The organism is Tistlia sp. (genome assembly GCF_040905785.1).
In the GTDB taxonomy this organism is placed as follows: domain Bacteria; phylum Pseudomonadota; class Alphaproteobacteria; order Kiloniellales; family DSM-21159; genus Tistlia.
On record NZ_JBBDQW010000061.1, the window covers coordinates 62,452 to 104,041 of the forward strand.

Here is a 41,590-nt window from a genome sequence, read left to right on the forward strand (position 1 = left end):
CCCTCGCCGCGACCGTGCTGCTGGCGCAGCCGGTCTGGACTCCGAAGGCCGTCGAGGCCGTGGCGGCGCCCCCGGCCTGGGCGCGGCACCTGGTCCTGGCCTGCGGCCTCGACGAGCGTCTCGTCGCCGAGCTGGCCGAGTGCCTGCCCGCGGCCGACTGCCGCCGACTGGATCCGGGCGCGGGCGATCCGGCCGCGCGCTACCGGGCGCTCTGCCGGCAGCTCTTCGAGGTCCTGCAGGCGCAGGCCGGCGCGCAGGAGCCGACGCTGGTCCAGGTCGTGCTGGCGGGACAGGGCGGGCAACGCCTCTTCGCCGGGCTCGCCGGCCTGCTGAAGTCCGCCCGCCTGGAGAACCCCAAGCTTCTCGGCCAGCTCCTCGACGTCGGTTCCCCGGAGGCCGCACCGGCGCTGGCCGCGCGGCTGCGAGCAGATGCCTGCCGCCCCGAGGCTGCGGAGATCCGCTATGAGGGGCGGCAGCGCCAGGTGCCGGAGTGGGCGCTGCTGCCCGACGAGGGCGCGCCGCCGGCGCTGCCCTGGAAGGAGCGCGGCGTCTACCTGCTGGCTGGCGGCGCCGGCGGGCTCGGGCTGCTCCTGGCCGAGGAGATTGCGCGCCAGGTGCAGGGTGCGCGGCTGGTGCTGGCCGGGCGCTCGGCGCCGGGAGCCGAACAGCAGCGCCGCCTCGAGGCCCTGCGCGCCGCCGGCGCCACCGTCGAGTGGCGGCAGGCCGACCTCGCCCGCCGCGCCGAGGTCGAGGCCCTGGTCGCCGGAATCCTCGAGGCGCACGGCGGGCTCGACGGCGTCCTGCAGTGCGCCGGCCTGCTCCGCGACGGCTTCCTCCTGAACCAGACGGCCGCCGAGCTGGAGGCGGTGCTGGCGCCCAAGGTCGCCGGCACGGTCAATCTCGACGAGGCGACGGCGGGCCTGGCGCTCGACTTCTTCCTGCTGTTCTCCTCGGCGGCGGTCGCCCACGGCAGCGCCGGGCAGGCCGGCTACTGCGCCGCCAACGCCTTCCTCAACGCCTTCGCCGGGCAGCGCAACGAGCAGGTCGCGGCCGGGCGGCGCCGGGGCCGGACCCTGGCGCTCGACTGGCCGCTCTGGCGCGCGGGCGGCATGCGCCCCGGCGCGGCCGCCGAGCAGGCGATGACCCGAAGCACCGGGCTGGTGCCGCTGGAGACCGCCGCCGGCATGGCGGCGCTCTACCGCGGCCTGGCCTCCGGCCTTGGACGGGTCCTGGTGCTGGCGGGCGACCCGGCGGCGACGACGGCCTGGCTGGCGGGCGGAGAGAGGCCCGGCGCCGTGCCCGCCGTCCCAGGTCCCGAAGCCCCCGATCCCGCAGCCTGCGATTCGGCTGACCTGCGCCGCGAGGCCGCCCGCTGTCTCAAGGGGCTGCTCTCGGAGACCCTGGGGACGCCCGCCGCCCGCATCGACGCCGGTGCGCCGCTCGAGACCTACGGCCTCGATTCCATCGCCGTCACCCAGCTCAACCAGAAGCTGGAGGCGCACTTCGCTGGGCTGCCGAAGACGCTCTTCTACCAGCACCAGACGGTCGAGGCCCTGGCGGGCCACCTGGCCGACCGGTACCGCGACGCCTGCCTCGCCTGGACCGGCCTCGCCCTCTCGCAGCCGGCCGCAGCGCCCCCGGCGGAGTCGCTGCGCGGCGACGCCTCGGCACCTGCCGCCGCTCCGCTACGGCGCGCCCCGCTTCCGGAGGTCGTGGACTTCCCCGGCGGCCTCGCTCGCCCCCGGCCGGACGACACGCTGCAGGAGCCCATCGCCATCATCGGCATCAGCGGCCGCTACCCGGAGGCCGAGACGCTCGAGGCCTTCTGGGAGAACCTCCGGGCCGGCCGGGACAGCGTCGGCGAGATCCCGGCGGAGCGCTGGCCGCTGGACGGCTTCTACGAGCCCGACCCGGACCGGGCCGTCGCCGAGGGGCGCAGCTACAGCAAGTGGGGCGGCTTCCTCGAGGGCTTCGCCGACTTCGACCCGCTGTTCTTCAATATCGCGCCGCGCGACGCCCTGAGCCTCGATCCGCAGGAGCGGCTGTTCCTGCAGGCCTCTTGGCAGGTCCTGGAGGACGCCGGCTACACGCGCGAGACGCTGCGGCGCGACCACGGGCGCAACGTCGGCGTCTTCGTTGGCATCACCAAGACCGGCTTCGAGCTCCACGGGCCGGCGCTCTGGGCCCGCGGGCAGGCGATCCACCCGCACACCTCCTTCGGCTCGGTCGCCAACCGCGTCTCCTACTGCCTGGACCTGCGCGGGCCGAGCATGCCGATCGACACCCTCTGCTCCTCCTCGCTGACGGCGATCCACGAGGCCTGCCAGCACATCCGCAACGGCGACTGCGAGCTGGCGATCGCCGGCGGCGTCAACCTCTACCTGCACCCTTCGACCTATGTCGGGCTCTGCTCGGCCTACATGCTGTCGCGCGACGGGCGCTGCCGCAGCTTCGGCGCCGGCGGCAAGGGCTTCGTGCCGGGCGAGGGCGTCGGCGCGGTGCTGCTGAAGCGGCTGTCCCAGGCCGAGGCCGACGGCGACCGCATCCTCGCCGTGATTCGCGGCAGCAGCGTCAACCACGGCGGCAAGACCAACGGCTATACCGTGCCCAGCCCCGGCGCCCAGGCGGCGCTGATCGGCGACTGCCTGCGCAAGGCCGGGGTCGAGGCCTGCAGCCTCGGCTACGTCGAGGCCCACGGCACCGGCACCGAGCTGGGCGACCCGATCGAGGTCGCCGGCTTGACCGAGGCCTTCAGCCAGGAGGCGGGCGGGAGCGGCCTCTGCGCGCTCGGGTCGGTCAAGGCCAACGTCGGCCACCTCGAGGCCGCCGCCGGCATCGCCGGCCTGACCAAGATCGTCCTGCAGCTGCGCCACCGCCAGCTCGCGCCGAGCCTGCACGCCGGCGAGCCGAACCCCAACATCAACTTCGCCGCCACCCCCTTCGTCGTCCAGCAGGAGCTCGCCGAGTGGCGGCGCCCGGTGGTCGAGGTCGAGGGCGAGGCGCGCGAGTTGCCGCGCCGTGCCGGTCTCTCCTCCTTCGGGGCCGGCGGCGCCAACGCCCACCTGGTGATCGAGGAGTACCTGGCGCCGGAGCGGCCCGCGGCCGCGGCGCCGGCCGGGCCGGCGGTCGTCCTGCTGTCGGCGCGCAGCGAGGAGCGCCTGCGGCAGGTCGCGACCGACCTGCTGGCCTTCCTCGAGCGGGCGGACCCGGCCCCGGCGCTCCACGACCTCGCCTACACGCTGCAGGTCGGCCGCGAGCCGCTCGAGGAGCGCCTGGGCCTGGTCGTCGCCTCGCTCGCCGAGCTGAGGCAGGCGCTGGCCGACTTCCTGGACGGCCGCGACGACCCGCGGCTCCGCCGCGGCCGGATCGAGCGCAACCGCGAACGCCTCGCCGCTCTCGCCGCCGACGAGGCCTTCCAGGAGACGCTCGACAAGTGGCTGGCCGGCCGGCGCTACGACAGCCTGCTCGACTTCTGGGTCCGGGGCCTGCCGGTCGAGTGGGCGCGGCTCTACCCGGGCGACAGGCCGCGACGCATCGGCCTGCCGACCTATCCCTTCGCCCGGCAGCGCTACTGGTTCGACGACCTCGCGCCGGTCGAGGCGCCGGCGCCGCCCATCGAGCCCGCGGCCGAGCCAGCCGAGCTGATCGCGCTGCGGCCGGCCTGGGAGGCGGTCGGCATCCCCGAGGGCGACGTTCTGCCGGCGGCCGATGCGCGGATCGCGGTCGTCGGCACACCCGGGCAGCGGCAGGCGGTAGGCGCCGACTACCCGGCCGCCGCCGAGCTGGCGCTCGACGCCGGTGCCGATATCGCAACCCTCGCCGAGGCGCTGCGCCGCCTCGGGCGGCTCGACCATCTTGTCTGGTTCGCGCCGCCGGGCGATCCCGAGGCGGCGCTGGGCGCGGAGATCGTCGAGGCGCAGCAGGCGGGCGTGCTGCAGCTGTTCCGGCTGGTCAAGGCGCTGCTGCAGGAAGGCTATGGCGACGGCGGCTTCGGCCTCACCGTGGTCACCCGCCAGGCGTTGGCGGTGCAGGAGCGCGAGCGCGCCGACCCGACCCATGCCGCCGTTCACGGCCTCGCCGGCAGCCTGGCCCGCGAGCAGCCGGCCTGGCAGGTGCGCCTGCTCGACATCGGGGCCGAGGCTTCCTGGCCGCTGCCGGGCCTGTGGCGCCTGCCGCCGCACCCGCAGGCCGCCAGCTACGCCTGGCGCGGGCGGGAGTGGCTGGAGCAGCGCCTGCTGCGCCTGTCCGAGCTGCCGGCGCCCGGTCCCGGGCAGGAGGCCGCCGAGCCCTACCGCCGGCAGGGCGTCTACCTCGTGGTCGGCGGCGCCGGCGCCCTCGGCGAGGCCTGGAGCCGCATGTTGATCGAGCGCCATCAGGCGCGCCTCGTCTGGCTCGGCCGCTCGCCCCTGACGCCGGCGATCCAGGCAAAGCTGGACGGCCTGGCCGCCGGCGGCACCGCGCCCGAGTACCTGCAGGCCGACGCCCGCGATGCCGAGGCGCTGCGGCGCGCTCTCGAGGAGATCCGGCGCCGCCACGGCCAGGTCCACGGCGTCGTCGTCGCCACGCTCGGCGACTACGACAGGGGCCTCGCCGAGATGTCGGAGGCGCTGTTCGGCGAGATCCTCTCGACCAAGCTCGAGGTCGCCGTGCAGGTCGCGGACTGCTTCGCCGCCGGCCCCGAGGCGGTCCAGCCGGAGCCGCTCGACTTCCTCGCCTTCTTCTCCTCCCTGGTCGGCTTCGGCCGGACCGGCGGCATGGCCGGCTACGCCGCGGCCTGCAGCTTCACCGACGCCTTCGCCCGCCGCCTGGCCCTGGAACGGGACTTCCCGGTCAAGGTCGTCGACTGGGGCTACTGGGCGCTCGGCGGCGGCGCCCGCGTCTCCGAGGCGGTCAAGAGGCTGGTCGAGCGGCGCGGCGTGACGCCGCTCGAGCCGGAGCAGGGCCTGGCGGCGCTGGGCTGCCTCATCGCCTCGCCGCTGACGCAGCTCGCCGTGACCCGCACCAGCCGGCCGGAGCTGATCGAGAGCTTCGCCGCGGAGGAGTGGACGCGGCTGGCGCCGGCGCGCGGCCGCTCCTGCGCCGCCGCGCTCGCCGCCTTCCGGCCGGACGGCCCGGCGCCCGAGCCGGGCGAGGCGACCGAGGCGCTCAACGGCTGGATCGCCCGCCTGCTGTTCGTGCAGCTCTGCGCAATGGGCGCGCTCGGGCAGGGGGGGGCGCAGGGAGCAGAGGCGCTGCGCCGTCAGGCCGGCATCCTCGACAAGTACCAGCGCTGGTGGCGCGAGAGCCTCGAGGTCCTCCGCCAGTACGGCTACCTGCGCGCCGGCGCGGCGGGGCCGGTCGAGCTCGCGGGCGACCCGCCGGACGCCGGGCAGGCCTGGCGGGACTGGCAGGCCGAGAAGCCGCGCTTCCTGGCGGGCTCGGAGACGCGCACCCTGGCGGTGCTGGTCGAGGACTCCCTGGCGCAGCTGCCCGAGGTGCTGCGCGGCACGACCCTCGTCACGGACATCCTCTTCCCCGACGGCTCGCTGGCCAAGATCGAGGGGCTCTACAAGCACAACCGGATCTGCGACCACTTCAACGCCGTCGTCGCCGGGGCGGTCGAGGCCTTCGTCGCCGGCCGCGTCGCCGAGGATCCCGCCGCGCGCATCCGCATCCTCGAGATTGGCGCCGGCACCGGCGGCACCACCGACACGCTCCTGCCGCGCCTCGAGCCCTGGCGCGCCCACCTCGAGGAGTACTGCTACACGGACCTCTCGCGCTCCTTCTTCGACCATGCCCGCCAGCGCTACGGGGAGGCCTACCCCTACCTTCGCTACCGCCTGTTCGACGTCGAGCGGCCGCTGGACGGGCAGGGCATCGAGGCCGGCGGATACGATCTCGTGGTCGCGACCAACGTGCTGCACGCGACCCGCAGCCTGCGCAACACCCTGCGCAACGCCAAGGCGGCGCTCGGCGCCAACGGCCTGCTCGTCCTCAACGAGATCAGCGACAAGACGGTCTTCGCCTCGGTGCTCTTCGGCCTGATCGACGGCTGGTCGCTGGCCGAGGACGGCCACTGGCGGATTCCCGGCAGCCCCGGCCTCTATCCCGCGCAGTGGCGCAGCCTGCTGGAGCAGGAAGGCTTCGCGCCGGTGCTCTTCCCGGCCGAGGCGGACCACGCCCTGGGCCAGCAGATCGTCGTCGCCGAGAGCGACGGCCTGATCCGCCAGCGCGACGCCGGCGAGCGCCCGGCGGCGGCCCGCGCCGCCCGTGCGGCTTCGCCAGTCGTCAGCGAGAGCCCGCCGGCCGCCGGGGCAGGGGTGGAGCTTGGGGCGGATCTCGCCGGCACGGTCGAGGCGCTGATCCTCGAGGCGCTGGCCGGGGCCCTGGGCATCGAGCGCGAGGCGATCGACCTCGAGGTGCCCTTCTCGGACTACGGCATCGACTCGATCCTCGGCGTCGGCTTCGTCCAGCAGCTCAACCGCAGGCTCGGCCTGTCGCTGAAGACGACCGTCCTGTTCGACCACACCACGGCCGAGCGCCTGGCCCGCCACCTGCTCGCCGAGCACCGCGAGGCCGTCGGCCTCAAGGCTGCCCCGGCGGTCGCGCGCGAGGGAGGCGCCGGGCTCGCCGAGGCGCCGCCGCCCGCCGCATCGTCGGCGCCGCGGCCGGCCGGGCGCGGGGCGCCCGAGCCGACGGCCACGGACCCGGACGAGGCCGGCATCGCCGTGATCGGCCTCTCCGGCCAGTTCCCCGGCGCCGCCGACGCCGAGCGGTTCTGGCGCAACATGGTCGAGGGCGTGGACGCGGTCAGCGAGCTGCCGGCGCACTACCTCGACCCCGGCCGCTACAGCCCCGACCGGCAGCCCGGCAAGAGCTACTGCCGCTGGGGCGGCGTGCTGGAGGGGCGCGACTGCTTCGACCCGCTGTTCTTCAGCCTCTCGCCGCGCGAGGCGGAGTCGATGAACCCGCACCAGCGGCTGATTCTCGAGGAGAGCTGGAAAGCCCTGGAGGACGCCGGCTACGCGCCCCGGTCGCTCTCGCAGAGCCGCACCGGGGTCTTCGTCGGCTGCGAGCCGAGCGGCTACGTTCACGAGACCTTCACCGGCGCCTCCGACGCCATCGTCGCCTCGCGGCTGTCCTACTTCCTCGACCTCAAGGGCCCGGCCTTCGTCGTCAACACCGGCTGCTCCTCCTCCGGCGTCGCGCTGCACCTCGCCTGCGAGAGCCTGCGCACCGGCGAGTGCGACCTGGCGCTGGCCGGCGGCGCCTTCGCCGTGATGGGCGAGACCATCCTGGTCGGCCTGTCGCAGACCGAGATGCTGAGCCGCAGCGGCCGCTGCCGCTCCTTCGACGCCGAGGCCGACGGCATGGCCATGTCCGAGGGCGTCGGCATGGTCGCGCTGAAGCGCCTCGACCGGGCGCTGGCCGACGGCGACGCGGTCTACGGCGTGATCCGCGCCTCGGGCATCAACCAGGACGGCGCCAGCAACGGCATCACCGCGCCGAGCGGCCTCGCCCAGCAGCAGCTGATCGCCGAGGTCTACCGGCGCTTCGGCGTCGACCCCGAGCGCATCGGCTACGTCGAGACCCACGGCACCGGCACCCGCCTGGGCGACCCCGTGGAGGCCAACGCCCTGGTCGCGGCCTTCCGGCAGTTCACCGACAAGGCCGGCTACTGCGCGATCGGCAGCGCCAAGTCCCACATCGGCCACACCTCGGCCAACGCCGGCGTGACCGGGCTGATCAGCGTGCTGCTGTCGCTCAAGCACCGGCGCCTGCCGGCCCTGCTGCACTTCGAGCGGCTCAATCCGCTGATCGACTTCGAGGGCTCGCCCTTCTACCCGAACACCCGCCTCGCCGACTGGCGCTCGCCGGACGGACGGCCGCTGATGGCGGCCCTGAACTCCTTCGGGCACAGCGGCACCAACGTCCACCTGGTGATCGAGGAGTTCGTCGATCCGCGGCCCCTGGCCGCCGCGCCGGAGGCGCTGCCCGAGCTGATCCTGGTCTCGGCCCGCGACGAGGAGCGGCTGGAGGAGGCGCTGCGCCGGCTGCGGGACTTCCTCGAAGGCGAGGCCGGCGCCGAAGCCTCGCTCGCCGACGTCGCCTACACGCTGCAGACCGGCCGCGAGGCCCTGGAGCAACGCGTCGCCCTGGTCGCGCGCGACCGCGAGGACTTGCTCTGCGCCCTGGCCGCGCTGCTCGAGGGGCAGCCGGCGGCTGGCGCGGTCTGGCGCGGCCAGGTCGAGCCGAAGCGCGGCCGCGGGCAGCGCAGCAGCGTGGCCGGGGCGGAGGAGATCGAGGGCTGGCTCGCCGGGCGCAGCCTGGAGAGCCTCGCCGCCGCCTGGGTCGCGGGCGCGCCGGTCGACTGGACCCGGCTTTGTCGGCCGGCCGCGCCGCGCCGCCTGCACCTGCCGACCTATCCCTTCGCCCGCGAGCGCTACTGGAAGCCCGAGACGGCGAGCGGCCTCCCGGGCCCGGCGCCGCAGCTCCACCCGCTGGTCCAGGCCAACAGCTCGACGCTCCACGGCCAGGAATTCCGCTCGCGCTTCACCGGCGAGGAGTTCTTCCTGGCCGACCACCGGGTCCAGGGACGCCGGACGCTGCCCGGCGTCGCCTACTTGGAGATGGCGCGCGCCGCCGCGACGCTGGCGCTCGGTGGCGGCACGGCCTTCCGACCCCTCACGCTCGAGCACGTCGTGTGGACGGCGCCGCTGGCCGTCGAGGAGGTTGCGGTCGAGGTCTCGGTCGCCTTCGACGCGCCGCGGGAGGGCGCTGCGCGCTACCGCGTCGCAAGCCTGTCGCCGGACGGCGCCCGGCAGCTGCACCACCAGGGCCAGGTGCGCCTCGAGCCGCCGGCGCCCCTGCCGGCGCTGGACTTGTCCGCCTTGCGGGCCCGCTTCGCGGCCGGCGGCCTCTCGCCGGACGGCTGCTATGACGCGCTGGCAGCGGCGGGTGTCCGCTATGGGCCATCGCACAAGGGCTTGCGCTCCGTCTTTGCCTCGAAAGGTGAGGTGCTGGCCGAGCTGCGGCTACCGGAAGCCGTCGCCGGGACCGCCCAGGCCTACGCCCTGCATCCCTCGCTTCTCGACGCAGCCCTGCAGGCGACCGTCGCGCTCGCCCTGGACGGCGGGACGGCGGCGGACTCGGCCTCGCGACCGGTCCTGCTGCCCTTCGCGCTCGACTCGCTGGAGGTGCTCGGGCCCTGCGAGGCGACCCTCTGGGCCTGGATCCGTCCGTCCGAGGCGCCGGCGGTCGGGGAGGGCCTCAGCAGGCTCGACCTCGACCTCTGCTCCGAGATCGGCGAGGTGCGGGTGCGCCTGCGCGGCTTCGCCTCCCGCGTGCTGCGGGCGCCCGAAGCGGCGGCCTCGGTCGTCACGCGCTTCGAGGGCGGCGAGTTCTTCCTGAGTGACCACGGCGGCATGGTGCCCGCTGCCGTCTTCCTGGAGCTGGCCCGCCAGGCGGCCGCCACCCGCGGCGAGGTCACCGGCCTCGGCCAGGTGGTCTGGCCGCAGCCGCTGCTGCCGGGCGAGGGCGGCGGTGCCCTGGAGACGTTGCTGTCGGAGCGCGACGGCACGCTCGGCTTCTCGATGACGACGCGGAGCGCCGGGGCCGCGGCGGTGGTCCACTGCCAGGGGCAGGTGTCGCGCGATCCGGCCGAGGCTGCCGAGACGGCCCCGCGCAATCTCGCCGCGATCCGCGCGCGCTGCGGCGCCGCGCTCGACCGCCGGGACTGCGACGCGCTGCTGCGCTCGACCCACGGCCCGACGCTCCTGAGCATCGAGGAACTGCGCCACGGCGGCGAGGAGGCCCTGGCCCGGCTCCTGCTGCCGGAGGCGCTGCGGGACGACGGCTCCGACTGGATGCTGCATCCCAGCCTGCTCAACGGCGCGATCCTGGCCGGTGTCGCCTGGGCGCTGACCCGCCGTCCCGGCGCGCCGCTGCCGATGCCCTTCGCCCTGGAGCGCCTGCGGATCTTCCGGCCGCTGCCGGCGGCGCTGCTGGTCCACGTCCGCCGGTCCGGGGAGGCCGCGGCGCCGGGCGGCAGTCGCGAGACCCTCGACCTCGCGCTGCTCGATCTCGAGGGGCGCCCGCTCGCCCTGCTGGAGCGCTTCACCATCGTCTTCGGATCGCCGGACGACGCCCTAGTCCTGGCCGCGCCGGAATGGGTCGACCGGCCCCTGGCCGGTCCGGAAGTCTCCGGCCCGGAGGCCGCGCCGGTCTTCCTCCTGGCCGAGGGGCAGCCGGCGCTCGCCGCCGCGCTCCAGGCCCGCTGGCCGGCGGCGCGCCTGGAGAGGCTTGCCGCCTCGGCCGACGCGCCCGAGGCCGACTTCCTGCGGCTCCTCGCCTGCTGCCGGCCGCTGCTGGAGGAGAAGGAGGCTCGCCCGCTGCTCCTGCTGATGCGCGACGACGACCAGGCGCCGCTGCGCGGCGCGCTCACCGGCCTGCTGAAGACGCTGCGCCTGGAGCAGCCGCGCATCGCCGCGCAGACGGTGCTCCACCGCGCCAGCGACCCCGCCTCGACGGCGATCCTCATCGAAGCGCTGGCGGCGGAGATCGCGGCCGGCGAGCCCGATCCGGAGGTCCGCCTCGACGCCGAGGGACGCCGCCAGGTCAGGACCCTGGTCGAGCTGGAGCCGGCCGAGGCGCGGCCGGAGGGCGCCGCCTTCGCGCCCGGCGACGTCGTCTGGATCGCCGGCGGCCTGGGCGGCATCGGGCGGATCGTGGCGCGCTACCTGGGCGAGGAGCGCGGCGCGCGCCTGGTCCTGAGCGGCCGCTCGGCGCCCGACGCCGAGGGCCGGGCCTTCCTCGAGGCGCTGGAGCGGCGAGGCGTCGAGCTGCTGTACCTGCAGGCCGACGTCGCCGAGCCCGAGGCCGCCGCCGAGGCGGTGGCGCGGATCGAGGCGCGCTTCGGCGGCCTGCAGTCGATCGTCCACGCCGCCGGGGTCATCGAGGACGACTACCTGCGCCACAAGACGGCGGAACAGGCGGCGCGGGTGCTGCGCCCCAAGGTCGCCGGCGTGCTGGCGCTCGACGCGGCGACCCGGCACCTGCCCCTGAAGTCGCTGATTCTCTTCTCCTCGATCGCTGGCGTCCTGGGCAACCCCGGCCAGGCTGACTACGCCGGCGCCAACGCCTTCCTCGACGGCTTCGCCCGCTTCCGCAACGCCGAGGCGCGCCAGGGCCGGCGTGCGGGCCGGACGCTCTCGCTGGACTGGCCGCTGTGGCGCGACGGCGGCATGGCCATGGGTGCCGAGAGCGAGAGCCTAATGCGCCAGGCGACCGGCATGGCGGCGATGGACGCCGGCTCCGGCCTGCGCGCGCTCGAGCGGGCGCTGGACAGCGGGCAGGCGCAGGTCCTGGTCGCCTTCGGCGAGGCCGCCGCGATCCGCGAGCGGCTGCTGGCCTTCCGCCCGCCCAGGCCCGTCGCGGCGCTCCCGGAGGAGCGGCCGGAGGTGGATCCGGCCGCCGCCGACGCCCTGGAGCGGCGGCTGGCGCAGGCCGTCTCGGCCGACCTCGTGCGCTTGGTCGCGGAGGTCCAGCGCATCCGGCCGGAGCGGATCTCCCTGCAGCGCGACCTCTCTGACTACGGCTTCGATTCGATCAGCTTCACGCAGCTCGCCAACGCGCTCAACGGCCGCTTCGCGCTGTCGCTGATGCCGACGCTCTTCTTCGAGATCCCCGACCTTGCGGCCCTGGCCGGCCACCTGCTCGCCCGCCATCGGCCGGCGTTGCTGAAGACCTATGACCTGGAGGCGCAGCCGGAACCGGAGGCCCCGCAACCGGCGCTACAGCCGGCGCCGCGCACGCTCGCCGCGGCCCCGCTGCAGGCCGCCGCCGAGCCGGGCTCGGACAGCGACGCCATCGCCGTCATCGGCATCGGCGCCAAGCTGCCCGGCGCGGTCGATCTCGAGGACTTCTGGCGCCAGCTGGAGGCGGGGGCCGACCTGATCGGCGAGGTGCCGCCCGAGCGCTGGGACTGGCGGGCGATCTACGGCGACCCGCACGAGCAGCCCGGCCGGACCCGGGTCAAGTGGGGCGGCTTCCTGGCCGATGCCGACTGCTTCGACGCCGGCTTCTTCGGCATCTCGCCGGTCGAGGCGCAGGCCATGGACCCGCAGTTCAGGCTGTTCCTGGAAACGGTCTGGGCGACCCTGGAAGACGCCGGCTACGCGGCCGGCGCGTTGGCCGGCAGCCGCACCGGCGTCTTCGCCGGCGTCGCGACGGCCGACTACCGCGAGCTGCTGGTCGAGGCGCGGCGCCGCGGCCTCGTTCGCACCGGCAGCGAGCCCTTTCCCTTCATGGTCTCGAACCGGGTCTCCTACTGGTTCGACTTCCACGGCCCCAGCGAGGTCATCGACACGGCCTGCTCGAGCTCGCTGATCGCGGTCCACCGGGCGATCGAGAGCCTGCGCCAGGGCGCCTGCGACCTGGCTCTCGCCGGCGGCGTCAACGTCCTGGCCAGCCCGCGCATCACCGTCGCCTCGAGCCAGGCCGGCCTGCTCAGCGAGGACGGCCGCTGCATGACCTTCGACGCGCGGGCCAACGGCTACGTGCGCAGCGAAGGGGTCGCCGTGCTGCTGCTCAAGCCGCTGGCCAGGGCGCTCGCCGACGGCGACCGGATCCAGGGCGTCATCCGCGCCAGCGGCGAGAACCACGGCGGCCGCTCGAGCTCGCCGACGGCGCCCAACGCGGCGGCCCAGAAGCAGCTCCTGGTCGAGGTCTACGAGCGCGCCGGCATCGATCCGGCCACGGTCGGCTACATCGAGGCCCACGGCACCGGCACGGCGCTGGGCGACCCGGTCGAGGTCAACGGGCTGACCGCGGCCTTCGCCGAGCTCTATCACCGCCGCGGCGACGCCGCGCCGGCGGCGCCGGCCTGCGGCCTGGGCTCGGTCAAGGCCAACATCGGCCACCTGGAGGCGGCGGCCGGCGCGACCGGCCTGCTCAAGGTGCTGCTGATGCTCCGGCACCGCCGGATCCCGGGCAACCCGCAGCTGCGGGTGCCCAACCCCTACCTGCAGCTCGAGGGCTCGCCCTTCTACCTGGTCGGCGAGGGCGGTGCCTGGGAGCCGCCACTGGACGCGGCCGGCCGGCCGCTGCCGCGGCGGGCGGGCGTCAGCAGCTTCGGCGTCGGCGGCTCCAACGCCCACGTCCTGGTTGAGGAGTACCTGGGCCCGGACGCTCCGAGCGCGCCGGCGCACGAAGTGGACGCGCCGGCGCTGATCGTCCTCTCGGCCCGCGACGAGCCGCGCCTGCGGGCCGTGGCCGAGCGGCTGCTCGGCTTCCTGCGGGCGCGGCCAGACGGGTCCGCTCTGCGCGAGGAGCCCGGCCTGCGAGACAAACTCAATCTGCGCGAGCTCGCCTACACCCTGCAGGTCGGGCGCGAGGCCATGGCGCAGCGCCTGGCCTTCCAGGCGGACTCGCTGGCGGCGCTCGAGGGCAAGCTCGCCGGCTATGTCGAAGGCGCGCCGGTCGAGGGTCTCCTGGCCGGGCGGGTCGAGCCGGAGGGCGAAGACCTCCTGGCCTCGCACGACGAGGACCTGGAGGCCCTCGTCGGCGCCTGGATCGCCAAGGGCCGGCACGACCGGCTGCTGGCGGCCTGGGTCAAGGGGCTGCGGATCGACTGGCGCCGGCTCTATCCCGGGCGCCGTCCCGCGCGCATCGCCCTGCCGACCTATCCCTTCGCCCGGGAGCGCCACTGGCTGCCGCCTGCCGAGGCCGCGCCCGAGCCGGTGGCTCCGGACTCACCGGCAGAGCCGGACGACGCGGTCCTGGTCTTCGAGGAGGTCTGGTCCGAGGCGCCGCTGCCGGAGGCGCCGGCGAGCGGCGAGGCGGGCCGCCCGATCCGCCGGCTGCTCTGCTTCCTGTCGGACCCGGAGCGCCAGGAGGCCGCGGTCGCGCGGCTCCGCGCCCTCGCCCCCGGCACCGAGGTTCTCTTCGTCGAGCAGGGCGCCGGCGCGCCGCGAGCCGAGGCAGGGCGCTACCGCATCGACCCGGAGCGGCCGGAGAGCTACGCGGCGGCGCTACGGGCGATCCGCGAGACGGCCGGCGACGCCGACGCCCTCCTCTACCTCTGGCCGCTGGAGGAGCCGCGCCTGCTGTGCGACCCCCTGCCGATCCTGCATTTGCTGCAGGCCCTGGCCGCTGTCGGCGCCAGCCCGGGCCGGCTGCTCCTCTCGGGCACCTATGGCGACAGCCTGGAGCGCTGCCACCTGGATTCCTGGATCGCCTTCGAGCGCTCGCTCGCCAGCGTGCTGCCGCAGACCGAGGTGGTGGTCGTCTTCCGCGCGGCGGCCGGGCAGGGGACGGCCTTCCCGCTCGACGACTGGCTCGGCCGGCTCTGGGCCGAGCTGCAGGCGCCGCGGCTCGGCAGCGCCTGCCACGAGGGCGAGGTCCGCCTGGCGCCGCGCCTGCAGCCGGCCGGCCTGCGGCCCGCCGGAGAGAGCCTGCTGCGGCAGGGCGGCACCTACCTGATCACCGGCGGCTGCGGCGGCCTGGGCCGGGCCTTCGCCGAGCATCTTGCGGGGCGCTACGCCGCGCGCCTGCTGCTGACCGGCCGGGCGCCGCTCGACGACGGCCGGCGCGCGACGCTGCAGCGCCTGCGCGACCTCGGCGGCGAGGTCCTCTACCGCCAGGTCGAGGCGGCGGACGAGGGGGCCCTGCGGGCGGCCGTCGCCGAGGCCGAGGAAGCCTGGGGCCGGATCGACGGCGTCCTCCACGCCGCCGGCGTCGGCGGCGCCGCGCCCGTGCTGAAGGCCGACCCCGCGGCCTTCCGGGCCGTGCTGGAGGCCAAGGTCGCCGGCACCGAGGTGCTCGAGCGGGTCTTCTCGGAGCGGGCGCCGGACTTCCTCTGCCACGTCTCCTCTTCTTCCGCGATCCTGGGCGACCTCGGCTCCTGCGACTACGCCCTCGGCAACCGCTTCCAGACTGCCAGCGCCCGCTACGCCGAGGGTCCCGGGCGGCGGCTGGCGATCAACTGGCCGCTGTGGCGCGACGGCGGCCGCGGCCTCGGCGATGCCGAGCAGACACGGCTCTATCTCGAAGCGAGCGGCCAGCGCGGCCTCGCATCCGAGGAGGGCCTCGAGCTCTTCGAGCGTCTGCTGGACCAGGACGGCTCCCAGTACCTGGTGCTGGCCGGTCGGCCCGAGCGCCTGCGGCGCATCGCCGGAGCGCCCCCAGGCAATCCCGCCGACCCGGGCGCGCCGAGACTGCAGTGCGACCAGGCTCCCGCCCGGCCCGTGGGGCGCACCGGCGGCGGCCTGGAGCAGCGCGTCCTCGAGGACCTGAGGGAGCAGGTGCGCGAGCTGCTCGGCAGCAGGCCCGAGGATCTGCGGGCCGACCGCAACCTCGCCGACTTCGGCTTCGACTCGATCAGCCTCGCCGAGTTCGCCCGCGTCCTGGCCCGCTTCTATTCCCTGGAGATCAGCCCCTCGCTGTTCTTCAGCTACGCCACCCTCGGACGCCTCGCCGGCTACCTCACGACCCGGGAGCGCGCGGCGCTGGAAGCCTTCTACGGCGAGCGGGAGGCGCGGGCCGCAAGCGAGCCGGCACCCTCCGCGCAAGCGCTGCCCGCGCCGGCGCCCGCACGCGAAGCCGGCCTCGACGAGCCGATCGCCATCCTCGGCACCAGCGGCCGCTTCCCCAAGGCGCGCAGCGTCGAGGAGCTGTGGCGCCTCCTCGAAGAGGGCGTCGACGCCGTCGAGGAGATCCCCGCCGACCGCTTCGACTGGCGCCGCTACTACGCGGCGGCCGAGGGCGAGCCCGGGCGCACCAACAGCAAGTGGTGCGGCGCCATCCCGGGCATCGCCGAGTTCGATCCGCTGTTCTTCGAGATCTCGCCGCTCGAAGCCGAGCGCATGGACCCCCGCCAGCGCCACCTGCTGCAGGAGTCCTGGCTGGCGCTGGAGAATGCGGCCTACGGCCCGGCGCAGATCGCCCGCCAGCGCATCGGCATGTTCGTCGGCGTCGAGGAGGGCAGCGACTACCAGCGGCGCCTGGAGCAGGTCAGCCTGACCTCCACCCACAACGGCATCCTCGCCTCGCGCCTGGCCTACTTCCTCGACCTCAAGGGCCCGGTCATGGCCCTCAACACCGCCTGCTCCTCGGCGCTGGTCGCCGCTCACATGGCCTGCCAGAGCCTGCGCCAGGGCGAGTGCGACGCGGCCGTCGCCGCCGGCGTCAACCTGCTGGTCTCGCCTGAGGCCTACGTCGGCATGACCCAGGCCGGCATGCTGTCGCCGGACGGCCGCTGCCGGGTCTTCGACCGCGGCGCCAGCGGCATGGTGCCGGGCGAGGCGGTCGCCGTGGTCGTGCTGAAGCGCCTGTCGCGGGCGCTCGCCGACGGCGACCCGATCCAGGCGGTGATCCGCGGCAGCGGCGTCAACTACGACGGCCGCACCAACGGCATCACCGCGCCGAGCGGCCTCTCCCAGAGCGAGCTGCTGCGCGGCGTCTACGAGCGCTGCCGGCTCCGGCCGCAGGACATCGGCTACGTCGTCGCCCACGGCACCGGCACCCGCCTCGGCGACCCGGTCGAGATCAACGCGCTCAACGAGGCCTTCACCGAGGGCCGGGGGGACGGGGAAGCTGTGGAGCAGGGCTGGTGCGCCCTGACCTCGACCAAAAGCAACCTCGGGCATACCTTCGCGGCCTCGGGTCTGGTCAGCCTGATCGCCCTGGTCGAGGCGCTGCGCCACGCCACCATCCCGGCCAGCCTCCACTGCGAGGAGGAGAGCGACTACATCCGCTGGCGCGAGAGCCCCTTCTACGTCAACAAGCAGGCGCGGCCCTGGCCGGCCGAAGCCGGCCGACCCCGTATCGGTGCGGTCAGCGCCTTCGGCATGAGCGGCACCAACGCCCACCTCGTGGTCCAGGAGCATTTCGCCGACACCGGGCCCGCGCCGGAGCCGGCGCCCTGGCACCTGCTGGCGCTCTCGGCGCGCACCGCCGAGGCGCTCCGCGACGCCGTCGGGCGCCTCGGCGCCTGGCTGCGGACGCCGGCGGCGGCGGCCGCGGGCCTGCCCGCCATCAGCTACACGCTGCTGCAGGGTCGGCAGCATTTCGAGCACCGCTGCATCTTCCTCGCCCGCGACCTCGAGGAAGCGGCCGAGGCGCTTTGGCGCGCCGAGAATCCTGACAGTTTCGGTATCGTCGCCAGCGACTTCGCCGGCGATCCTGCGGCGGAAGATGAGGTAGCCGACCTCTGCCGCCGCGCCGCCGGCCTCGCCGCGGAGCCGGAGGCCTACCGCACCCTGCTGCTGGCGCTGGCGGACTTCCACTGCCGCGGCCAGGCCGTCGACTGGTCGGCGCTCTTCCCGCTGCCGCCGCGGCGCGTCCGCCTGCCGGGCTACGCCTTCGCCCGCGAGCGCCACTGGCTCGAGGAGCGGGAGCAGGAGCCCCGGCCGGCGGCGGCCGAGGCGCCGCGCAACCGGCTCCACCCGCTGGTCGACCGCGCGGACCCGGACCCGGAGCGGCAGCGCTTCTTCGGCCGTGTCGGCCCGGAGGACTCGCGCTGCGGGGAGGAGGCGACCTTCCTGCCGACGCTCTTCTGTCCCGAGATGGCACGCTTCGCCGCGCAGCAGGCCCTGGGCCGGCCGGTCGCGGCCCTCGCCAACCTGGTCTGGGGCGCGCCGCTGGCCGCCCGTCCGGACGGCGAGACCCTGGCCGTCGAGCTCTACCGCGCCGGCGAGACGGTCGCCTACGGCATCGAGCGCGAGGGCGCAGAGGGCCGCTGCAGCCAGATCGGCGAGATCCTCCCGGCGGCCGTCGAGGCCGTGCCGGAGCGCGTCGACCTCGCGCGCCTGCGCGCCGGCCTGAAGCCTGTCGCTCTCGAGGGTCTGCTGGCGGCGCTGCCGCGCGACGGCGCGGTCTACGCCGACGCGACGCGCCTGCTGGCGACACTGGTTCTGCCGGAGGATGCGGACGATCGCACCGCCGGCATGCCCTTCCAGCCCTGCTACCTGGAGGCCGCCTGGCGCCTGGCCAGCCTGCTCGCGCGCCGCGGCGGCGCGGAGCAAAGGCTGCATCCCTTCTCCCTGCGGCACATAGAGGCGAGGGGCCCGATGCCCGGCCGGGTGACGCTGCAGCTGACGCGGCGGGCGGGCGCCGGCGCGGCGATCCCGACCTTCGACGCGGTCTTCTACGACGCGACCGGCGCCGCCTGCGCCTGGCTCAGCGACTTCGCGATGACGACGGCCGACCGGCTGGCGGACATCCCCCTTGGAACCGGCCCCCTTGGAACCGGCCAGACGCGCGAGGCCCGATCGTGAGCCAGCCCTTCAAACTCTGCATCGTCGGCGGCGGCCCGCTCGGCATCGGCCTCGGCCGGGAGCTGAACGACGGCGGCATCGACTACGACCTCTACGAGTCCGAGGCGGACCTCGGCGGCGTCTGGAACGCCGAGGGCGCGAGCGGGCGGGTCTATCCCTCGCTCCACCTGATCTCGCCGAAGTTCAACACCCAGGTCCCCGACTACCCGATGCCGGAGCACTACCCGCCCTATCCGAACCACCGGATGATGCTGGCCTACATCCGCGCCTACGCCCGCGACTTCGGCGTCTACGACAAGGCCGTGCTCAACACCTCGGTGACCTGGATCGAGCCGAGCGGGGCGGGCTGGGAGGTCGAGCTGTCGAGCGGTCAGCGCCGGCGCTACGACATGGTCGCCGTCTGCAACGGCGCCCAGCGCGTGCCGCGCTACCCCGACCCGCCCTATCCGGGCGCCTTCGGCGGCGAGGTCCTGCACTCCATGGACTACAAGTCGCCCGACCAGGTCCGCGGCAAGCGCGTCCTGGTCGTCGGCGCGGGCAACTCCGGCTGCGACCTCGCGGTCGACGCCTGCCACGTCGCCGAGGAGGTCCATCACAGCACCCGGCGCGGCTACCACTATTATCCGAAGTTCATCGGCGGCAAGCCGACGCCGCAGTGGATGCTGCAGCTCGGCAACAAGTTCCAGTCGCGCGAGGAGACCATGGCCTACGTCCAGCAAGTCTTCCAGCTGGCCGGCTACGACGGCGCCGACTACGGCCTGCGCCGTCCCGACCATCCGCTCGACGCGGCGCACCCGATCATGAACTCGCAGATCCTCTATCACATCGGCCACGGCGACATCCTGCCGAAGGACGACGTCGCGCGCTTCGCGGGCCGGCGGGTGCACTTCCGCGACGGCGCCAGCGCCGAGGTCGACGTCGTCATCTACGCGACCGGCTACGACCGCGACTTTCCCTTCCTCGACCCGGCGCTGCTGGAGTGGAAGGACGGCATCCCCGACCTCTTCATCCACATCGCGCCGCGCTCCCTCGACAACATCTTCTTCTTCGGCTTCGTCAACGCGGCCGCCGGCCTCGGCGACGGCCTCAGGCTGCAGGGCCAGTTCGTGCGCAGCTACATCCAGGCCTACCGGCAGAAGACGCCCGGCTTCCGCCGCTTCGTCGCCGCCAAGCAGCAGGACGACCCGGACCTGGGGCAGGACTACTTCGTCGAGTCCCACCGGCACCTCTGGGAGGTCGACTTCTGGAAGTTCCTGAAGTGCGCGCGCCACTACCGCGACATGCTCGACGAGCCGGCGCCATCGTCCGCGGACCCTGGCCTGCCGGAGACGCAGGATGTCTGAGAGCCCCGAGGAGCTCGCCGCCCGGATGCGCCGGCAGCTCGAGGAGGAGCTGGTCGCGGCGGCCCGGAAGCAGGCCGGCGCCGCGCGCCCGGCCCGGCAGGCGGACCGGACGGCGCGGCAGGAGGCGCCGCCGGCGGAGCCGCAGGCCGCCGCCGAGTCCGTCCCCGCGAAGGACCCGAGTGCCGCCCCGCCGCGCTTTGCCGCCGCCATCGCCGAGATCGCGGCGACCGTGCTGAAGATCCCGCCGGAGCGGCTCGACCCGCGCGAGAAGATGTCGCGCTACGGCGTCGACTCGATCATCGTCACCGAGATCGTCCGGCGCATCTCGGACCTGCTCGACCTGCCGATCGCGCCGACGGTCTTCTTCGAGGCGCGGCACCTGGAGGAGCTGGCGGAGATCCTGCACCGGCGCTACCCCCGGGTCGTCGCGGAGCGCTTCGCCGAGGCGGGCGAGGCCGAAAGGCCGCCGGCCGCCGAGCGCCTGCCGGTCGAAGGTCCCGCGGCGCCGGAAGCCGCCGCCGTTCCGGCGGCCGAGGCCGAGGGGGAGGTCCAGGACTGGATCGCCCGCTTCCGGGCGATCGCCGCCGGCGCCGCGCCGCCGGCCGAGGCGGCGCCCGTTGCCCCTGCAGCCGCGCCCGGCGTCCGTCGGGGCGGCGAAGGCGGCTACGAGCCGGTCGCGATAATCGCCATGGAGGGCACCTTCCCGGAGAGCCCCGACCTGGCCGCCTTCGAGCGGCACCTGCGCGCCGGCGACGACTGCATCCGCGAGGTGCCGCCCGACCGCTGGGACTGGCGCCGGGTCCACGGCGACCCGCAGGCCGGCGAGTTCACCAACGTCAAGTACGGCGGCTTCGCGCCGGACATCGACAAGTTCGACCCGCTGTTCTTCGGCCTGTCGCCGCGTGAGGCGGCGCTGATGGATCCGCAGCACCGCCTGTTCATCCAGTGCGTCTGGAAGCTCTTCGAGTCAGCCGGCTACGCGCCGGGCTCGCTGTCAGGGCGCAAGGTCGGCCTGTTCATCGGCATCAACCTGCAGGACTACGCCCACCTGATCGACCGCGCCGGCGCCATGGAGGCGCTGCACCTGACCAGCCTGGGGCACATGTTCTGCCCGAACCGCCTGTCCTTCCTGCTCGACATCCACGGCCCCAGCCAGGTCATCGACACCGCCTGCTCGAGCTCCCTGGTCGCCCTGCACCGGGCGGTGCTGAGCGTCCAGCACGAGGGCTGCGAGATGGCCGTGGCCGGCGGCGCCAACCTGCTGATCTCGCCGGACATGCACATCATGTACAGCAAGGTCGGCATGATCTGCGAGGACGGGCGCTGCAAGACCTTCTCGCGCGAGGCCAACGGCTATGTGCGCGCCGATGGCGTCGGCGCCGTGCTGCTGAAGACCCTGTCCCATGCCGAGCGGGACGGCGACACCATCCTGGCCGTGGTCCGCGGCTCGGCCGAGAACCACGGCGGCCAGTCGACCTCGCTGACCGCGCCCAACCCCAAGGCCCAGGCGAGCCTGATCGTCGAGGCGCACCGCCAGGCTGGCATCGACCCGCGCAGTGTCGGCTACATCGAATGCCACGGCACCGGCACCGCGCTCGGCGACCCGATCGAGATCAACGGCCTGAGGATGGCCTTCGAGGCGCTGCACGCCGAGGCCGGCCTGGCGCCGCCGGTGCGGGCCTACTGCGGCCTGGGCTCGGTCAAGTCGAATATCGGCCACGCCGAGACCGCGGCCGGCATCGCCGGCGTCGTCAAGACGGTGCTGGCGCTGCGCAACCGGCGGCTTTACCCGACCCTGCACTGCGCCGAGCTCAACCCGATGATCGAGCTGGAGGGCTCGCCCTTCTTCATCCTGCAGGAAGGCCGCGAGTGGCCGCGCCCGCTGGTCGAGGGCGAGGCGCAGCCGCGGCGCGCTGGCGTCAGCTCCTTCGGCGCCGGCGGCTCCAACGCCCACGTGGTCATCGAGGAGTACCTGGCTGCACCGGTCCCGCCGCCGCCGCCGGCGCCGGCGCTGATCCTGCTGGCGGCGCGCAACCGGGCGCGCCTGGACGAGGTCGTCGGGGGCCTGCGCGCCTTCCTCGCGCAGGACGCCGAGACGGCGCCGGACCTTGCCGACATCGCCTACACCCTGCAGGTCGGCCGCGACGCCATGGCCGAGCGGCTGGCGCTGGTCGTCGGCTCGCTCGCCGAGCTGCGCGAGCGGCTCGCGCGGATCGCCGAGGGCGGCGCGCCGCCGGAGGGCTGCTGGCGGGGCAGCGTCAAGGGCGGCAAGGCCGCGGCCCCGGCCGGCCCGGACCTCTCGCTGGCCGCTCTTGGCCGCCGCTTCGCCGAGGGCGCCCTGGCCGAGCTCGCGGCGCTCTGGACCCAGGGCGTGCCGCTCGACTGGCCGGCGCTCCACGAGCAGGTCGAGCCGGCCGGCCGCAAGCCGCGCCGCATCGCCCTGCCGAGCTATCCCTTTGCCCGGCAGCGCCACTGGCTGCCGGAGGCGGCGGGCGCGCAACCCGACCGCCGGGGCGCGCCGGCGGCGCCCGTCCTGCACCCCCTGGTCCACCGCAACACCTCGGATCTTTCCGGCGGGCAGCGCTTCACCTCGCTCTTCACCGGCCGGGAGTTCTTTCTCGCCGACCATGTCGTGCTGGGCGAGCGGGTGCTGCCGGGCGTCGCCTACCTGGAGATGGCGCGCGCCGCCGTCGCGCTCGCCAGCCCCGAGAAGGACCCGGCCGCCATCCGTCTGACGCAGGTCGTCTGGGCGCGGCCCTTCGCCGTCGGCGAGCGGCCGGCGCCGCTGCACGTCGCGCTGGAGAGCCTCGGCGAGGGGCATGTCGCCTACCGGATCTACAGCGACGGCGAGGGGTCGGAAAGCGCGCAGATCCTGCACGGCCAGGGCAGGGCGGTCCAGCAGGCGCCGGCCCCGGCGCCGGAGCGCTTCGACCTGGCGGCGCTGCGCCGGGCCGTCGCCGGCGAAGAGCCCGATCGCTTCCGGCTCGAGGGCGCGCGCTGCTATGCGGCCTTCGCGGCCCTGGGCATCGCCTACGGGCCTGGCCACCAGGGCCTGGAGTACCTCTATTTCTCGCAGCCCGACGCGGCCGGCGCCGCGGCGGCCCGGCCCCAGGTGCTGGCACGGCTGGCGCTGCCTGCCGGCGGGGCCGCCCAGGCGCCGGCCTTCGCGCTTCATCCGGGCCTGCTGGACTCGGCCCTGCAGGCCTGCATCGGCCTGATGGCGGGTGCCGGCCAGGCTCTGCCCGACGGCACCTCGACGGCGGCAGGACCCGCGGCAGCGCTGCCCTTCGGCCTGGACAGCTTCGAGCTGCTGGCGCCGCTGCCGGCGACGCTCTGGGCCTGGATCCGCTACGCCGAGGGCAGCGGCCCCGGCGACCGCCTGCAGAAGCTCGACCTGGACCTCGCCGACAAGGAGGGGCGTGTCTGCGCCCGCCTGCGCGGCTTCTCCTCGCGCACGCCGGAGCCGCGCGCCGCCGCGCCGGAGCCGGCGGCAGAGACCCTGCTGTGCCGGCCGGCCTGGGTCGAGCGGCCGGCCGAGGCCACTGCCGGGGAGCCCGCCTGGGCCCGGCGGCAGGTCCTGCTGTGCGACCTGCAGGAGTTCTTTCCGGCGGGGCTCGAGGCCGAGATCGCCGCCGGGCTGCCCGGCGCCACCTGCACCCGGCTCGCCCTGGGCGGGGCAACCGGCGAGTGGTACGGGCAGGTGGCGCTCGGCCTCTTCGAGGCGGTCAAGGCGGCGCTCGATGGCAAGGGGCGCGCCCTGGTCCAGGTCGTCGTGCCGGGGCGGGGCGAGGGCCGGCTGCTCGCCGGCCTGACCGGGCTGCTGCGCACGGCCAACCGCGAGAGCGCGCGGGTCTTCGGCCAGCTGATCGAGGTCGAGACCGCGGATGGGCTGGTCGCGAGGCTCCTGGCGGAGGGCCGCAACCCGGCCGAGGCACAGGTTCGCTACCGCGGCGCGCGGCGCCAAGTGCTGGAGTGGCAGGAGGCCGAGCGTGCCACGGGCCCGTCCGAACGTCCCTGGGCCGGCCTGCCCTGGAAGGAGGGGGGCGTCTATCTCGTCACCGGCGGCGGCGGCGGACTGGCGCAGCTCTTCGCCCGCCGGCTCGCCGCGCAGGTTGGCGGCGCCACCCTGGTCCTCTGCGGGCGCTCGGCGCCCAACGCCGCCACGCAGGCGCGGCTCGAAAGCCTGGCCGCGGCCGGCCTGACGGTGCATTACCGGCAGCTCGACGTGACCGACCGGGCGCAGGTCGTGGCGCTGGTCGGCGAGCTGCTGGAGAGCCACGGGCGTCTCGACGGCGTGCTGCACGCCGCCGGCCTGCTGCGCGACAACTTCATGGTCCGCAAGACGGCGGCGGAGTTCGAGGCGGTGCTGGCGCCCAAGGTCGCCGGGGCGCTGCACCTCGACGCGGCGACCGCGGCGCTCGACCTCGACTTCTTCGCGCTCTTCGGCTCGGCGGCCGGCGCCTGGGGCAGCGCCGGGCAGGCCGACTATGCGGCCGCTAACGGCTTCCTCGACGCCTTCGCGCAGTGGCGCGACGCGCTGGTGCGGCAAGGCCGGCGGCGCGGCCGCAGCCTCTGCCTCGACTGGCCGCTCTGGGCCGAGGGCGGGATGCGCATGGAGCCCGCCGCCCTGGACATGATGCGCCAGGCGACCGGCCTCGAGCCGCTGCCCAGCGACGCCGGCCTGGAGGCTTTCGAGGCGGCGATCGCCGGCGCGGACCCGCAGGTGCTGGTGCTGCACGGCGCGCCCGAGCGCCTCCGCGCCCTGCTGTCGGCGCCCCCCGAGCCCGCGATTCCGGCGGAGACGCGCGTGGCGGAGCCGGCGCCGGCCGACGACGAAGTTCCCGTGGGACCGCAGGCCGGGCAATGGCAGGCCGGCATCGAGCAGATGCTGCTGCGTGCCGTGGCGGCGCTCCAGCAGTTCGACCTGCAGGACCTCGATACCGAGACCGAATGGAGCGACTACGGCTTCGACTCGATCACGCTCACCGAGTTCTCCAACCGCCTGAACAAGGCGCACGGGCTGGACCTGACCCCGACCCTCTTCTTCGAGCACGCGACGATCGCCGCGCTGGCCGCCCGGCTGGCCGCCGACCACGGACCGGCGCTGGCGCAGTCGCTGGGGCTCACCGTCGCAGCGCCCCTCGAGGCGCCCATGGCGCGCCAGGAGCCTGCCGTCGAGGCGGTCCCGCCGCCGGCGCGGGCCGTCCGCACGGAAGAGGACGCCGACGCCGTCGCCATCGTCGGCATCAGCGGGCGGCTGCCGCAGGCGCGCGATCTCGAGGAATTCTGGCGCAACCTGGCCGCCGGGCGGGACTGCATCACCCGCTTCCCGGCCGGTCGGCTGGCGGGGCCGGAGCCGACGGAGAGCCCCTGGGGCGGCTTCATCGAGGGCGTGGGCGACTTCGACGCGCGCTTCTTCGGCATCTCGCCACGCGAAGCGGAGTTGATAGACCCGCAGCAGCGCCTGCTGCTGCAGTACGCCTGGAAGGCCGTGGAGGACGCGGGCTACGCGCCCGGCAGCCTGACCGGCAGCAGCACGGCGGTCTTCGTGGCGACCGCCGCGAGCGGCTACGGCGACCTGATGGCGCGCAGCGGCGCCTCGACCGAGGCCTACAGCTCGACCGGGGTCATCGGCTCGATCGGCCCGAACCGCTTGAGCTACCTGCTCGACCTCCATGGGCCCAGCGAACCGGTCGAGACCGCCTGCTCGAGCGCCCTGGTGGCGATCCACCGGGCCGTTTCCAGCCTCGCCCGCGGCGAGTGCGAGCAGGCCATCGCCGGCGGGATCAACCTGCTGATCAGCGCCGAAACCCATCTCAGCTTCGCCAAGGCCGGCATGCTGTCCCCGGACGGGCGCTGCAAGTCCTTCTCCAGCCAGGCCAACGGCTACGTCCGCGGCGAGGGCGTCGGCATGCTGTTCCTGAAGCGCCTGACGGCAGCAGAAGCGGCCGGCGACCCGATCTACGCCGTGATCCGAGGCTCGGCCGAGAACCACGGCGGGCGCGCCCAGTCGCTGACCGCGCCCAATCCCAAGGCGCAGGCCGACCTGCTTCGCGCGCTCTACACCAGCGCCGGCATCGACCCGCGCACGGTCGGCTACATCGAGGCCCACGGCACCGGCACCGCGCTCGGCGATCCGATCGAGGTCGAGGGGCTCAAGACGGCCTTCCGCGACCTCTACGGCGCCGCCGGGGCCGCGGCGCCGGCGGAAGCCCACTGCGGACTGGGCTCGGTCAAGACCAACATCGGCCACCTGGAGCTGGCGGCCGGCGTCGCCGGCGTCCTCAAGGTCCTGCTCCAGCTGAAGCACCGGACCCTGGTGCCCAGCCTGCACTGCGAGGAGGTCAACCCCTACATCCGGCTCGAGGGCAGCCCCTTCTACCTGGTCCGCGAGACGCGCGACTGGACGGCGCTGCGCGACGCCGAGGGCCGCGCCCTGCCGCGACGGGCCGGCGTCAGCTCCTTCGGCTTCGGTGGGGTCAATGCCCACCTTGTCCTCGAGGAGTACCCGCGGGAACAGGCGCTTGCAGACCGTCCGTCCGAGGAGGAGGCCTTGCCGCGGGCGGTCGTGCTCTCGGCCAAGACGCCGGAGCGCCTGAAGGCCTATGCCGCCTCCCTGCTCGCCTTCCTCGGCAGGGGCGGGGCGGAGACGGGCGGGGCGGAGACGGGCGAGGCGGAGACGGGCGAGGCGGCTTCGGCGGCGCAGTCCCTGCTGAGCGGGCGGCTCCGGGACCTTGCGGCGGAGATCCTGCGCGTCGAGCCGCGGGAGCTCGACCCGGCCCAGTTCCTCGACGGCTACGGCTTCGAGCCGCTGCAGAGGACGCTGCTGCAGACGGCCCTGCAGGAGGCCCTCGGCCTGGAGCTCGGCGCCGCCGCCTTCCTGGAGAACCACAGCCTCGCCGCGATCGCGACCGCCCTGCTGGAGCGGGAGCCGGCGCTGCGCCTGCGCCTGGAGGAAGAGGCGGGCTCGCCCGACGAAGAACCGGCGCGGGGACCGGGCGGCGCGGCGAGGCCGGATATCAGCCTTGCCGACCTCGCCTACACGCTGCAGATCGGGCGCGACCCGATGGAGGAGCGCCTCGGGCTGGTCGTGCGCTCGCTGGCCGAGCTGGAGGAGCGGCTGCGCGCCTTCCTGGAGGACGGCGGAGAGACGGTCGCGGGACTTCTCGTCGGGCGGGCGAAGCAGGGCAGGGGACTGCTCTCGGCCTTCCGCGCCGACGAGGACCTGCAGGAGGCGCTCGGCCAGTGGATGCGGCGCGGCAAGCTCGAGCGCCTGCTCGAGCTCTGGGTCCAGGGGCTGGACCTCGACTGGCAGCGGCTCTACGGCGAGGCCGGCTGCTATCCGCGCCGGCCGCGCCGGATCTCCGTCCCCGGCTATCCCTTCGCCGAGCAGCGGCACTGGATCGAGGCGCGGCCGGCGGCGGCGCCGGCAAGCCCGGCCGCCGCGAGCCTCCTGCATCCCCTGGTCCACGAGAACCTCTCGACCCTGCGCCAGGCCCGCTTCGGCAGCCTCCTGAGCGGCGAGGAGTTCTTCCTCGCCGACCACCGGGTCCAGGGCCGCAGGGTGCTGCCGGGGGTCGCCTACCTGGAGATGGCGCGCGCCGCCCTGGCCCTGGCGACGGCCGACGAAGCGCGGCCGGAGGGGGTCGTGCGGCTGCAGGACGTGGTCTGGGTCGCCCCCGCGGTCGTCGACCGGCCGCGCCGGCTCGAAGTCACGCTGACGCCGGACCAGGCCGGCGGCCTGCGCTACGAGGTGTCGAGCCGGGCCGCGGACGAGGCCGGCGACGGGGAGCAGCAGGTCCACGGCCGCGGCGCCGTTTCGCTCGGCCCGGCCGCCGAGGCGCCGCGGCTCGACCTGCCGGTGCTGCGCGCCCGGACCGCTTCGCGGAGGATCGAGGCCGCGGAGTGCTACGCGGCCTTTGCCGCGGCGGGGCTCGACTACGGGCCGGGCCACCGCGGCCTCGAGGAGCTGCAGGTCGGCGAGGAGGAGGTCCTGGCGCGGCTGCGGCTGCCGGCCGCCCTGGCCGCGACGCTCGACCGCTACGTCCTGCACCCCTGCCTGCTGGACTCGGCCCTGCAGGCCTCGATCGGCCTGACCCTGGGCGCCGCGGCGGAACCGGGGGCCGGGCCGACTCTGGCGCTGCCCTTCGCGGTCGAGAGCCTCGAGGTCTTCGGCGCCTGCACCGCCGAGGCCTGGGCCTGGGTGCGGCCGCGTGCCGGCAGCCTGCCGGGCGCGCGGGTGCGCAAGCTCGACATCGACCTCTGTGACGACCAGGGCCGGGTGCAGGTGCGGATCGCCGGCCTGACCTCGCGGCTCGTCGAGGCCGCGCCCGCCGAGCCGAAGCCGGCCGCCGCGAGTCCGGCCGCGGCCGAGCCGCAGGTCCGGCGCGAGGAGGCTGCGCCGCTCGAGGCCGCCGCGCTGAGAAGCCGGACCGTCGCCTTCTTCAAGGAGCTGCTGTCGACGGCGCTCAAGTTCCCGGTCGAGGAGATCCGGGCGGACGACGCGCTCGATTCCTACGGCATCGATTCCATGATGGTCATGGAGCTGACAACGGCCCTGGAGCAGCCCTTCGGCGCGCTGTCGAAGACGCTCTTCTTCGAGTACCAGACGCTCGGAGAGCTGGTCGACCACTTCCTCGAGGCGCACCGGCCGCAGCTGCTGGCGCTCTTCGCCGCCGACGAGCCGGCCGGCCTGCCGTCGATGCGCGCGATCGAGGCCCCCCTGATCGAGGTGTCCGCGACCCGGCAAGAGCCAAGCCCGCGTCCAGCCGCCCCTGCGGCCGGTACGACGCCCGGCGCCGCCGGGCCGCTCGACATCGCCATCGTCGGCCTGTCCGGGCGCTACCCGCAGTCGCGCACCCTCGATGACTACTGGCGCAACCTGCGCGACGGCCGCGACTGCATCACCGAGGTGCCGGCGGAGCGCTGGGACTGGCGCGCCTTCTACGGCGAAGACGGCGGTCGGCAGCATGCCTGCAAGTGGGGCGGCTTCATCGCCGAGGCCGACTGCTTCGACCCGCTGTTCTTCAACATCTCGCCCGGCGCCGCCGAGTACATGGACCCCCAGGAGCGGATATTCCTGGAGCACGCCTGGATGGCGATGGAGGACGCCGGCTACCGCCGCGAGGACCTGCAGAAGCCGCCGTCCGGCGCCGCCGACGAGGAGGACCTGCCGGCGCAGGTCGGCGTCTACGCCGGGGTGATGTACGGCGAGTACCAGCTCCTCGGGCTCGAGGCGCGCCTGCAGGGACGCGACGTCAACCTCGGCAACTTCTACGCCAGCATCGCCAACCGGGCGTCCTACGCGCTCAACCTGCACGGCCCCAGCATGGCGGTCGACACCATGTGCTCCAGCTCCCTGACGGCCATCCACCTGGCCTGCCAGGATCTCAGGCTCGGGCGCACCGACCTCGCGCTCGCCGGCGGCGTCAACCTCAACGTCCATCCCAGCAAGTACAGCCTGCTCAGCGCCGGGCAGTTCATCTCGGCGCGCGGCAAGTGCGAGAGCTTCGGCGCCGGCGGCGAGGGCTACGTGCCGAGCGAGGGCGTCGGCGTGGTCCTGCTGAAGCGCCTCGCCGAGGCCGAGCGCGACGGCGACCACATCTACGGCGTGATCAAGAGCAGCGCGCTCAATCACGGCGGCAGGACCAACGGCTACAGCGTGCCCAACCCCCGGGCCCAGCAGGCGGTCATCGACCGCGCCCTGCGCGAGGCCGCGATCGACCCGCGCGCGATCGGCTACCTCGAGGCGCACGGCACCGGCACCCGGCTCGGCGACCCGATCGAGATCGCCGGACTGACCCGGGCCTTCGGCCGCCGCTGGGAGCCCGGCACCGCCTGCTGGATCGGCTCCTCGAAGTCGAACATCGGCCACACCGAGGCGGCGGCCGGCATCGCAGCCCTGACCAAGGTGCTGCTGCAGCTGCGCGAGGGCCAGATCGCGCCCTCGCTGCACGCCGAGACGCCGAACCCCAACATCGACTTCGCCTCGGCGCCCTTCCGGGTCAACAGGGAGCTCCGTCCCTGGCCCGCGCCGGTGATCGACGGCCGGAGCCATCGCCGGGTCGCCGGCGTCTCCTCCTTCGGCGCCGGCGGCGCCAACGCCCACCTGCTCGTCGAGGAGTACGTCCCGGCGGAGCGGCCGGCGGCCCGCCGCCCGGCCGCCGAGTCGCCTGCGCTGATCCCGCTCTCGGCCCGCACCGAGGCGCAGCTGCGCGACTACGCGGACAGCCTCCTGGCGTTCATTCGCGAGCGCGGGACGGGCGCGGGGCAGGGTCCCTCGCTGCGCGACCTCGCCTACACCCTGCAGGTTGGGCGCGAGGCCATGCCCTATCGCCTGGCCTTCCTCGCGGTCTCGCTGCCGGCGCTGGCCGAGCGCCTGGAGCGCTTCCTGGCGGGCGACCGGTCGGGCCTTGCGGTCGGTCGCGCCCGCTCCGCCGATGCGGCGCCCGCCGGCCCCGCCGATGCGCCTCTCGCCGAGTTGCCGGCGGCCTGGGTCGGCGGCGCCGCGCTCGACTGGCGCCGGCTCTACCCGGAGACGGAGGAGCCGCCGGCACGGATCAGCCTGCCGACCTATCCCTTCGCGCGGGAGCGCTACTGGATCGCGCTGCCCGAGACCGCCTCGCGCCCGGCGACGCCCGCCGCGTCGGCGCCCGCCGCGCGCCGCGAGGAGCCGGCCGCGGAGACGCTGCTCGCGCGGCCCCTGTGGCGGGCGCAGGAGATCCCCGCGGCAGGCGCCCCCGCCTACGGCGAGCACCGGATCCTGGCGGTCGGCCGGCCGCCGGCGCTGCCGGGCCTGGCGGTGACGCCGCTCGCCTCCGACAGCGACACCCTCGACGGCTGCTTCGGCGACTATGCCCTTCAAGTCTTCGAGGCGCTCGCCACGCTGCTCCGCGGCAAGCCCACGGCGCCGGTGCTGCTGCAGGTCGTGATCGGCGAGGAGGTCCCGGGGTCGGCCTGCCCGGGCAGCCTCTGCGCCGCCCTGGCGGGACTGCTGAAGACCGCCGCCATGGAGAACCCGCAGGTCGTCGGCCAGGTCATCGAGCTCGACGCCGCCGCGCTCGCCCTCGATCCCGAGGCCCTGGCCGGCCTGCTGCGCGCCAACGGAGGGTCGCCGGCCGACCGGCAGGTTCGCTACCGGCAGGGCCGCCGGGAGGTGCCGGGCTGGGCCGAGCTGGAGGCAGAGCCGCGGCCGGCCCCGCCGGCCTGGAGGCAGGGCGGCGTCTACCTGATCACCGGCGGTGCCGGCGGCCTCGGCCTGATCTTCGCGCGCGAGATCGTCCGGCAGGTCCCGGACGTGACCCTGATCCTGACCGGCCGCTCGCCGCTCGACGCGCCGCGCTCGGCGGCGCTGGAGGCCCTGCGGGCCGAGGGCGCCCGGGTCGAGTACCGCCGCCTCGACGTCGCCGACGCGGCGGCGGTCCGGGCCCTGGTCGAGGAGCTGGAGCGCGAGGGCCGGGCGGCCGGGCGGCCCGCCCTCGACGGCATCCTGCACAGCGCCGGGATCACCCGCGACGCCTTCCTGCTGAGGAAGAGCGCGGCCGAGTTCCGCGAGGTGCTGGCCGCCAAGGTCTCGGGCGTCGTCAACCTCGACCGCGCGACCCGCTCCCTGGACCTCGACTTCTTCGTCCTCTTCGCCTCCCTGGCCGGGGCCCTGGGCAACCCGGGGCAGGGCGACTACGCGACGGCCAACGCCTTCCTCGACGCCTATGCCGCCCACCGCAACCGGCTGGCGGCCGGGGCGGCAAGCGACGACGCCGGCCTCCCGCCGCCACGGGGCCGCACGCTCTCCCTCGACTGGCCCCTGTGGCGGGACGGCGGCATGACCCTGGACGCCCGCAGCCAGGAGCAGATGTGGCGCGGCGCCGGCCTGCTGCCGCTGGAGACGGCGGCCGGGATCGCCGCATTCTACCGGGCCCTCGGCGCCGAGGGCGACCAGATCCTGGTGCTGCAGGGCGACGGGCCGCGTCTCCGTGGGCTGTTCCTGGGCGGGCTGTTCCTGGGCGGGCCGGCGGAAACGGCCGACCGCGACGCGCCGGCGCAGGAAGCGCCGGTCGTGGAGGCGCCCGCCGCGGCGCCGCCGGCCGCCGAAGCGCGGGGCGGGGGGAGCGACTCGGCGCTGCTGGCCGAGCGCATCGCGGCGACCATCGCGACGCGGCTTTCGGAGATGCTGAAGCTGCCTTCCGAGCGGATCGAGGAGGACGTGCCGCTCGAGGAGTACGGCCTCGAATCCGTCTCCATGATGAAGCTGACCGACGACCTGGAGAAGCTGCTCGGCCCGCTCTCCCGGACGCTCTTCTTCGAGTACCCGACCATCGAGGCGGTCAGCGCCCATCTCGCCGGGACACACGGCGAGCGCCTCGCCGCGCTCTTCGACCTGGCCCCGGACGCGGCGCCCCCAGCGGCTCCCTCGCCGGTCGCCCCGCCGGCCCCGGAAGCAGCGCCCCCGCCCGCCATGGCGCCGTCCGAAGCCGTTCCCGCGCCGCCGCTCCCGGCGGCAGCCCCGGCGGCGGCCACCCGGGATATCGCCATCGTCGGCATGGCCGGCCGCTTCCCCCAGGCCGAAGACCTGGAGGCCTTCTGGCAGAACCTGGCGCAGGGTCGCGACTGCATCACGGAAGTGCCGGCGGCGCGCTGGGACCACGGCGCCTACTTCGATCCCGACAGGACGAGGGCCGGCAAGACCTACTGCAAGTGGGGCGGCTTCCTGGAGGAAGTCGAGCGCTTCGACGCCGCCTTCTTCCGCATCACGCCCAGCGAGGCGGAGCTCCTCGATCCGCAGGAGCGGCTGTTCCTGGAGACGGTCTGGACCCTGCTGGAATCCTCCGGCTACCTGGGCGAGACCCTGCAGCGCCTCGGCGGCTCGCGGGTCGGCGTCTTCGTCGGCTCCATGACCCAGCAGCACCACGCCTTCCAGTCCGACCTGCTGCGCGAGTCCCTGCTGGTCCTCTCCTCGCCCAGCTCGATCGCCAACCGGGTTTCCTACTTCTTCGACTTCCAGGGCCCGAGCGTCGCCGTCGACACGCTCTGCTCCTCGGCGCTGAACGCCGTCCACATGGCCTGCGAGAGCCTGCTCAGGGGCGAGTGCCGCCTCGCCATCGCCGGCGGCGTCAACCTGACGATCCACCCGAAGAAGTACGTCGGCCTGTCCGCCGCCCAGCTGATCGGCAGCCACCCGGACAGCACCAGCTTCGGCGAGGGCGACGGCTACCTGCCGGCGGAGGCGGTCGGCGCGGTGCTGCTCAAGCCCCTGCAGGCGGCCCTCGAGGAGGGCGACGAGATCCTGGCGGTGATCAAGTCGACGGCGGTGAACCACGCCGGCCAGTCCAACGGCTACCGGGTGCCGAGCGCCTCGGCCCAGGCCGACCTGATCGCCGGCAACTTCGCGCGCGCAGGGATCGACCCGCGCAGCCTCTCCTACGTCGAGTCGGCGGCCAACGGCTCGCCGCTCGGCGACGCCATCGAGCTCCGGGCGCTGAGCGAGGGCTTCCGGCGCTTCACCGACGACCGGCAGTTCTGCGCGATCGGCTCGGTCAAGTCGAACATCGGCCATGCCGAGGCGGCCTCGGGCATCTCGCAGCTGATCAAGGTCGTCCTGCAGCTGCGCCACCGCCAGCTGGTGCCGACCATCAAGGCGGAGCCGCTGAATCCGAACCTCGACTTCGCGCAGACGCCCTTCCGCCTGCAGCGCCGCCTCGAGGATTGGCGGCGGCCGGTGATCTCGCTCGACGGCGGCGAGCCGCGCGAGCAGCCGCGGCGGGCCTCGGTCAGCTCCTTCGGCGCCGGCGGCTCGAACGCCCACCTGATCCTCGAGGAATACGACGCCCCCGCGCAGGACGCGCCGCGGGCGCCGCAGAATGCGCCGCAGCTGATCCCGCTGTCGGCCCGCACCGCGGCGCAGCTGGCGGTCCAGGTCCGGCGCCTGCTGGAGTTCCTCGAACAGCGGCCGGAGCTTCCGCTCGCCGACCTGGCCTACACCCTGCAGACCGGGCGCGAGGCGATGGCGCACCGCCTGGCCTTCGTGGTCGAGGGGCGGGAGCAGCTGCTCCGCACCCTGCGCGCCTTCCTGGGCGAGCCCGGCGAGGGCGCGGCGGCGATCCAGAGCGGCACGGGCGACGACGAGGCGTCGGAGATCCGGCAGCTGCTGTCCGGCCGGACCGGGCGGGCGACGCTCGAGCTGCTGCTGGCCGAGCGCGACCTCGAGAAGCTCGCTCTCTACTGGGCCAGGGGCGCGCGTATCGCCTGGCAGGCGCTGCATATCGATGGCGCGGCGCGGCGAGCCGCCCTGCCGACCTACCCCTTCGAGCGGCAGCGCCACTGGCTGGGCGAGGGCTTCCTGCCGGGCGGCCAGCCGCAGGCGGAGGCTGCGCCGGCCGAGGCCTTCGCCTTCGACGCGGCGTGCTCGCTGCAGGACAACATGGAGCGCTACCTGACCCAGGGCGTGCGCCAGCTGACGGGACTTGCCGCCGAGGCGGTGACCGCGGCCGCGAGCTTCCTCGACCAGGGCCTGGACTCCCTGTCGCTGACGCGCCTGCGCCGCGGCTTCGAGCAGACCTTCGGCGTGACGCTCTCCTCGCGCGACCTGCTCGCCCATCCCTCGCCGGCGACCCTGGCGGCCTTCGCCGCCACCCGCCAGGACGAGCCCGCGCCGGTCGCGGCCGAGGACCCGGGGGTGGCGGAAGCCGCCGGCGGCGAGGCGCCATTGCCCCTGTCCGAGGGGCAGAAGGGGCTGTGGCTGCTGCAGCAGCTGGATCCGCGCTCCAGCGCCTACAACGTGCCGGTCGCGCTGCGCTTCGGCCCGGGCCTGGACGCCGGGCGGCTTCGCCGGGCCTGCGAGCTGCTGCTCCGGCGCTTCCCGGTGCTGGGCTCGGTCTTCGGGCGGCAGGAGGAGGAGCTGACCTGGCGGGTGCCGGCCGATGCCCGGCTGCAGTTCGAGCAGGAGCGCACCGCCCTGGTCTCAGAGGCCGAGATCCTCGAGCTCCTGCGCGCCCGCAGCCGGCAACCCTTCGACCTGGAGCGGGGGCCGCTCCTCCGGGTGCTGCTGCTCTCGCCCGAGGCCGGCGAGCGCAGCTACCTGCTGATCCTGGTCCACCACATCGTCTTCGACGGCCGCTCGGCCATGCTGCTCGTCAAGGCTCTGCTGGAAACCTACGGCCGCCTTGGGAGTGGGGCGCTGCCGGAGCCGCCGATGGCGGCCGGCTACGGAGCCTTCGTGCGCTGGCAGCAGGATTTCCTGGCCGGCAGCCGGGCGCAGGCCCAGCTCGCCTACTGGCAGCGACAGCTCGCCGGCGACCTGCCGGGGCAGCTCCTGCTCGGCGACTACCCGCGGCCGGCCGTTCCGGGCGCCGGCGCCAGCCACGAGGCGAGCCTGGCGCCTGAGCTCGCGCGCCGGGCCGAGGCCCTGGCCCGCTCGCTGCAGGTCAACCTCTCGGTGGTCTTCCTGGGCGCGCTCAAGCTGCTGCTGCATCGCTATTCCGGCGAGGAAGACATCCTGGTCGGGATGCCGACGGCGGGGCGGCCGGAGGAGCGCTTCGAGGGGTCGGTCGGCTACTTCGTCAACCCGGTCGTCCTGCGCAGCCGGCTCTCCGGCGAGCAGGCGGCGGCGGACTTCCTGCGGCACCTGCAGTTGACCCTGGCCGAGGCGCTCGATCATGCCGACTATCCCTTTCCGACCCTGCTGCAGTCCCTGAGGCTGACCCAGGACCAGGCCGGCGCGGTGCCCTATCAGGTCGTCTTCGCCTACCAGAACTTCGTCCAGCAGGCCGACCTGCAGGCGCTGCGCGCGGCGAGCGGGGCGCTGCCGCCGGTCGAACTGCTGCCGGGCCTGGAACAGGAAGGCGGCCAGGATCTCGCGCTCGAGGTCACCCGCGAGGCCGAGGGCTTCCGCCTGCGCATCGACTACGACGCCGCGCTGTTCCGCGCCGACAGCCTGCACCGGCTGATGGCGCACTACCTGCACCTGCTGGACTCCCTCGCCAGCCGGCCGCAGGCCAGCCTGCGCGCGCACGCGCTGCCGGCCGTTCCCCTGGCCGGGGCGACCAGCGGCGACGAGGCCGAGGCGGAGGGGCTCGTCGCGCAGTTCCGACGCCAGGCGGCCCTGACTCCCGAGGCCCCCGCGCTGCTCTTCGAGCGGGAGACCCTGAGCTACGCCGAGCTCGACCGGCGAAGCGCGCGCCTGGCGGCGCTGCTGCGCCGACGGGGCCTCGCCGGGGGCGAGGCCGTCGGCGTCTGCCTGGCGCGCGGACCCGCCGCGGTCGTCGCGCTGCTGGCGATCTGGCGGGCCGGCGGCGTCTACCTGCCGGTCGCGCCCGACCATCCCGTCGAGCGCCTGCGCCACCTCTTCGACGACAGCGCCATGACCCTGCTCGTCGCCGACGCCGCCGCCCGCGAGCGGGTCGCGACCCTGAAGAACGCGCCGCCCTGCGTGGCGATAGAGGATCTGTCCGGGCCGGACGCGACCGCGGACGAGCCGACCCCGGCCGAGCCGACCCCCGCCGAGCCAGGGGCCTGCGCCTACGTCATCTACACCTCGGGCTCGACGGGCGAGCCCAAGGGCGTGGCGATCCCGCACCGGGCGATCGGCCACCACTGCCGAGTGGTGCGCGACTGCTACGGGCTGACGCCCCGGGACCGCATCCTGCAGTTCGCCGCCACCACCTTCGACGCCTCGCTGGAGCAGATCCTGCCCGGCCTGCTGAGCGGCGCGGCGGTGGTCCTGCGGCCGGAGGAGCTCTGGTCGGCGCGGAGCTTCCGGCGCAAGGTCGCCGAGCTCGCCCTCACGGTGATCGACCTGCCGCCGGGCCTGCTCCACGAGCTGCTGCTCGACACCGCCCAGACCTCCGACTGGGCCGCGCTCGCTTCGCTGCGCCTGGCGATCGTCGGCGGCGAGGCACTCTCGCCCGAGACGCTGTCGCTGTGGCGCGACAGCCCGCTCGGCGCCTGCCGCCTGGTCAATGCCTACGGTCCGACCGAGACGACCGTCACCAGCCTGCTCTACGAGGCCGGCGACGCCTGCCGCGAGCCGGGCTTCGCCGGGCCGGTGCCGATCGGGCGCCCGCTGCCGGGCGAAAGCGCCTGCGTGCTGGACCGCTACGGGCAGCCGGTGGCGGTCGGCGTGCCGGGCGAGCTGCACATCGGCGGGGCGGGGCTCGCGCTCGGCTACCTGAACCGGCCGGAGTTGACCCGGGAACGGTTCGTCGAGAGTCCGCTCGACGGCACGCGCCTGTTCCGGACCGGCGATCGCGCGCGCTGGCGCGAGGACGGCAATCTCGAGTTCCTCGGGCGGCTCGACCGGCAGGTCAAGGTCCGGGGCTTCCGCGTCGAGCCCGGCGAGATCGAGGCCGCGCTCCGGGGGCTGGAGCCTATCCGCAACGCCGCCGTGCTGTTGCGCCCGGTGAAGGAGCGCGAGCAGCTGGTCGCCTTTGTCGTTTTCCATGCCGATTCCTCCGAGCCGGAAACGCACTGGCTGAAGTCGGCGCTGGCGGAGAGGCTTCCAGATTACATGATACCGGCGGTTGTTGTTTCCTTGCCGGAATTGCCCGTGACCGCCGGCGGCAAGATCGACCGCAAGGCGCTGGCGCAGCGACAGCTCGCCGCCTTCGAATCGCGGGCGCCGGTCGAGCCGCGCACGGCGCTGGAAAGCGATCTCGCCGCGATCTGGCGCGAGGTCCTGGCGGTCGAGCGGATCGGCGTCTACGACGACTTCTTCGATCTCGGCGGCCATTCCCTGCTGGCGGTTCGGCTGGCAGGCCTCGTCCACAGGCGGCTCGGCCGGGAAATGCCGATCGCTTCGCTTTTCGAGGCACCGACGATCGCGGGGCAGGCGCAGTTTCTCGACAAAGGCGAGCTTTCTTCTTCGCCGCTCGTCTGCCTGCAGCCGAAGGGCGCGGACGCGCCCTGGTTCTGCGTCCACGGGGGATCGGGCAACGTGCTGGCTTACCGCGAGCTGGCGCGCAGCCTCGGCGAGCAGCGGCCGGTCTATGCCCTGCAGGCCCCCGGTGCGGCCGAAGGGGCGCATCCCGGAAGCATCGAGGATCTGGCCGAGCTCTACGTGGCGGCGATCCGGGGCGTTCAGCCGAGCGGCCCCTATCACCTGGGCGGCTGGTCGATGGGTGGCCTCGTCGCCTACGAGATGGCGCGTTGCCTGCGGCGGGACGGGGAAGAGGTGGCGACCCTGGCGCTGATCGACAGCTACACGCCGGAGGCGCTGAAGACGCTCGAGGAGCGGGGGCTCGCCCAGTTGGATCGGCCGGGCGCTGATCGTCCGGGCGCGGAGCGCGCCTTGCTGCTGGCGGCCTTCGCGCGGGAGCTGGGGCTCGAGCCGCCGACGGTTCCGGACCCGGATATCGAGGCGCTGCTGGAGCGGACGCAGCAGGAAAGGCTGCTGCCGCCGGAAATCGAGCCCGCGGAGGTGCGGCGAATGTTCGCCCTGTTCCGGGCCAACGCCGCGGCGATGGACGCCTACCTGCCGGGGCCCTATCGCGGCCGGGTCAGGTTCTTTGCAGCCCGGGACTCCGGCGCCGGCGAGACTCTGGGCGGCTGGTCGACACCGACCGGCGGAGATCTCGAAAGCGTGACGCTAGCCGGCGACCATTACAGCCTGCTCCGGGCGCCGCAGGTGCGGGAACTGGCCGAAGAATTGCGGCGCTTCCTGGCGACAAGCGGAAATTGAGTTGGCGCCCGCGCCGATTCTCTTTCGTGGGGCCGAATGGCAAGGGAACGAGAAAGGCCTCTTGTGCATTTCCACCGAACGGTTACGTTCAGCGTGAATTTCCCCAATGCCATTCGAAAGGGCCCTACATGCCGTCGATCAATCTGGACAAGATGAGCGTTAAAGAACTCAATGAGCTGATCGCCAACGCTCAGGCGAGCATCGCCAAGAAGCAGAAGGAAGAGCGCAAGACAGCGCTGAAGGACGCGCGGAACGCGGCGGCGAAGTGGGGCTTCGATCTGGACGATCTGGTCGGCGGCGCCAAGAAGTCGGCCGGCCGCAAGACCGGCAAGCGCCAGCTCAAGCCGAAGTTCCGCCATCCCGAGAACCCCGACCTGACCTGGAGCGGCGTCGGCCGCAAGCCCAAGTGGGTTCTCGAGGCGGAAGCCGCCGGCAAGATCGAGTCGATGCGCGTCCAGGGCTGAGCGGCCAGGGTGGCGCAGCCCTTTCCGTGTCCGGCGAGGCGCGGGCGGGGTTGCCTGCCCGTCAGGGCGCCCGGTTAGATCGGCCGGCCGCTGCTCAGGGCCGCGGCGCGGCGCCAGGCCTCTAGGTCCAGGTAGTCCTCGCCTATGATGTAGCGGCGCCGGCTGTCGGTCGGCGTGCCGATCGGCAGCGCGCAGAACTCGAAGTCGAAGCTGATCTCGCGGATTGTCTGCAGGCCGCGCAGGAACAGCGGCGTCGGCTGCGCGTAGGCGTCCCGCCAGGTCGTCTCGAAGTAGGCGCGCTGTGGCCAGTCGAGCTCGTCCAGGTAGCGCAGGGAAACCGCCTGGCCGCCGATCAGGGCGGTGAGGGCCGAGCCGAGCACCCGGTAGAGCACGCGGAAGGGCTCCGGCTCGATCTCGACCATGCCGACGTGGGGCAGGGTGGCCGGCGGCAGGGCTTCCGGCCGGAAGGCGTCGCGCGGCGGCCACCCGCCGTCGGCGCCTCTGGCGTCCTCGTACCAGGCGACCAGCGCCCTGAGATGCGGCGACTCCAGCGCTCCGGGCTCGACGCGCCGCACCGCCTTGGGACGGACCGTCCGGGCGGCGGGCAGGCTGGGCGGTCTGAGAGGCTCGCTCGTTCCCAAAGTGCAGAAATCCGGATCTCTGAACGCCTGTGGTGTAGTTGCCCCCAGACGAGGCGGCGATGCCGACGAGCGTCCGCCGATGGCATCGGCCCTCATTCCGGGGCCCTCATTGGGGGAATGCCGAGGAAATGCGTCCCCGAGGCAACGGCTAACAGGGGATTCGGGTTCCCTGGGCGGTCGTGGAGACCTCCGGCTGTGCCCGCAGGCTGCCGACCAGGTCGTAGACCGCGGCCCCCGTGACCGCGCGCACCCGCGCGGCGTAGGGACCGATGTTGGTGCATTCCAGGACCACGGCGTCGAGCCGCCCGGCGCGCGCCAGCAGGCGCGCCGCCGCCTCGGCGACGTCGGCCTCGGCGGCGGCCGGATCGAAGGCCGCGCGGTCCTCGGCGATGGCCGGGTAGAGCGTGCGGCCCTGCTCGAGGCCCTCGACCAGCAGGTCCTCGGACCAGTGGCCGCCGAAGTGGCGCGGCGTCAGGCGCCGGGCGTCGAAGGTCAGGATGCCGAGGCGCGCCGCCGCGCCGTGGCGGGCGCGGACCTGGGGCAGCAGGCTGAGCGCGCTGGCCGCCACCGGCACCGGCAGGGCCGCCGCCAGGCGCGCCTGCAGCTCGCCCAGGAAGCCGCAGCTGGTGGCGATCACGGCGGCGCCCTCGGCGACCAGCGCCCGCCCCGCCGCCAGAATCGCCTCGGCCAGCGCCGGCTCGATCCCCTCGGGGCGCGCCACCGCCGCGACGCTCGCCGCCGCGACCCGGCGATAGAGCACCGGCCGGTCGAAGGAGGCGGGGTTGCCGATGTCGCCGGGCAGGCGCGGGAAGCGCGTGTTCAGCAGCACCACGCCGACGGGGGCCTGGCGCGATGCCGGCGGGGCGGCCGCCGGCTCAGCGGTAGTCGACAAGCTCGACGCGGCGATTGAGCGCGCGGCCCTGCTCGGTACGGTTGGTCGCTACCGGCGCCAGGAAGCCGACGCCGGCCGGGGTCATGCGGCCCGCCGCGACGCCGTGTTCCGCGGCCAGTGCAGCGGCCACGGCGGCGGCGCGCTTGCGCGAGAGCTCGAGGTTGTAGTCGAGCCCGCCCTGGCCGTCGGTGTGGCCGACGATCAGCACCTCCAGATCCGGCTGGTCGGCGAGCAGTCGGGCGATCTCCTGCAGTGCCGGGGCCGAGTCGGGCTCCAGCTCGGCGCTGTCGAAGCCGAAGAAGATGTTGTAGAGCGCGACCCGGCCCTCTGCCTCCAGGCCCTCGGCCATGGCCGCGGCGTCGACCGTCACCAGGCCGGCCGCCATCGGGGTCAGCTCGACGACCTCCAGGTGGCCGTAGACCCGGTCCTTGTCGGCGCCGCCGCCGGCGGTGTTCCGCACGACGTAGAGCGCGGCGTAGAGGTCGCCCTCCTCCGGCCGCGCGAGGCGGGCCACCAGGTAGCGCTGGTCCTTGTAGTTCTCGGCGAACTCGGTGCTGTAGGGGATGGCGGCGTGGTTGAAGTTGCGGCCGCCGCAGGCTTCGTTGGCGCAGGTGAAGAGCAGCTCGAAGCCGCCGGCCGCCAGGCCCTGCTCGTAGTTGCGCAGGATCTCCAGCGTGCTGCGCTCGGGCGGCATGCGGTAGACGATGCGCGTGACGCGGCCCTCCAGCGCCCGGGCGTGGTCGAGGTTCTTCGACAGGCCGCCGTAGGCGCTGGCCGGCTCGACCAGCAGGTGCGTGTCGGTGAAGTCCTCGAGCTGGTAGCGGACGATCTCGGCGTCGGGATAGCGCTGGATCGCCGGGTGGTCGGCCGCGCCCTCGAGGTCCGCCGCGCCGCCCGGCAGGGCCAGGCCGGCGACGACCGCCGCCGCGAGGATCGTGAGAAGCGTTCTGGCCATGGCTTTCTGCCCCCCTCTTGGCGCTCGCGATGAGCGCCGACCGCTGCTCCCCACAACGCCGGCCGGCCACGCGCCCAGTCTAGGCCGCCGCGGCGCGGCGGTCGAGACCACCCCGCGGCCGGCGCATCCACGCCCCTCGACACGCTCGGGACGAAGCGAAGAATCGTGTAAGATCCAATGCTTGTTCGGCGCCGCTCATCTCGCACTTTCGCTTCGCCCCGAGCCTTTCGAGGGGCGTGACGGCGCCGGGTCCGGAAGGATGGCGCGGGGCGGGGCACGCTGGATCACGGATCGCAAGGCTCGCCACCCGGAAGCCTGGCGGCTTCCGGGCTCGCCTAGCGTCCGGGATGACGGGGGAAGCACCGGTGCCT

Annotated in this window: 7 protein-coding genes; 4 read left to right on the forward strand and 3 right to left on the reverse strand. The window is 74.5% G+C overall.

Annotated features, from left to right (window positions below; translation table 11 throughout):
• Positions 1–14: 14 nt before the first annotated feature.
• From WD341_RS13980 to WD341_RS13995, 4 genes are all read left to right on the forward strand, one after another.
• The gene (locus WD341_RS13980; RefSeq protein ID WP_368426082.1) at positions 15–18,254 is read left to right on the forward strand and encodes an SDR family NAD(P)-dependent oxidoreductase; all 18,240 of its coding nucleotides are present in this window, start codon (positions 15–17) and stop codon (positions 18,252–18,254) included.
• Positions 18,251–19,597 carry a flavin-containing monooxygenase gene (locus tag WD341_RS13985; protein WP_368426083.1) on the forward strand — a complete coding sequence of 449 codons (1,347 nt, stop codon included), beginning with the start codon at positions 18,251–18,253 and terminating at the stop codon, positions 19,595–19,597. Before WD341_RS13980 ends, WD341_RS13985 begins: the two co-directional genes overlap by 4 nt.
• On the forward strand, positions 19,590–38,267 hold the full coding sequence (locus tag WD341_RS13990; protein WP_368426084.1) for an amino acid adenylation domain-containing protein: 18,678 nt from the start codon (positions 19,590–19,592) through the stop codon (positions 38,265–38,267). Before WD341_RS13985 ends, WD341_RS13990 begins: the two co-directional genes overlap by 8 nt.
• A gap of 128 nt (positions 38,268–38,395) precedes the next feature.
• Positions 38,396–38,731, forward strand: a complete 336-nt coding sequence (locus WD341_RS13995; RefSeq protein ID WP_368426085.1) for an H-NS family nucleoid-associated regulatory protein — start codon at positions 38,396–38,398, stop codon at positions 38,729–38,731.
• 74 nt (positions 38,732–38,805) lie between these two features.
• Here the strand turns inward: WD341_RS13995 and WD341_RS14000 are convergent, their stop codons facing one another.
• The 3 genes from WD341_RS14000 to WD341_RS14010 form a co-directional block, all read right to left on the reverse strand.
• Positions 38,806–39,372, reverse strand: coding sequence for a hypothetical protein (locus WD341_RS14000; RefSeq protein WP_368426086.1), 567 nt, complete (start codon positions 39,370–39,372; stop codon positions 38,806–38,808).
• A 148-nt stretch (positions 39,373–39,520) separates the two neighbouring features.
• On the reverse strand, positions 39,521–40,204 hold the full coding sequence (locus WD341_RS14005; protein ID WP_368426087.1) for an aspartate/glutamate racemase family protein: 684 nt from the start codon (positions 40,202–40,204) through the stop codon (positions 39,521–39,523).
• 43 nt (positions 40,205–40,247) lie between these two features.
• On the reverse strand, positions 40,248–41,219 hold the full coding sequence (locus WD341_RS14010) for an OmpA family protein (RefSeq protein ID WP_368426088.1): 972 nt from the start codon (positions 41,217–41,219) through the stop codon (positions 40,248–40,250).
• Positions 41,220–41,590: the final 371 nt, after the last annotated feature.

What these genes read in the sequence shown, in the direction of transcription:
- WD341_RS13990 (WP_368426084.1), top strand. Translation starts at nt 19,590, where the DNA reads ATGTCTGAGAGCCCCGAGGAGCTCGCCGCCCGGATGCGCCGGCAGCTC.
- WD341_RS13995 (WP_368426085.1), top strand. Translation starts at nt 38,396, where the DNA reads ATGCCGTCGATCAATCTGGACAAGATGAGCGTTAAAGAACTCAATGAG.
- WD341_RS14010 (WP_368426088.1), bottom strand. Translation starts at nt 41,219, where the DNA reads ATGGCCAGAACGCTTCTCACGATCCTCGCGGCGGCGGTCGTCGCCGGC.